This is a genomic window from Streptococcus sp. 27098_8_69, from assembly GCF_041432445.1.
In the GTDB taxonomy this organism is placed as follows: domain Bacteria; phylum Bacillota; class Bacilli; order Lactobacillales; family Streptococcaceae; genus Streptococcus.
This window is the reverse complement of record NZ_JAPVZO010000007.1, coordinates 1-57,671: the sequence shown is the minus strand read 5'-3', so window position 1 is coordinate 57,671 and position 57,671 is coordinate 1. Positions and strand designations below refer to the sequence as shown.

Here is a 57,671-nt window from a genome sequence, read left to right as displayed (position 1 = left end):
TCTTTATTGTTAGTTTGTCGCTAGAATATGTCGCAATTGCACTGCACTAGGAGAAACAATTGGTAAAAAGGCACCTTCATTCCAACGACGTATGAAACCGGATGTCGATTTACTAAAATATCCTCTACCGCCACCAGCTTGTAGTTCTAACAAGAGACTTTGAGCAACAATATCAACAATATCAATTCGTAACTGGAATAGCTCACGCGGATTTCTAACGAAATAGGACTCTTCAGATAGTCCTTGATAGAGAGAATGTCGAATATCATCTAACTGTTCGACCTGATGCTGCCATTCTTCCTTCAAGACACCTCGTTTCCCCAATTCTTTTTCGACTTCTGAGAGTGAACGTTCAGCCAAACCAAAGGCTAGGCCAAATTGGTAGCCTAAAAAGGCTGGACGATTTTGCGCTAAAAATTGATGGGCATCCCTCGATAGAATCCACTCTTCCTTTAAAGATACCTTGTTAAAAGTCAGAGCTGCTGTATTTCCTCCTTGGAGAGAAACAAATTCCAAATCTTCGGAACGACTAAAGTTTTCTGCGTCCGATGGTACAGCTACTACATAACTTGTACTCGGATCATCTGCAAATCCTGCTACAAAAATAGTGAGGAAGCGATCCCTACGAGCATTGGTCACCCAAGGAAGTCGTCCTTTAAGATAATAATTTCCATTTTCTTCAAGGATTCGAACATTTAGTTCCTCTAAGTCAGATAGATACTTGACCGCATTAGATAAGGCCGTAGCACCTGCATATTCTCCTGATAAGAGTTTTTCCAAGTAAACTTCTTTGAAATAAGCATTATCAGTATGAAGAATATTGTCTATTAAAGTTCGTTGCCCCCATGAGATAAAGGAGGCTGTTAAGGAATGTTGAGCGAGTTCTGCAAGGATATCGATAACATCTTGATCACTTCCACCTAGCCCTCCAAGAACTTTTGGTACTCCTACACGAAAGGCACCTTCTGCAGCAATTTTCTCAATCAGCTCTTCTCCAGCTTGACATGATTTTTTGTCAATTTCATCGGCGTGCTGGTCTAACCAACTTAAAAATTCTTCTGAAAAAAATCCCATACTCTGCCCTCCTCTTATGCATAAGGTTGTAATTCTGGATTAATCGGTGTGTTAGCTAGGTTGTTGGCATAGTTACAAAGACTTGCTAGACTGACACCGAGAACAACATCCAAGGCATTTTCTTGTGTATAGCCTGCTTCAAGAAATTCTCCAAGAGCTTCATCTCCTACGCGCCCTTTGGTATTGATAACTGCCAAGGTAAACTTAGCTAGAGTATCCAGCTTAGGATCGCTTTCGATTGGAGTACGATTGCGAAGGGCTTGAAGTAGGTCATCGTTCATCTGGATTTGCTTGATAGAAAAGGCTGTATGGCCAGCGACGCAGAAGGCACAACCGTTGGTTACAGCTGCAGTGATTTGCACCACTTCTCGTTCTACAGGTGTTAGACTATTGCGACGGTTAATAGCTCCAACAGTGCGATAAGCCTCTAGGGCTGTAGGGGCATTGGCCAAAAGACCGATAAGATTTGGGATATAACCATTGTTGTCCTTTTGTACCGTTTCAAGAACTTCTTTCACTTCTGCTGGTGCTGATTCTACTGTGTGGATAGTAAATGTTGTCATAAGGGGACCTCTTTTCGTTTTGTAATTGAATGGTTTCTGCGAAAATCTTACGAAATCTCATCAGCCTATTGAACAAATCCTTGCCTTGATTGATGATTCATTAGCTTTTCGTTGACAATAAGTCTAACACAGAATCTATACCTTGCATAATATATATTTTAAATTGCACTGATAAAAAATTTTTATGAAAACAAAAAAATCACACCAGATGTGTGATCATACTGTTAATTTATCTGATGCTTGTTTCTTAAAACTAAGATAGATTCTACCAGCAAGCAGAAGATAGCTAAGCCAAAGCCAGTAAATACACCAAAATATTCTGTGATAAAACTCATTAGAAAAACAGAAGCAGAAAAGGCCAATGTAGAGACAACTTCGATAACGGAGTAAACATTCACAAGTTCCTTCTCATCAACCGATTCCTGTAAAAACACACTCTCAGGAACTTCCTTGATTTGAGATAGAAAACCAATTACTAGAGATAGGAATAGAAAAATAGGTGCATTTGGAAATAGCACTATCAACAGAGTTACTAGTGCTGTCGCTAACAAAGAAAAGGTCATAGTTTGATATTTATAGGTAACAACTTTCTCTGCTAGACGGAAGATAATAGCTCCTCCCAAGATAATTCCCAAGGAATAGGATGTATTGACGTATCCCCAATAGCTTTCTGACCGATGTAAAATCTCAGTCACAAACACAAGTAAAACTGAAGATACCCAGATAGCATTGGCTAAAATTTCTAAAAGATTGGCTTGGACAATAAAGCGTAATCTTGATTCTTTAGCCACCAATCGCCAACCTTTTGTTAACGTCTCAAGACTTGTTTCAGAGGATAACTCTTCTTTTTCTACAAGTGGCAAACCAAACATCAAAATCGTCGAAATTGTAAACAAAACTAACACAATGAGCAGACTAGGATTCATTCCCAGACTCGCAAATAAGAAACCTCCTAAGCCCCAACCAACGAGTTGCACACTTTCTCCACTCATAGAAATGGCTGCATTCGCTTTAGCTAAATCTCTTGCATAGCGTGGAACAATCGCATAGGAAACAGGTGCTGCAAAACCATCCAAAACGGAGATTAAAGTGACAATAGCATATAAAAGAGGGAGGGAAATAGTTTCAGATTGCTTGAGTAGAAAAACCAAAATCGCTAACAGAATCGTCTTACCAAATTGAGTCAAGAAAAGAACACGATTTAAAGCTAATCTCTTTGTTACTAACGGGACTAAGAAACTGGCTAAAAAGGAGGATAGACCTATCAGAATTGGTACTAGGGAGGTTGAAATGACCGAACCAGATAAGACAAACACATTTGCAATCACAATGACTCTAAAAAAGACATCTGCTAGATTCGCTATTCCCTGTGAAGTCACTAATTTTTGAATATCTTTTGACATAAATACCTCCAGTTTATTTCTCTTTCGCACACAGATGAAACAAGACATATTAGACCAAAAACAGATTTATGCTGACTATTATACAATAAATAAAAGTGCAAATAAAGGATATCATAAAAGATGTACTCTTGAATTTCATTCATCTTATGACATAATACTCTTCGAAAATCTCTTCAAACCGCGTCAACGTCGCCTTGCCGTATATATGTGACTGACTTCATCAGTTTCATCTGCAACCTCAAAACAGTGTTTTGAGCTGACTTCGTCAGTTCTATCTACAACCTCAAAACAGTGTTTTGAGCAACCTGTGGCTAGTTTCCTAGTTTGCTCTTTGATTTTCATTGAGTATAAAATAAAAAACTAGCTCTAGAAGTGAAAAAACTAGCATCTCACAAACAGATGCTAGTCTTATCTATAAATGGTAATATCAATCTTACATTATTTATCAAAATACTTCTTAGTCTCAGCAATAACAACTGGCGACAAGGCTAAGAGTGCAATCAAGTTTGGTAGAGCCATGAGGGCATTAACAATATCCGCAATGACCCAGACCATATCCAGCTCGATAAATCCTCCCAGCAAGACCATAAGCACAAAGACCACACGATAAAGCCAGATAAAGCGAACGCCAAAGAGAAATTCAAAACAACGCTCTCCGTAATAGTTCCATCCCAAAATCGTAGTAAAGGCAAAAAGTACTAAAAAGATTGTTAGAAGAGCAGGTCCAAAGAAAGAAAATACTGTAGAAAAAGCTGACTGAGTTAGAGCAACACCATCTAAATTACCATTCCAAACCCCAGTCACCAAGATTGTCAGACCAGTCAAAGTACAGATAATCAAGGTATCAATAAAGGTTCCTGTCATGGAAATCAAACCTTGCTCCACCGGTTCGTTGGTCTTAGCTGCCGCAGCCGCAATGGGAGCTGAACCCAATCCAGACTCGTTTGAGAAGACACCACGTGCCACACCATTTTGAATAGCAGTTCGGATACTGGCTCCTGCAAAGCCTCCTACTGCAGCCACTGGACTAAAAGCTGATGTAAAGACCAAGGCCAGAGTTGCAGGGAGTTTCTCGATATTAAAGAGAATAACTGTCAAGGTTCCCAAGATATAGACAATAGCCATAAAGGGAACAACTGTAGTTGACACCTTAGAAATAGACTTGAGCCCACCAAAGACTGCGATCCCTACGAAAATAGATAAAACAAGTGCAGTAATTGTCGGATCAATACTAGCCGTATTTTGCACGGATTCTGTAATAGAATTCACTTGGGTAAAAGTACCGATTCCCAAAAGTGCAACCAATACTCCAGCTATAGCAAAGAAGATTGCAAGAGGGCGCCATTTTTCGCCCATACCTAGAAGGATATAATGCATCGGTCCTCCTGCTACCGCACCATGGTCATCCTTGGTTCGATATTTGATAGCAAGTAGTCCTTCTGCATACTTGGTTGCCATTCCAAAGAAAGCAGCCACCCACATCCAAAAAAGAGCACCTGGTCCACCAACCTTTATAGCCGTTGCAACCCCGATAATATTTCCTGTACCAACAGTTGCTGCTAGGGCTGTACACAAAGCAGCAAAGCTCGAAACATCCCCATGTCCCTTATCCTTGGTAAAAATAAGTTGAAATGCCTTAGGAAGACGCAAGATCTGTAAGAGTCCTAAACGAAGAGTTAAATATATTCCTGTACCAACCAATAAAATTAAAAGGGGTGGGCCCCATACCAGAGCATCCAGCTCTTTTAGCAAATTTAACATACCATTCTCCTATCTATTCAACCCCAAAAGAAAGAGCACATGTTAAAAACACGTACTCTGGAATGCATCGATAAATGCCAAAAAGCGCTCTATCATTGCTCTGTCCTTTTACCTGAGAGTTTGAGCAGTTGCCTGCCTTGCCCCTTCGGTGCCTTTACGGTCTCTCCAGAGTTCCGTCCATTTACAGTCATGAAAAATCAAACGATTTTCCACTTCTATTAAACTTCATTCGGTGTTGTATTTAATTTTTATTTATTTTACAAGAAAATTCAGCTCTTGTCAATTATTTTCAGAAAATTTTATTATACTTTTTATGATATTTAAAAGTTCTATAATGAAGTTAGCCACCCAGCCCTCCTAAAAATTAGATGCTTCAACTAACTTATAGCTAGTACTCGATTTCATTCGATATGCGGCTTGATGATGTTAGGCTGGTGTCCAAGGCTAAGACTAGCCTTGCTTTAGCTGACAAAACAGCTTCAGGGGCTCCTCTTGTCACATGAAATCTCTTATAGGCATAAGAAAACAGCTCTGTGTTATACTTGTTGTTCAACCACAAACACAAGAAAGGCACAGAGATTCAAAGCTATTATACTACAAAAGCCAAACATTTGACAATCGATAGCCGTCGCTTAATCGAACGATGGAAAAAGGAAGGGAAATCAAATAGAGAAATTGCCTCTCTACTTGGAAAAACTCCTCAAACTATCCATACTGAAATCAAGCGCGGGACAATTCTGCAATGTGTTGGAATAGGGCGCTTCTAAAAGGTTTATTCTGCCGACTATGCTCAAAAGTCTTATGAAAGTGCTGGCATTAAAATATCCTCACACATCACGCAAGGAAATCGATATATCAAGCAAGCTTTGACTATGTCGGGATTGATTGCAGCAAATTCTAAGGATCCAGCTTTTTCTTCTTTTTACAATCGAATTTCCCAAAGAGGAAGCAAGATGAAAGCCATCATTGCTTGCGCCCATAAGATTCTCATACTCTTCGAAAATCTCTTCAAACTGCGTCAACGTCGCCTTGCCGTATATATGTTACTGACTTCGTCAGTTTCATCTGCAACCTCAAAACAGTGTTTTGAGCTGACTTCGTCGGTTCTATCTACAACCTCAAAGCAGTGCTTTGAGCAACCTGCGGCTAGTTTCCTACTTTGCTCTTTGATTTTCATTGAGTATCAAAATCATTTCTCCACCAAACAGACTTATCAAACAGAAAAGGCGCTAGGACTGAGGAAACAGTTCTAACGCCCAAACTAAAAAAATTTCAATTACAGTATAGCACAGGAAGTGATTTTTTGCGCTTTTTTACTGTTTTTTTCAAATAAAATACTAAATTATTTTTAAAAATCAACTTGTGATAATTGCCTTCAAATAAACATTCTGAATTTTCTTTGTATTTCTTTACATTTCTAAAAATGCCGATTGCAGGGATCGAACCTGTGACCTTCGCGTTACGAATGCGGTGCTCTACCAACTGAGCTAAATCGGCGATTCCACTTATAGTATAGCACTATAAGAAAGGATGTCAAGGGATTCTTAACCCATCTTTTTAATCAAAATCTGACAAGGATTTTGAGGCCCCCAAAGTTGTGGAAAAATCTCTAATTTTTTAAAGCCAAGACTGCGATAAAAGACATTTGTTCGATCATAATCTTTATTAGAGCCTTCTGCTACTGTTTTCACTTGTAAATAATCAACGTTTTTGCGTGCTTCACTTTCTAAAGCAGCAAGCAATTGATTCCCAATCCCTCTACCTTGATGAGCTTTTTTTACACCGAGACAATCAATCTCAGCGCAATCTTCACTAGAATAGGACAAACTTACAAATCCAGCCAAATCACTCTCCTGATAGGCAGCCCACACTTGCAAGTCCTTGGCTCCTTCGATATAGGCTTGCGTACTTTCTGGTATTCCAAACCATTCTGGCAAATCCTTTAAAACTTCAGCAACGACTGCTATTTTTTGATTGGCATCTTTCACTTCTTCAATTACAAACATCATAAAATCCTTTCATGATTTGATCCAATTTTTGCTATTAAGAACCCGCACTTTCATAGGCATCTAAGCCCCTATCCCAGAGTTTTAGAGAGATTCCAAAGAAGATAAGGGAAATCAGAACCAATCCTCCGATGTTAAAAAGCCCATCCTTATCCTGCAAGAAATAGCTGGCAGGGTAGTAAGCCGTAAAGGCAAAAGGCACGATAAAACTGATCAACCAACGAAGAAGTGAATTGTATATGGAAATCGGGTATTTGGCGAAATCATTGAACATATAAAAAATGTAAATCATGGCACCTGACTGCTTGGTCCAAAAAGCGATACTGGCTGTTGCGATTTTTAAAGAAGTATAAATCAAGGTCGCAAAAGGAATGCAGACTAGGAAAATCAGGAATTTGGGAAGAGTCCAAGCAATGCTGGTCACTGTTGTTCCCAGTAAAATGCCACCGACCAAGAGCTCACCCAAGGCATCAATCTGAAAGGTCTCAACCAGGATGTGAAATAGGGGATTGATAGGACGAGTCAGATACTTGTCAAATTCTCCTTTTCGGACTAGTCGTTGACCTAAAGCCCAGAGATTGTCAAAAAAGAGATGATCTAATCCCTTTGGAATCAAGGAAAATCCATAGATAAAGGCAATCTCTTGAAAGGTCCAACCTTCTAAGGATGGAATGTGTTGAAAAATGACATTAAGAAACAAGAGATTCAAGCCTTGAGTCAGAAAAACTCCCAGCACACCAACCACAAAATCAACCTTGTATTCCATGATTTGTTTGATGTATTGTCTGATAAAAATCAGATGCATGCGTTGATATTTTTTCATACTAACCTCCTTGAATGGTGATAAATGACTGGACTCGTTTCCAAATCAACTGAGACAAGCCCACCATTACTAAAAGCCAAAAAAACTGCAAAGCGAGTGCTTGAATAATCTGACTAGCATCGTATTTCCCAACAATGATCATGACCGGAGTGTAGATTAAAGATGAAAAAGGCAGGAAGGAGAGAATATCTGAAACGACCTTAGGAAAGAAAGCCAAGGGAATCAAACTTCCAGACATAAAAGCCACTATTGAAGTCTTGAGTAAATTGGAACCCCAGAGATTTTTAAACACAAAGGCTGAAAATCCAAAGCAGATATTAAAGAAGAAGTTAATCAAATAGGCTAGTGTTAAGCTAAAGAGATAAAGGACCGTTAATCCCAGCACTTCTACAATACCTTGCCCAGATAAGATTTTCATCAAGACAATAACACTTAAAAATGGCAGGCCAACAGAGATAAAAATCAACCACTTGGAACCAAGCTCCGTAAAGAGGTAAGAAGCCGCAAAATGCACTGGTCGCAACAAGCGCATGATAATGGAACCATCCTTGACCTCATCACCAATCATAAAGGAAGAATCCGACCTAGTCAGAAGATTAGTCACAAAACTCATGATGATGTAGAGGGTGATATCCGCCATACTGAAGCCCTGAATCAAAGGCTCCTGGGAGGAATCAAAGACAGCCTTCCATAGATAAAAAGCCACAAAAGCTCCCATGACATCGCCAATCCGATAAAGAAGAAAGTTGACTCGATAGCTAATCAACTCCTGAATCCCTGCATTGATAAAGGGTTTATAACGTCTCCACAATTTGACCATCTTAGAGCTCCTTTCGGTAGAAGCGACGGATAATATCCTCAATATCCGTATCTACCATCTTCAAATCACGGACCTCAAAATCAGATAAGGTTTGCTTGATAATATCGGCCGACTGGTAGCGGGAACTATCAAATTCAATAGTCAGGTTATTTCCTTGTCTATCAATGGATATATCAGGTAAGCCTTCATAATGAGAGACGAGATGACTTTGACCTGGCGTCAGATCGAAGGATAGAGTCTTCATCTTGCCAAAGGTTTCCTTGAGCTGGCTAACCGTTCCATCAAAAATCTCCTGCCCCTTGTCAATCATAAAAATCCGATCACAGAGTTGCTCAATATCACTTAGGTCGTGAGTGGTTAAAAGAATGGTGGTTTCTTCCTCTTGATTGATCTGAGTAATGGCGCGACGAATGTTGTCTTTGACCGAAACGTCCAACCCAATGGTCGGCTCATCTAAAAAGAGAACCTTAGGATTGTGGAGCAAGGAAGCCGCAATGTCCGCCCGCATCCGTTGACCAAGTGAAAGAGTCCGCACGGGATCCTTGATAAAGTCCTTCAAATCCAAGACTTCATTCAAAAAATCCATGCGCTTATGGAAGAGCGAGTCTGGCACATCGTAAATCTCTTTTAACACCGTGTAGGTCTCTTGCAGAGCCAAATCCCACCATAGCTGGGTACGTTGACCAAAGACCACCCCAATATCCTTAACATAGTCCTGGCGATTGTCCTGTGGAATCTTGCCGTTAATCCGACAAAAACCAGATGTCGGTTTTAAAATCCCTGTCAGCATTTTGATGGTGGTTGACTTCCCAGCACCATTAGCCCCGATAAAACCTAAAATCTGTCCCTTTGGCACCTCAAAGGTCAAATCCTTGACCGCTTCAAAAGTCTGCTTTTCAGGATGAATAAAGGAGCGCAAAGCCCCCTTCAAACCTGGTTCCTTAACAGTCTTCACAAAATTTTTCTGAAGATGTTCCACTTCTATCATTGCCATATCTATCTCCCTTTAGAAAGAAATCGTTAAATCAAGTTCCTGAACATTCAAACACGATTTCTTATCTCCAAAAATCTGCCTTCTTTTTCGACATAAGGAAAGAAAGCTCTAATAACACCCTATTATAGTGCAAATATCTAAGGAAAACAAGTGTTAATTAATATCAAAAATTTGAATTCCTAAGAAAGTATAAAAAGGTGATTCATCATCACCTTCCTCTACCAAGTCAAATTTTCGATCATAGTTCTTACTTGTGAATCAAGAGTCTTATCCTTCTTAAGTTCTCCAACCAAAGCCTGAATCTGTGGGACTAGATTTGGATCATTGCCATTACAGCATCGATAAAGCATCCAAATGTTATGTGGGGTAGGTCTTTTACCAACAGCTTCCATCAATAAATCCTCATAGCCTTGATGATAAAATCTCTCCACAAAGTGAACCAAGTAACCTGGAGAACCAAAATCTACTTCTGGATGCTCGGAAATAAATTCTAAAATGGGGGCAACCAAATCAAAGGGTTGATCATAAAGCTCCATAACATCCATAATCTCATCTGCCAACTCAAATTCTTGGTATTCAGTAATTGCATCTTGCAAAGCAACTAAAATCTCATCTCTAGTAAGCATCTGATTCTCCTTTTTCACTTTTCCATATCATATTTGTCTTCGAACTTTTTCTTCACTTATCAAACCTTGTTCGTAAGTAGTTTTCCAACTCTTTTTGGGGTAAAACACTAGGAAGCTCAAACACATACTCATAGCCTTCATCACAAAAGAAAACCTTCTCTTCAGCTGGAAACCATTTCCGAAGCCAGATGATGTAGGAGGCATAATCTTGTAATCTGTTTGTTGAATCAAAGTAATTTATTACAAAAACATCTTTATTGCTACTCAGTGAACTTTCCAAGGTAAGCTGAGGACTTTGATAATCCCAAGAAAGCGAGTAAGCTTTTTCGGGATTAGTTCTTTCTCTAACCATAATACCTGGGAATCTTTCTCTCAAAGCACCACAAAAGGCTTGTAAATCAAGGAATACGGGTTCTTTAGTCTCTACAAAGACAAAATCAGCAGTACTCATCAGTCTCTCCCCTTCTTTTTAAAACTGAAAAGAAACCTTAACCATCAATGGCAAAATTCTTTAGAATTTCAAAGTCTTGCCCCTGATAATCAAAAGAAAAAATATGAATATCATCAAAAGTTTGATTACAGAAAGTAACGGTTTGTCTCTCTGGCTCGATGATGGGTTTACCCAATTTTTCAGTAGCTTCTTCATCTGTCAAATACTCGTAAAATTCTTGTAAATGAGGCAGTATAAATGCAAGAATACGGGAAAGATTTTTATGGTAATTGGCTGCAAGCGACTGAGCTTCCACCTCAAAATTTCCACTTGGTTTTTCTTCCCAAGCTACAAGAACATCATCTACTTCATGTATGTAAGCTTGCAAGGACTGATCGAATATCATGGCTGTGTTTCCTTTCGAAAGTACTGTAACCCTCTCACACCTAAACACCGAAAAACCTATGTTCGCTAGCAATCCAATGCCAACAAGTTTTTCAAATGAACCTAGTGTAGCTAAAACTGCAATTAAAGAGTCATCAATATATGCTCCGGAGGTTTCATGAATTTCAAACAACTTTGCAAATCAGTTAGAATTTCTGCCGTAAGAAAAGATTTTTCATCCTTATTCATAACCTCCCTTACTTGAATCATTATTCTTCTCCACCATTTCAATCCAAGAATCAAAATACTGCTCCATAAAATAGGTCTGCTCTGCAATCAAATCTTTATTAACCTTCTCATCCAAGGGCGCTAAAACCCACTTGTCTTCTATATCATCACGACGTCGAATGATAGCAATCAACTTTCCAGTAAAGACTTCCAGAGGCTGTTGCTGATCATGGGAAACAATATAAACATCTTGCTCTTCGCCATCTCCCCCCATCAGTTCAGGTATGTAGCCATAGTTAATCGGATAGACATTCCCAAAAGAATCTTCAAACCCCACCGGCCGATCAATGACACCACTAAATATTCTCTCTTTGAATTTCATCTTTTCATTGCCTCCGTATGACATTTTTCCTAGATTCATTATGCAAGAAAAATCCCGCCGCAGCGAGATTTTCTATCTATAGCCTAATTAAGCTTTACCTTCTGAACCGAATACGTCGATACGTTCTTCAACTGATGCTTGGATAGCTTTTACACCGTCAGCCAAGAATTTACGTGGGTCGAAGAGTTTTTTCTTGTCGTATTCTGCTTCGTTTGCTTCGTAGTCACGAGCAAATTTACGAGTTGCGTTAGCGAATGCGATTTGGCATTCAGTATTAACGTTAACTTTAGCAACACCAAGTTTGATAGCTGCTTGGATTTGGTCATCAGGAATACCTGATCCACCGTGCAATACGATTGGGAATCCTGGTACAGCTTCAGTCAATTTTTGCAAGTGGTCAAGGTGAAGACCTTTCCAGTTTGCAGGGTAAGGACCGTGGATGTTACCGATACCAGCTGCCAAGAAGTCGATACCAGTTGCAACCATTGCTTTAGCATCTTCGATTGGAGCCAATTCACCATCACCGATGATTCCGTCTTCTTCACCACCGATAGTTCCAACTTCAGCTTCTACTGATACACCATTTGCGTGAGCAAATTCTACAACTTTACGAGCTTTTTCAAGGTTTTCTTCAACTGGAAGGTGTGAACCATCAAACATAACTGAAGTATAACCAACTTGAATACACTCAAGTGCATCTTCATAGTGACCGTGGTCAAGGTGGATAGCTACTGGTACAGTGATACCCATTGATTCAACAAGGTTAGCGATCAAGTTGCGAGCAACTTTGTAACCACCCATGTATTTAGCAGCACCCATTGAAGTTTGGATCAAAACTGGAGCTTTTTTAGCTTCTGCTGCGCGCAAGATAGCTTGAGTCCACTCAAGGTTGTTTGTGTTAAATCCACCAACTGCATAACCGTTGTCACGAGCTGCTTGGACAAATTTTTCTGCTGAAACGATTGCCATTTTATCAGGCCTCCTGTATATTTTTATGGGACATCCCATTTACATTGTTCATTTTATCACTTTTTAGCAAAAAAAGCTAGTTTTTCCCGTAGTTTCGATTGAATTTCTTCTATTTTCAGATATGTAAACCTTTTCCCACTTGGTCTAATCCTTGTTCTGAGGCAGGTTCATGTAAAATGCCAAGTAGTCGTTATATCTTTCGAAACGATAGTCGATTTCTTCATTTTCTAATAAACTTTTAACTACGAAGAGTCCCAATCCAGCTCCCTTACTTTGTCGACTAGAAGCCGTAAAGGATTGTTCAAATTTATCTTGTTCCTCAAGTGTACAACTGTTCTCAATAAATATCCAGCCATCCTTATCACCGATTTTGAGATAGCCACCTTGGATAGAATGCTTCACAGCATTACTGATAAGATTGGAAAGAATCAGCTTTAGTACTGAAGGATTTAGATAAGTTTGCTGGTTAGTCAAATGATTCTCAATAGAGATTTCTCTCTCCTTGGCTAACAAGTCATAATCCTTTAATAGAAGACTTGTCATTTCAAGAAGGTTGATTTCTTCCTTCTTATCTCGTAATTCTTGCACTGAAGAAAGAGATAAGATTTGCTGAACATGGTGACTCAAATCATCCACAATACCCAAAGAAACTCCCAGATAATGGTCACGATCTTTGTAGCGTCCAATATTGGCTTTCATATTCTCCAGAAGAATCTTTAGACTAGCTAGAGGTGTTTTCAGTTCGTGGGAAGCACCTCGCAAGAACTCTACTTTCATCTTTTCTAGCTGAAGGATAGCCTCGTTCTTCTCATGTAAGTCCGCAATAACCGTTAAAAGATGCTGATAGAGGCTATTGATTTGCTCCTTGAGATCCCCAATCTCATCCTTAGAATCCACGCGCAAACGCACTTCCGCATCCAAATCCATCATTCGCCGAGTTACTCGCTTGATTTCCAATATTGGAGCTACAATGCTTCTCGCATAGATATAAGCTATTAGGAGCGAAATCAGAAAGGAAGCCAACAGAGTATAAGGTAGAAATTGCAGGCTGATATCTTCTGCTTCTTTCTGCAAATCCATAGAAGCAATAAACTGTATGGTCAAGGTCTGACCATCCTTAGATTGGACTTCTCTTTCCTCGATGACCAAGGAAGCCGTCTGTCGATCTTTATCAATGGGAAGATTGTCCTTGACTTCTAACTTATCCTGAGTCATTTCACCCTTGATTGCTCCCTTTATATCGCTACTTTGAGAATAAAGTTCAAGGACTTCCTGGATAGTTTGACTATCCTTTCCTTGGAGAGTTTGAGCAATTTCTGTTGCCTTCTGTCCGATGCTTTCCTGACGGTGAGTAAGATAGGTCGAAGGAAAGAGGAAATAAATAGCCAAATGCAAACAAATGACTAAGGTAGAAAATACCGAGAAGGTATAAATAAAAATCTTTTTAAATAAACCAGATCGTCTCATTTTCTCTCCAATTTATAACCAACATTGCGCACGGTAAGAATACAATCTAAATCCAATTTTTTCCGTAATTCCTTGATATAGACATCGATCACTCGGTCAAAAGGAACTTCATCTGTCGTCTTCCAAACAGCATCGATAATCTGCAACCGAGTCAAGGCACGGCCTTCATTTTTGACCAGATAGTCTAAGATTGCTAGCTCTTTTGCATTCACAGGAACATTTTGGCCGGACACTGTGGCACTATAACTGTCAAAATCTACCTTGGTATCCTTGTAGGTAAAGGTACGACCAGTATCATAATAACGTTTAAAGATAGCATCCACCCGAACCTTTAACAAAGATAGGGAAAAAGGCTTTTCCAGATACCCATCTGCTAGAGAAGCAAAGGCACTCATCTTATACTCCTCATCCTGAAAGGCTGTCAACATCAAGACTGGTACTTGACTGCTTTTACGGATTTCTGACAAGACCTCTAAACCATTGAATTTGGGCATTTGAATATCTAAGAGAACCAGGGCCACTTGGTGATTTGAAAATTGTTCCAAGGCTTCAAGGCCATCTGCAGCCTGAATGGTTTCATAGCCACAATCTGTCAAATAATCACTGATTCCCTCACGGATCATGTCTTCATCTTCTACAATTAGAATTTTCATATAAATCCTTTTCTATCAAAAATGCTACCTATATTATATCTCATTTGCAAGAGAATAGGTAGCACGATTCTTATTCACTGTCTATCAAAAGTTCTTTTGGTTGCTTAAAGAGAAGATTGCTTGAAGCAAGCGCCATAACAAGTACTACCAGAACCAATCCAAGAACAAAAACGATAGCAAAGTCTGATGGTTGAATGGAAATATCAAGACTAGAAAGTGTTTTACTAAAGCCGTCAACTTCTGCACCACCACCGAGATTGGAAGCTTGGGCTGCCTTACTTGCCTGTTTAGCCACATCTAATGTGACATTGGCTAGTACTGTATTTCCAATTGCTCGAGCAGTATAGTTGGCTAGGAAGTAGGCTGAAATGAGAGCTGGAATAGCAATCATAACTGCTTCTGTGATAAATTGACCTAAAATACTTGCTTGTTTTAGACCAATTGAAAGGAGAATTCCCACTTCTTTACGACGAGCATTAATCCAAAGTGTCAGTAATAGACCAAGTAGGAGAACTGAGAAGCCTAAACTACCCCAGAAGAGGAGATTAGCCATCTTGTACATGCCTGAGATAGATTGTTCAAGGGCAGGATAGTTAGATGAACTCTTAATCAAGCTATACATCTTCCAGTTGATACCGTTGATAGAGCCTAATTCTTGCATGACAGTATCTAGGTTCTTATCTCCAGCTACAAAGAAGGTAGCATCGCCATAGATAGCTGTATCTTCAGTATAACCATAGAGCTGGGCAGCTGTGTGAATATCTGTGATAGCTGTATTTTCATATAATTCCTGTGAATAAGTAACAGCAGACTTGTTATGCCCATCAAACAATCCTTTGATCGTTACTTCTACTGTTTCCTTGGCTCCTTTTTCATTATCTGCATCGTAGATATTGGAGTTCAGTTTGACCTTGTCGCCAACTTTCCAGCCATGTTTAGCAGCCAAGTCTTTGTGCATGAGAATTTGGTATTTGTCATCGTTTGTTAAATGCTCACCTTCGACTAGTTTGTAAGAGCCTGATACAAATTTATCTTCCTTAGAAGAGTCATTGACACCTGTTATCATCAAGCTACTTCCAAAACGTTGAGCGCGATCTGGCGTTAGATTTTTCTTGGTTTCAGGTGTCTCAATCAATTCGTAGCCTGTTAAATCACCGATAGCATTGATACGTTTGATGTAAGATTCGATGGCCTTATTTTCAGTAATTTTTTTAATATCTTCACCCTTGATATTCCCTGCACCACGTGGAGTTCCTTGGTTGACTCTACGATTGATTTGCATCGAAAAACTATTGGTGATATTTTTAAAGGTTTCCTGAGAAGCCTTGACTGTCGCACCCTTAATAGACAAGCCGACCAAACTCAAACTAGCCATCAAGAGAATGATAAGAAAGATCACAAGCGACTTGAAAAATTTTCTTGTGACATAGGCAAATGCGTTGTGTAACATAAGATTCCTTTCTAGATTTACTTCAGTTTTTAATATGTTTAAAAGTTTTAGTTACTATTTTTTCTTGTTTCAGTCAGCTTTTTATCCTTCAATTCCAGTGTAATATCTGACGCCTGTGCTACTTCCTTGCTGTGGGTCACAACGATCACACACTTGCCTGTTTTCTCAGCAAGAGATTTGAGCAAATCGATGATATCCCCAGCAGTCTTAGGATCCAAGTTTCCTGTTGGTTCATCTGCTAAAATCACTGGTGCTTCCGATACAAGGCTACGAGCAATGGCAACACGTTGTTGCTGCCCTCCTGATAATTGGAGAACATTCCGCTTGATTTGACTTTCATCTAAACCAAGTTCAAGAAGGGTATCCTTGCTAGCTTTTTTATTAACCAAGCGGATATTTTCCAATGGAGAAAGATAATCAATCAAGTTATAGTTTTGGAAAACTAGCGAGATATGGTGCATACGGTGATAAGAATAGCCTTGTTCACGAATATCCTTTCCCTCAAATTTAATAGCACCTTCGACTGGGCTATCAAGTCCTGCTAATAGAGATAAGAGTGTTGACTTCCCAGCTCCTGATTCTCCGATAATACTATAAAACTTGCCAGGTTCAAAATCGTAATTGATTTTATATAATACTGCTTCTGCAGTGTTCTTGTAACGATAAGTAAGATCTTGTAATTGTAGTAAAGTCATGATTTCTCCTTCATTAACTAATAGATGATAAAATTTCCTTAGGTGATTTTCTAAATAAAAAGATAAAACAAAATGCAACTGACAAACAGCTAATTATAAGTAGGAAAATATAAGATTCTCCAAATGATAGAAGACTTGTTGTAAGATTCGTTGCCTTTGCCAGCGTATCTTGTAGTGCAGCTTGGTCACCGCTTGCTAGTACAGTCTTCAAGAGATAGGAAGTAATAGTATTCCCAGCCACAAATGCTGGCAGAATAGCTGCCAATGAAACTAGGATGACTTCCAGGCCAAATTGGCTAAAGATTGCTATTTTTCCTTTACCTAGTGCCAATAAAATACCAACCTCGTAAACTCGCTCTCGTAACCAAAGTGACAAGACCAAGACCAGCGCTCCTACTCCAGCAATCATAATGCCATAAAGGAAAATTTGGAGGAAGGTTTGGAAGGTCGAAACTGAATCCTTGATTTGTTCAAAGGCCTTATTTTCCTTTTCAACTTGGAAACCTTGGTTTTCCAGAGATAACTTTTCAACCTCTTGAAGAATGCCATCCATATCTTTTGGATTTTCAAGATAGAAACGGGCTGCAGTGACTTGATCTTCCTTAGTTCCTAAAAGAGTTTGGCTACTTTCGTAGTCTGTATAGACCGTATTTTCACTAAAGTCTGATGATAGACCGGTAAATTTCTCTTGCTTCTGACCTGAGAAAATACCTACGATTTCATAGTCTAGCCTTTGTCCACTATTTCCTTCTACTGGAACAGGATTTAAGCTAATCTTATCTCCTACTTTTAGGTTGTTTTTCTTGGCTAAATCTTCATGGATTAAGATTTTTTTGCTATCTCCTTTTTCTAAATGCCTTCCTTCTTTAAGGGAAAAGGCAGAGCTAGTAAAGGAGACATTCTTAGAGGAATCTTCTAAAGCTATCAAACTGATAAGATTTTTTTCAGCCTCTGTCACATCTTCCCTTTGGATACTTTGTTCTCCAGTAACGACTTCTTTGTCAGTTAACTTGGCTATTGTATCTAGCTCAGGTGAAATCTTCTCAAGACCCTTTATCTTTTTAAGGTCATCTAGTTGAGACAGTTGAAAAGTCTGATCTGCTTCTATTCTTTTAATCGAAAAAGATGTATTCAGTGAGCGATAGAGATTATTTTCTACTGTTTTGTTGGACTTCATAAGCGTTAAACAAGCCGATATTCCAGCCAATAAGACAAATAGAATCAGGAATAATATGAGACTTCTCAGTCGTTTTCTGCTGACGTAAGCCCATGCTCTTTGAGTGGGATTCATATAGCACCTCCATATTTGTAAAACCATTATAATATTCAAATATGAAATGTTTATGAAATCACAAAAAAAGAGCAAAATCTTTGCCCTTGTTTATATAAAAATAAAGAGCTAGCTGAAGCTAACTCTTTTCCTATGCGGAGAGAGGGACTTGAACCCTCACGACCTAAAGCGGTCACAGGATCCTTAGTCCTGCGCGTCTGCCAATTCCGCCATCCCCGCGTCGATTACTTTACTAGTATATCAACTTTCACAAACTTTGTCAACACTTTTTTCAGATTTTTTTCATTTTTTTTGAATACATTATTCTTTGATTTCATCTAGGTTTTCATCAAGGAGTTTCGCTCCTAATGTATTCTTAAAATGTCCAAGTGCAAACTGGTGATTTTCAGGCCAGATTGATGCGACTGCTGGCTTGACAACTTCTATCTGATACCCAAGATTATAGGCATCGATAGCCGTATGCAATACACAGATATCTGTAAGAACTCCTGTTAAGATGACTGTATCCACGCGACGCTCTCGGAGACGAATATCCAAATCTGTACCAGAAAAAGCCGAATAGTGACGTTTGTCCATCCAGAAAACACGACTATCTTGGGCCTGTTCCTGATAAAATTCAGCTAACTTACCATATAGATTACGCCCGCTAGTCCCAATCAGATTATGTGGGGGAAATAGTTTACTTTCTGGATGAAAGACATCATTTTCCTCATGAGCATCAATGGTAAAGAAAATATAATCTCCACGGTCAAATGCTAATCTAGTCACCTGATTGATCGCTTCTGATATTGCTTGAGCAGGAGCTCCAGCTGTCAATTTTCCATAATCCGCTACAAAATCTTCTGTATAGTCAATCGAAATTAAAGCCTTAGCCATTAATAGTCCCTCTTTTTCACTTCTTCAAAGATATCTGGGATCAAGACCTTAAGATAAGTTCCCTTCATCCCCAGTGAACGACTTTCAATAATTCCTGCTGATTCGAGCTTCCGAAGGGCATTGACAATCACAGAACGCGTAATACCGATACGGTCTGCAATGACTGACGCAGTTAACTGTCCTTCATTGCCATTCAATTCACCCAAAATAGCTGACACTGCTCGTAACTCAGAGTAAGAAAGAGTGTTGACTGCCATCGTTACGGCTGTACGACGACGGATATTTTTCTCGTCTTCTTCACGTTGGAAGTTCAAAAGCTGAATACCAACCACCGTACTAGCAATCTCAACAAGAATCAAATCCTCATCTTCGAATTTCTTGTCATTTCGCCAAATAATCAAAGAACCCAAACGAATCCCAGAAACATGGATTGGAGCAATTGTTGTCAAACCTTCTGAGAAATCAGCTCTACTCTCAACTGGAAAGATGCTTAATTCGTGATCTACAGTCAGATTTGCTTCTGTATCGTAAATCATGTTTGCCCCTTGAATATAGTCCTCAGGAAAAATTTTTGATTGGAAAAATTGCTCTACACGATCATTATTAGTTTTGTAGCGCATGAAATATCCCAAAAGACGTCCCTTACTATTTAGGATACAAGCGTTGCAATCAATAATATCCGCTAATTGGCGTGTGATGGCATTATATGGAAGATCATCTTGTAATTTCTCCTCCGCACGCTTCAGGATAGACGTAATTTTTCTCGTTTTTTCTAATAAATGTGCCATTTTTCACCTCGTATTTAATCGCTTCCATTATATCATAAATTGATCATTATTTCAATAATTATCTGAAAATTGTTTATTGAATTGCAATTCATGACTGTTCGAAAATTTTTACTAGTTTTTTCTAATTTACTTGTTGACAGCTTCCAAAATTTTTGATAATATAATATCACAAGATAACAAATATATAAATCTATTTTCTCGTATTAAACTTTTATTAACTCTCGGTCTCCTTATATATAAAAGCGATCCACCTCAGTGAACCGCTTTTTTTATTATTTATCACCCTTGTTACGGATTACAAAACCAGTTTTCTTCTCACTTGAAGTATTACGTGGTTTTTTATTATCCTTACGGTAACGTTTTTCCTTCTCAAAGCGGTCGTTTTTGCGACTGCCTTTTTTGAAATCATCTCGACGTTCACCACGACGATTGTCGCGACGGCGATCACGATCTCGACGATCCTCACCACGACGTCCTCCATTGCCTTTACCACCGAAGCCATTACCTGATGGTTTAAATGGCAGTGGTTTCTCACGCGCAATTTCAACTTCTGGAAGACTATCTGGATCCTGAACTGTCAAACTTAGAATGTACATTGCCAATTCTTCTGGGCTGAATTCAGCTGCCAATTTACGGGCATCTTTTGCGAATTTATCAAAGTTACCACGAACAGTCTCATCGGCAAAGTCACGTTCAATTTTCTTCAACGCAACATGCTTTTTAGCTTGGAAGGCTTCTTCTGCTGTCGCAGGTTTCAACCCCTTCATGCGTTTCTTGGTCAAGTTTTCGATGATTTGGAGATAACCCATCTCATTTGGTGCTACGAAAGTAATCGATTGACCTGACTTACCAGCACGACCTGTACGACCAATACGGTGAACATAGCTCTCTGGATCTTGTGGAATGTCGTAGTTATAGACATGAGTCACACCTGAGATATCCAAACCACGTGCTGCAACGTCTGTCGCAACTAAAACATCAAGGTTCCCGTTTTTGAAGTCACGAAGGACGCGAAGGCGTTTGTTTTGGTCCAAATCTCCATGAATCCCTTCTGCACGGAAACCACGGATTTTCAGACCACGAGTCAACTCATCTACACGACGTTTTGTACGACCGAAGACAATAGACAACTCAGGCTGTTCAACGTCCATAAGACGAGTCATGGTGTCAAATTTTTCTTGTTCCTTGACACGGATATAGTACTGATCAACTAGTTCAGTTGTCAACTCCTTGGCAGCAATCTTCACATGCTCAGGTTCTTTCATGAACTGAACCCCGATACGCTTGATAGCTTCAGGCATAGTTGCTGAAAAGAGCAAGGTTTGACGATTTTCTGGGACACGTGAGATGATAGCTTCGATGTCCTCAAGGAAGCCCATGTTAAGCATCTCATCTGCTTCGTCAAGGATGAGAGTTTCAATATCTTGCAATTTCAAGGCCTTGCGTTTGATCAAATCTAGGAGACGACCAGGCGTTCCAACTACGATATGAGCTCCTGATTTAAGAGCCTTGATTTGTTTTTCAATACTTGAACCACCATAAACAGAACGGACTTTCACACCCTTGCTACGACCAAAGCGGAAGAGTTCTTCCTGACTTTGAACAGCTAGTTCACGAGTTGGGGCGATGACCAAAGCTTGAATGGTTGCTTCTTCTGTACGAATCTTTTCAAGGGTTGGCAAACCAAAGGCAGCAGTTTTTCCTGTACCTGTTTGAGCTTGTCCGATAACATCTTTCCCTTCAAGAGCCAGAGGAATGGTTTGCTCTTGGATAGGACTTGCTTCTACAAATCCTGCTTTTTCAATTTCTGCCAATAAATCAGCAGAAAGGTTAAATTCATTAAATTTCACGTTACTCTTCTTTCTAAAGATGGTGCGAAGCCATCCTATAGCGCTTAGTTTATACTTTTCTTGTCATGACGTACTTTCATATCTTTTATGAAAGACCGTGTTGCTTCTTTTCCACTAAAGAAAAGTACTGCTTTTTTGCAACTTATCTAGTATAACACAAGAGAGGGTCAAAAGATAGTCTAACCTCCTGATTAAGTCATGTAAACGATTTTTCTATCGATTTGCTTCACTCAAAAAGTATTTGTTAGAGCATTCGGTTCCTGAAATGATTTTCCGTAGCAGATTTGTGCAAAAGTTTTTTTCTTATGCTAGAATGAAGTTCGAACAGGAGGAATAAAAATGTTAACATACGATTTAATTGTAATAGGATTTGGTAAGGCAGGTAAGACACTTGCTGGAAAACTAGCTTCAGCTGGTAAAAAGGTTGCCCTTATCGAACGTAGTAAGGCGATGTACGGCGGTACTTGTATCAATATCGGTTGTATCCCAACTAAAACCTTGTTAGTTGCTGCTGAAAAAGACTTGTCATTTGATGAGGTTATGGCAACAAAGAATACTGTTACTACACGCCTCAATGGTAAAAACTATGCTACTGTCGCAGGTACAGGCGTAGATATCTTTGATGCTGAAGCTCACTTTGTTTCTAATAAAGTCATCGAAATCCAAGCTGGTGACGAAAAACAAGAACTGACTGCTGAAACTATCGTCATCAACACTGGTGCTGTTTCAAACGTATTGCCAATCCCAGGCCTTGCTACAAGCAAGAATGTCTTTGACTCAACAGGTATCCAAAACTTGGACAAATTGCCTGAAAAACTTGGTGTCCTTGGTGGCGGAAATATCGGTCTTGAATTTGCTGGCCTTTACAACAAACTTGGAAGCAAGGTCACAGTCCTAGATGCCTTGGATACTTTCCTGCCTCGTGCAGAACCTTCCATCGCAGCCCTTGCTAAACAATACATGGAAGAAGACGGTATTGAATTGCTTCAAAACATCCGTACTACTGAAATTAAAAACGACGGTGACCAAGTGCTCGTCGTAACTGAAAACGAAACCTATCGTTTCGATGCCCTTCTTTACGCAACAGGACGTAAACCAAATGTGGAGCCACTTCAACTTGGAAACACAGACATTGAGCTAACTGAACGTGGGGCTATCAAAGTCGACAAACACTGCCAAACAAACGTTCCTGGTGTTTTTGCAGTCGGAGATGTCAACGGCGGCCTTCAATTCACTTACATTTCACTTGATGACTTCCGTGTTGTTTACAGCTACCTTGCTGGTGATGGCAGCTACACACTTGAAGACCGTCTCAATGTGCCAAATACCATGTTCATTACACCTGCCCTATCACAAGTTGGTTTGACTGAAAGTCAAGCTGCTGAATTGAAGCTTCCATACGCTGTTAAGGAAATCCCTGTTGCAGCAATGCCTCGTGGTCATGTAAATGGTGACCTTCGTGGTGCCTTCAAAGCTGTTGTCAATACTGAAACTAAAGAAATTCTCGGTGCAACTATCTTCTCTGAAGGTTCTCAAGAAATCATTAATATCATCACTGTTGCAATGGACAACAAAATCCCATACACATACTTCACAAAACAAATCTTCACTCACCCAACCTTGGCTGAGAACTTGAATGACTTGTTTGCGATTTAATTTTAGAAAGCAGTCCGATATCGGGCTGTTTTTTCTTCACTGAAATCTCAAACCTATCTTTTCTAGCTTTTATGATATAATAGAAACATGAAATTAAAAACTACTTTGGGCCTTCTTGCTGGGCGTTCTTCTCACTTTATTTTGAGTCGTCTTGGACGTGGAAGCACGCTGCCTGGAAAACTCGCCCTTCAATTTGATAAAGATATTTTACAACATTTAGCTAAGAACTACGAAATTGTTGTGGTAACTGGTACCAATGGAAAAACCTTGACAACCGCTCTCACTGTCGGTATCCTTAAGGAAATTTATGGTCAAGTTTTAACTAATCCAAGTGGTGCAAACATGATCACTGGGATTACGACTACTTTCTTGACTGCAAAATCTTCAAAAACTGGCAAGAACATCGCTGTCCTTGAAATCGATGAAGCTAGTCTCTCACATATCTGTGACTACATCCAGCCTAGTCTTTTCGTCATCACCAATATTTTCCGCGATCAAATGGACCGCTACGGTGAGATTTATACGACCTACAAGATGATTTTGGACGCTATTCGAAAAGTTCCTACTGCTACTGTTCTGCTGAATGGTGATAGTCCTCTTTTCTACAAGCCTGCAATTCCAAATCCTGTTCAGTATTTTGGCTTTGATACGGAAAAAGGTCCAGCAAAGCTTGCTCACTACAATACTGAAGGTATTCTCTGTCCAGACTGTCAAAGTATTTTGAAATATGAGCTCAACACTTATGCCAATTTGGGAGCTTATATCTGTGAAAACTGTGGATGCAAACGTCCTGACTTGGACTACCGTCTGACAGAATTGGTTGAGTTAACCAACAATCGTTCTCGCTTTGTTATCGACGGACAGGAATACGGTATCCAAATCGGTGGACTTTATAATATCTATAATGCTCTGGCTGCAGTTGCTATTGCCCGTTTCCTTGGAGCTGATTCTCAACTGATCAAACAAGGATTTGATAAGAGCCGTGCTGTTTTTGGACGCCAAGAAACCTTCCATATTGGTGACAAGGAATGTACACTGGTTCTCATCAAGAATCCTGTTGGTGCTACTCAAGCTATTGAAATGATTAAACTAGCTCCTTATCCATTTAGTCTTTCTGTTCTCCTCAACGCCAACTATGCGGACGGTATTGATACCAGCTGGATTTGGGATGCTGATTTTGAGCAAATTACTGATATGGACATTCCAGAAATCAACGCCGGTGGCGTTCGTCATTCTGAAATCGCTCGTCGTCTTCGAGTGACTGGCTATCCAGCTGATAAAATCACTGAAACAAGCAGTCTGGAACAAGTTCTTAAAACGATTGAAGCCCAAGACTGCAAGCACGCTTACATCCTTGCGACTTATACTGCTATGCTGGAATTCCGAGAACTACTAGCCAATCGTCAACTTGTTAGAAAGGAGATGAACTAATGGTTTATACTTCACTTTCCTCAAAAGACGGCAACTATTCTTACCAGCTAAATATCGCCCACCTCTACGGTAACCTCATGAATACCTACGGAGATAATGGGAATATCCTCATGCTCAAGTACGTAGCTGAAAAGCTTGGTGCCCATGTAACAGTTGACATCGTTTCACTTCATGATGATTTCGATGAAAATCACTACGACATCGCCTTTTTCGGTGGCGGGCAAGACTTTGAACAAAGTATCATTGCTGGTGATTTGCCTGCAAAAAAAGAAAGCATTGACAACTTTATCCAAAATGATGGTGTTTTCCTTGCTATCTGCGGTGGCTTCCAACTATTGGGACAATACTATATCGAAGCTTCTGGAAGACGTATCGAAGGCTTGGATGTCATGGGACACTACACACTCAACCAAACCAACAACCGCTTTATTGGTGATATTAAAATTCATAACGAAGAATTCGATGAAACCTACTATGGCTTTGAAAATCACCAAGGCCGTACCTTCCTCTCAGATGACCAAAAACCATTAGGTCAGGTCGTTTACGGAAACGGAAATAATGAAGAGAAAATCGGCGAAGGCGTTCACTATAAAAATGTCTTTGGTTCTTATTTCCACGGGCCTATTTTATCCCGTAATGCAAACTTAGCCTATCGCTTGGTCACTACTGCCCTCAAGAAAAAGTATGGTCAGGACATCGTCCTTCCAGCTTATGAGGATATTCTGAGTCAAGAAATCGCTGAAGAATACAGTGATGTGAAAAGCAAGGCAGAATTCAACTAATCTTTCTATTCCAACATGCTATTAGCTGTTGGAATTTTTTTGTAGTCTTTTCCCCTTCTCTCTTGCATTTTCTACTATTTTTTGCAAAAATAGAGGGGTAGAAAGAAGGTAACATATGTCTAAATTACAACAAATTGTAACATATCTCGAATCTGAAAAGTTAGACGTCGCAGTCGTATCTGACCCCGTCACTATCAATTACCTCACTGGTTTTTACAGTGATCCACACGAACGCCAAATGTTCCTCTTTGTCCTTGCTGACCAGGAACCACTTCTCTTTGTTCCAGCTCTTGAAGTTGAGCGCGCAACTAGCACTGTCTCTTTCCCAGTTGTTGGTTATGTAGACTCTGAAAACCCTTGGAAAAAAATCCAAAACGCCTTGCCACAACTTGATTTCAAACGTGTCGCAGTTGAGTTTGATAACCTCATCTTGACTAAATACCACGGTTTAAAATCTGTCTTTGAAACTGCTGAATTTGAAAACTTGACTCCATTGATCCAGCGTATGCGTTTGATTAAGTCAGCTGACGAAGTGCAAAAGATGATGGTAGCAGGTGTTTATGCAGACAAATCTGTCAAAGTTGGTTTTGATAATATTTCTCTTGACAATACTGAAACTGATATCATTGCGCAAATCGACTTTGCTATGAAACGTGAAGGCTATGAAATGAGTTTTGATACTATGGTTTTGACAGGTGATAACGCTGCAAATCCTCATGGTATTCCTGGAGCCAATAAGGTTGAAAACAATGCCCTTCTCCTCTTTGACCTCGGTGTGATGGTGAATGGTTATGCATCCGATATGACTCGTACAGTCGCTGTTGGTAAACCTGACCAATTCAAGAAAGATATCTACAACTTGACCCTCGAAGCCCAACAAGCTGCCCTTGACTTTATCAAACCTGGTGTCACTGCGCATGAAGTAGACCGTGCTGCCCGTGAAGTTATCGAAAAAGCAGGTTATGGTGAGTACTTCAACCACCGTCTCGGTCATGGTATCGGTATGGACGTCCACGAATTCCCTTCAATCATGGAAGGAAACGACATGATTATTGAAGAAGGTATGTGCTTCTCAGTTGAACCTGGTATCTATATCCCTGGTAAAGTCGGTGTCCGCATCGAAGACTGTGGTGTTGTAACCAAAGATGGTTTTGACCTCTTTACAAGTACCAGCAAAGATTTGCTTTATTTTGATTAAAATCAATTTATAAAAAATAAGATGGAAAAGTGAGACTTTTCCATCTTATTTTTTGATTTGATAATAAATTTTATCAGCTATATAACCTTTTCGTTCAACTGCATTTGGAATCGTCTTCCAAAAAGTCATACCCGCCTTCTCCATAACACGACCAGATGCTGGGTTTAGACTTACATAGCAAGCATCAAGCTCTTCAAATCCAATCTCATCTAGACAGTATGATAAAACTGCCTTCAAGGCTTCTGTCATGATTCCTCGTCCCCAGTAGTCCATCCCTAAGATATATCCAATCTCACAGCTAGAGTTATTTTCATCTACACTGACAAGACTAATATCTCCAATGACATGTGTTGGACTTTCTTTGAGACAAATAGCCCATTTGTAATAATCTGGATCGTCATAGGATTTTACCCAATTGCCTATAGAATTTCGAGTCTGTTCGACATTTAGGTGTGGATCCCAAGTCACATAGGTCAGATTTTCTGAGCGTGAAGCCCAATTATCAAACATGTCTTGAGCATCATCTTCCACAAATCTCCTTAATATCAAACGTTTTGTCTCAATGGTTTGTGTCCCTACTGCTCTCATAATGGTAACTCTCTTTCTATTTTATGGATGGCTTCAAACTTGCATTGACATATCTCAGTCTCCTATTTCAAGTTAAAATATGTTTGTCTAGCAACAAACCTCTGTAATAGGTCTTCCTCTTTTTGTTTAATCTCCCCCTTCACACACTCCGGGCAAAATGGTTGTATTTTCCTTTCTGAACTCCCTACTACAGGTATAGAAATCTCCCAGTAATTTACCTGATGAATATCACAAACTTTATCTGATATTTTTTTGTTATTGAACTCTTTAAATTGTTCCTTCATCTTTGCAACTCCTAAAATGGTAGGTCTGGGAAGTTATCTTCAGACTTCCCTTTTATTGTTTTAGGCTTTTGATTCAAATAACCATCAAACTTAGACCCGAAAAGTGTTTCAGGTCTCAGATATTTAGAAAATTCAGGACTATCCTTCCATTCTGCCGTTTTAATATCTATCACCTGTTTAAAATCTTCAAGTGTATAGCCTTCTTTGAATCGTGCTAGTAAAAGCCTTTTAGTCTTGTCAACAAACTTATATCGCTTATTAGCTACTTGATTCAGATAAGCAATAGGAATCCAAAGTTCTTTATGTTTTGTTTTCTCTAAATCTTTTATAGCTGTTTCTTCAAGCCAAGTAGGAAAAGTGAAGTCGGGATTTCCCGACAATATATTATCTAAATATAAATTATTACTCTTACTATTAACTCTATTCTCTTTCTCTATCTCTGTTGGACATGAGTTGGAAAAAGTCTCTTTACTTTGGACATTCTCCAATTTTGGTATATCTTGACTATTTTTTCTTTGGTCTCGCTTGTATTTTGCCCAGTTTGTTTCACTCTCAACCATGGCTTTTGCTTGTGATAATGTAGCATGGCCATCATCATCGATCTGAATTAGTCCGCATTTTGTAAAATATGCAACTGTCATATTTATATCATCCTCGGACACATCCAATTTTAAGGCTAGCTCCTGTACCAAATTATCAAAATACCCCTCATAGTACAAAATACAATCATCTTCTAAACTTTCCAACATAAGACGGATATAAATCACTGTCATAGTGTAGCCACCAGGCATATTTTTAAGTCGTTTAATAAAAATATTATCAAAAAACTTCTTATCAACTTTTAACCAAAAATATATTTTAGTCTTTGCCATCATCTACCCCCAGAAACTTCAGAATATCCGTAACTTTGTAATAGACTTTTCTAGTATCTTCTAGTGGTGGTTGGTAACGTCTTAGTCCTGCACCTTCCCACTTTTGCAAGGTTTTGTATTTTATATCTAACTCGTCCATGGCTTCCTGTGCTGACATTAAACCAGTTAGTCGTGGTTTAGGTCTTTCTCGGACTGTTAGATAGTTTTCTACTACTGTGCTTATTCTATTTGTTAAATCATGTTCGCTTTCTTTACTCAAACTAAACATATCCTTCCACCCCTTTCAGTGTTAAATTCATTCTATTCCTCATTTTCTAGGCTGGTTTATGGGTTCGGAAGGTTATTTGGTCACTTAATGCCCTAAATAACATATCTTCCTGATCATTTAAAATCATCTCAATAGTTTTACAAACTTTATGTCTTAAGTTTGTATCCGAAAGTTGATTATCTAATACTCCGAAAATTGCTGATAGATTTTCTATGTTCTCTATACGCTTAACTATAAAGGCCTCTATTGTTAAGCCTTGCTCATCTAATTTCTCTTTAGTATATAAATGTACTCTATAAGTCATTTGATATCTCCTTGTTTATTAACACCTGCAAGCTAGATATATCGTCCATAGTCAGGGCTTAAACTCTCACTAGGTCTTTCTCCCAGTTTCCTGTTTTCTCGCTCCAGTTGGGCGCTCTTTTTGATGTCTCTATGGTTTAGGTAAATTAGAAAACCAATCAAAATCACGGTAAAAATAAGCGCCTGTGTATTGCTTAAATCTAGTTCATTCATGTTTTTCCTCCAATTCTCTGATGTACATTTCAATAGCATTAATTAGATTTTTCTTTGTATTAATAAGACAATCATAAGCAAGATTAAAAATAGCGCCCTGTGTGTCGTATTCCAAAGCTAAAAGCATGTTCTTTTCTTTGGTGCTTATGTTTTTACTGAAAAAGTGGAAAGTAGCCCCTAAGGCATTTTCAACGGTATTAAGTCCTAAGGTTAAATCATCTAGTTCATCTAAAATATTTCTCATTGCTTCTTTTGTCATTGTTTTTTCTCCGTTGGCTTTTTAATGATCGTTTACTATCCTGGATAATTTCACCACTCCAAACGCTGGGCATTTGCCCCAAGTTGACGAACGCTTGTAGTGATGTTTCGTGGGTAATCACCCACATTTTCGCTAAACAAGTGCTTAGAATCGCCGTGTCAGCACTTGATTTTCAAAACCTTTTCTAATTGCTTGCCTGCACTTCGGTTTTTCTTTAGGTATTTGATAGAATAGATATTTTTTGTTATAATCAGATCATAGAAAAAATTTCTATACTCTGAATTGTGTCGCTTGCTCGCCTTGGCCAAAATTTGAGCAAGTGATTTTTTTATTTTCTTTTGCATGATTACTACCTGACTTTGGTTTATAAATCAAATCTTTACTATCGATAAGATCTAGAATCCAACTAATTCCCTGTTCTACTGTTTCAAGAAATGCGCCCAGGTCTTCACTGTCCAAGTTCTCGTAGTTCATACAAAGATATTCGGCTAGTTGTCTGTCTTTCTCAACTAGCTTTTTAAAATCCTTGGAATACCTGGGAATTTCTAACCCTTTGGCATTTGTAACTGTCTTAAAATCATTTTCCATTTTCTATACTCCTATACTTTAAAAATTAATTCCTTAATTTCTGAATATCCCCTATTCAAATTAATCATAGCTATTGCCATATCTTCCAAACGTTGATAGTTTGTCAGTTCTGCACTTGTCAAGCCATCAATGCCGTTCTTACTTTCTCGCTCCTTCATGAGTTGCGCTTTATTCTTCCCTGTCACTCCCTTTAGTAGTAAGTTTGTAAGGGTACTATAGGCATGCTTGGGGGCTTTTTCCCATGTTTGAATAGCTTCAGTTAAACTTTTACGCTTTGGCTTTTCCAGTTCCCTTTGAAGATAGCGTTTAGAAAGTTCATCACGCATTTCAAAGAAGGCTTTGACTAGGTTCATTTTGAATTGTCGTACTGGTTCGGTATTCTTTAGATAAGTGATCAGCAAGGTAGCCTGTTGCTCGTTCAAACGATAGATTTTCATCGGTCGCCCTCGTCTATCTAATTTACGGATTTCAAATCCGATTATTCCGTAACTTTCAAAATCCTCTTGATGATTTCTTATTAAACTTTGTACTGTATCGTGCTTTACTTCAGCACATTCGGCGATGATTTCGCTCGTAGTATACGGCTCTTTCTTGCCGTCCATGTAAACCAGTTCCATTGGTTCACTCCTTTCTTCTTTTGTCAGTGCTTGCCACCTAAAACAGTACCAAGGTAAAGCATTAAAATAGGGTAAAATCGGAGAATATGAACCCCTACAAACCCTTGATACTGCTATAGGTAGCAAGCAAATTACACTAGCTAATATTTAGCTAGATCCGTTTATCAATCCCCAGTAGTAAAGCACCACATGAGAAATCTGTAAATGTAGAGTAGTATTGCGATTAGTTTGCTCCTTTCTAATAATCTTTGGCAAGCCATTCCATAACACTAGCATATATTCTTTTGGGCGCTTTATAATCTCCCTTCAAAATTTTAGGAACTGTTCTAGACGCTACACCAATTTCTAGAGCTAGTTCATAATTTTTTAGTTGCAAATCAGCTTTTTTCCTCCTTAATGCTTTCGCCTGTTCTTGTGTGATAAGCATTCTTCTTTCTCCTTTCTCCTTTTTATTCTCATTTCAAGAATAAATTGATTATATAATCTTATTTTGAGAATGTCAAGCGTTTTTGTTCTTTTTTTGAGAATTTTTTGTAGATAATATTTTTTTACTATGATATAATCAATTCAAAAAGTACTTGAATTAGGTGGTATCACATGAAAATTAAACTTAAAGAACTGAGGGAGAAAGAAAAAATATCTTTAAATAAACTCAAAAACATTTTGAAAGAAGAATACGATATAACAGTATCCGATAGTCAACTAATGTACTACGAAAATGAAATTAGAAAACCTAGAGATGAAAATATATGGTCAGCTTTAGCTGATCACTTCGGAGTAAGTGTCGCTTACTTATTAGGGCACGAAGATGAACAAAATATTTTAAAAATAATCCAAAGTAAAGAATTTAAAAAATTACTTAATGATATAGATATTGAAAAAATAAATGAACTTAGTTCAGCGTACAAAAACGTTGAAGAACATATAAATAATCCTGTAAAATATGACAATTTTGTAAAAGGATTGCTTAATCATAGCCAATCGTATATGCTTACAATTGAAGAACTAATAAATGCTGATAAAGAGAAAAATACAAATTTTGCAGATATTTTAATCAACTATATTTCTTTAAATGATTATGATAAAAAAATAACTTTTGATTTAGTTAAAAAACTATCTGAAATAGACAACGAAAAGGAGTAATCCCCATGGGATTTTTTGACACTGTAAAACAAGAAGGAAGTTTTTCCACTGCGTCTGGAGTAAATGGACTACACTACGTTGTCCTTCAGGTAACTTTGAAAGAAAAGTTTTTCGGCACTGGATCAGGAAACCTTACAGAATTAGAAGATGTTATCAATAAACAAGCTTCAAAAGGTTATCGACTTCATACCATCACAACCGCCAATGGTGGAAGCAAAGGACTGGGTGGTGGAGACCGTATCCAGGCCACAATGGTTTTTGAGAAGATTCTATAAAAATCCCCCATATTCGCCAATAGTGCCCATATTTCTAAGGTCTATTGTGCAAAAACAAGGGAAAGTGAAAAATAGAAAGCCAATTTTACAGACTAAAGCGCAAAAAACGGCAAAATTGACAAATAGAGATGACTAATATCTTCTAAACCATCGGCGAAATCGTGGGCATATATAGAGAGAATTAAAATGAACAAAGAAAATCCATATTTTGAACAAACCAAACAAAACTACATAGAAGTTGAAAAACTCTATAAACTTGGTAAAGCAAAGCATACATCTTCTAAATACAGATTTCTTGCACCAGCAGTTAAAAGACAATCTGAACAATTCTTATTTGAAGCCAAGACTCAAAAAAGAAAATATTGGAAATTCAGTCGTGGTTCTCTGGTATTTGTAGAGTTCGGTGTAAATATAGGCGGAGAATTATCAAATAATCATTGGGCTATTGTCTTAGACAAAGTAGATAGTCCCTATAAAAAAACACTTACAGTAATTCCTCTAACATCTAAAAATCAAATAGATACTGTACTCATAGACGAAGTCATTGCGGAATATCCTTCTATTTTGCTTGATGAATATATTGAAAAATTACACAAAGAATTATTTGCCTACCTAAAATATTTGGATTCCAATAATGCAATTACTGAAGCTGCCTTATCGGATGTCTACCAAGCTTATACAGAACAATTTTCAAACGAAATAATTCAACCTAAGATAATAGACGATGATAACCTTAAACGGACACAATCAGAAATAAATGACGTTATTGAATTAACTCAATACTACAAAAAATACATTAAGCGTTCTTATGCCAAGTGTAATAACCTTCAAACAATCAGCAAAGATAGAATTTTAAAGAAAAATAGATTAGATCCAATCGGAAAAATGAAAGTATCTGATAACACATTGGACAAAATTAACGAAAAGTTAAAAGAATTATACCTTTTCTAATCTCTTGACATTTTTTAATAATTATATTACAATACAGCTATTAGGAGTTTAGCTCCATAAAGTTTACATTTGGATTTTAGATCCATAACGTGATAGTAGCCGTATTTGATACGGCTACTTTTCTTTTTATATTCGAGTAAACATAACTTAAAATAAAAAACTCCCCCATATTCGCCAATAGCGCTCCTATTTCTAAGGCCTATTGTGCAAAAACAGGGGAAATTGAAGAATAGAAAGCCGATTTTACAGACTAAGGCTCAAAAAACGGCAAAATTGACAAATAGAGAGGAGAATCACTAGACTACGAAACAACACGGAAGGGACAGTTTTAGGACGAAAAAAGACGAACTTATTCGCTAATTTGTTTACATATAGCTCCAAATGGATTATAATTTATTTAATCTTAATGAATGGTTGCAGTAGCGACCTACCAAAAGGGGCTTTTAACGAAGCTCCTTTTGTGCATTATTTTGAGGTTCAATCAATGAAACCATTTCTAATTGCTTGCCTGCTGATTGACATCTATTAGACTTTAATCTATAATTAAGTTACTTAGAGGTTTACCCTCATATTTTTAAACTTTGAGCCTCAGCGCTCCAGGGAAGTAGCTTAGTTGTTACTTCCTTTTTATTTTCTAAATAAAACTCTTGAAATACTGAGGCTTTTTCAAACCTCATATTAGCCCCATATACACCTTGTTTCCTATTCTGGTACAATTTGCCGTCCGACTGCTTAAAATCGAAAATAAGGGGGTTCTCGTAGCCCCTCGCATGGTATAAACTCAAAATCTTTTCTAATTGCTTGCCTGCTGATGGAAAAGGAGTAAAACCATGAAGATTACAGAGTACAAAAAGAAAGATGGATCAGTAGTTTACCGTTCCAGCGTTTATCTTGGCATCGATACCGTAACGGGTAAGAAAGTCAAGACAACTATTTCAGACAGAACTAAGAATAGACTCAAAAACAAGGCTATCCAAGCCAAGGTAGAGTTTGAAAAAAACGGCTCAACAATTACAAAAGCCGTTAATGTTACCACCTATCAGGAATTGACGGAACTCTGGCTAGAAAATTATTGCCATACAGTCAAACATAGCACCCTTATAGGGGCAAAAAACAACATAAAAAAGTATCTCCTACCAGCCTTTGGAGACTACAAACTGGATAAACTGACGCCCCCAGTCATTCAGCACCAGGTAAACCAGTGGGCAATAGATTACAATCAACTAGGAAAAGGTTATCAGCAATATAACCAACTCCATGCCCTAAATAAACGCATATTATCCTATGCCGTTTCCTTGCAAGTCATTGCTTCAAATCCAGCTAGTGATATCATCGTCCCACGGCGCAAACCCAAAGAAGGGCAAAAACTGAAATATCTGGATGACGACAATTTGAAAAAATTCTTAGATTATCTGGATCAGTTGCCAAACACTTACAAAAATTTCTCTGATACGGTATTATATAAGACACTTCTAGCGACTGGTTTGCGTATTCGTGAGTGTTTAGCATTGAAATGGTCTGATATTGACCTACAAAACGGTAGCATTTCAGTTACCAAGACTTTAAACACCCTCAAGGAAATCACTAGCCCTAAAAGTAAAAGTAGCATTAGAGAAATAGCACTGGATACCAAAACGGTACTCATGCTTCGGCTCTATAAAGCAAGACAATCCCAAATAGGCAGGGAAATAGGGATGACTTTTGAAAAAGTGTTCTCTGATACCTTTGACAATTATAGAGAAGCTGGAGCGCTCAGATTCAGACTAGAAAAGCATTTAAAACTGGCTGGATGTCCTCGTTTAAGTTTCCACGCTTTTCGACACACCCACGCTAGTCTATTGCTTAATGCTGGCCTACCATACAAAGAAATCCAAACACGGCTAGGTCATTCTAAAATTTCAATGACTATGGACATCTATAGCCACCTATCCAAAGACAATAAGAAAAAGGCGACTTCCTTTTATGAAAAAGCCATTGAGAATTTACAAAGTTCCTAAAAAGTTCTTAAAATTCATCATTAAGAGACAAAAAACGGCTATATCAAGGGGTTTCAGCTTTTTCTCACATTTCAAGTTATAAAGCGAAAAAGGTCCTCCGGACCTTCTTCGCTTTTGTATTTTCAGGCTCGGGCTAAAAAAGTCCCCCGGACTTTTTTACTCCCAAAACTTATCAAACACTGTGATTGGTAGGTGGCGTTTATGTTGGCCTTTGTACCACCATTTTTCAATAGTTGCTTGGGCTTCTGGGCTTACTTGTTTACCTTCGAGATAATCATCAATTTCATTGTAAGTGACTCCCAAGGCTACTTCGTCTGCAATACCTGGTTTTTCTTCTTCCAAATCTGCTGTTGGAATTTTTTCATAGAGGGCTGGATCAGCTTCAAGTTCCTTCAAGAGTTGTTTTCCTTGGCGTTTATTGAGGCGATAAAGCGGGAGAATATCTGCACCACCGTCACCAAACTTAGTAAAGAAACCTGTGATATTTTCCGCAGCATGGTCAGTCCCGATAACAGCTCCGCTATGGGCACCCGCAAGGGCATATTGGGCAATCATACGACTACGAGCCTTGATATTTCCCTTGTTAAAATCGGAAACAGGACTGCCTGTTGCTTCCACTGCTGCTGTCATTGCATCAGCAGACTCCTTGATATTCACTACTAGGCTAACATCAGGCTGGATAAAAGCTAGGGCTTTTTGAGCATCTGCTTCATCAGCTTGCACTCCATAAGGCAAACGAACTGCGATAAATTTATAACTATCATCACCTGTTTCTGCTCGCATTTCTTCCATGGCTAATTGAGCCAAGCGTCCTGCCAAAGTCGAGTCTTGACCTCCAGAAATGCCCAATACAAAAGTTTTTAAGAAGGAATGCTTCTTTAAATATCGTTTTAAAAAGTCAATCGAACGACGGATTTCTTCTTGGGCATCAATCACTGGTTTAACTCCCAGTTCTTGGATAATGGTCTCTTGCAAACTCATTCTTCTTCTCCTTCACCTAGAGCTTCCTTACGCATCTTATCAATCAAGTCCATCTTATCTTGCCATACATCACGAGCCAAATCGACAGGGTAATGTTGTGGGTTCAGAACACGCTTGTATTCGTCCCAGAGCTTGTCAAATTCCTTACGAGCATAGGCTTGAATTTCAGGTAAACTTGGTAAATCATAGACTAGCTTACCTTCCTTGAAAATGTCTACCAAGAGAGGAACAGCATCAAAATTACGGACAGTTTTCTTGATGTAAGTATAGGTTGGATGGAACATCTTAATTTCAGTCATACTAGCAACATCTACACCATCATAGGTAATGTAGTCACCTTCTGACTTGCCTTTTTCACGACTGGTGATGCGCCAAACTTGTTTCTTACCTGGTGTTGAAACCTTCTCTGCATTGTTTGAAAGTTTGATAGTATTGCGCATCTGACCATTCTCGTCTTCGATGGCAACAACCTTGTAAACTGCTCCAAGTGCTGGTTGGTCATAGGCTGTGATGAGCTTAGTTCCTACACCCCAGACATCAATCTTAGCTTTTTGCATCTTGAGGTTAAGGATGGTATTTTCATCAAGGTCATTTGATGCATAAATCTTAGCATCAGTAAATCCTGCCTCGTCCAGTTGTTGACGAACTTTTTTAGAAATATAGGCGATATCTCCAGAGTCAATACGGACACCAAGGAAATTAATCTTGTCACCAAGTTCACGCGCAACCTGAATCGCTGCTGGAACACCGATACGAAGAGTATCATAGGTATCCACTAGGAATACACAGTTTTTGTGAGTTGAGGCATAAGCCTTGAAAGCCTGATAATCATTGCCATAGACTTGTACCAAGGCGTGAGCATGAGTCCCTAGAACAGGAATCCCAAAGAGCTTCCCAGCTCGAACGTTACTGGTACCATTTGCACCACCAATGACAGCGGCACGAGTTCCCCAGATAGCTGCATCCATCTCTTGCGCACGACGTGTACCAAACTCCATCAAAGGTTCATCTTCAATGACTGAACGAATACGAGCAGCCTTGGTCGCAATCAAGGTTTGAAAGTTGACGATATTTAAAAGTGCTGTTTCAACCAACTGACACTGCGCCAAAGGTCCCTCCACTTGAACGATCGGTTCATTGGCAAAGACCAGATCACCTTCCTTGGCAGAACGTACAGTCAATTCCAACTTGAGATTACGGAGATATTCCAAGAAGGCACCATGATAACCAAGTGATTCCAAATAAGCTATATCGCTATCTGAGAAACGCAAGTTTTCAAGGTAGTTCACAATTCGTTCCAAACCTGCAAAAACAGCATAACCATTTTTAAACGGTTGTTGGCGGAAATAAACTTCAAAAACTGCTTTCTTGTTATGAATTCCTTGGTCGAAGTAAACCTGCATCATGTTAATCTGATACAAATCTGTGTGCAATGTTAAACTGTCATCTGGGTACATATACTGTCCTTCTTCCTTATTTGTAAAAAGATGAAAATGTTTCTTCTTTTCTCATAAATTAGTACTATTATAACACATTTTACCAAGATGGAGAAAAAGCTAACAAGCTATTCCATACTCTCAAGCTCATCCATATCTTTCTCATATTTTTTCTGGGCCCATTCACCAAAGTTTCTTAAAGTAAGGTTTCCAATAAAAACCCACGGAAGATAAAGAAGATAAGTAAGGATCCAAGCAGACAGATATTTAAAATTCAATGGATTATGCTGATAAATTTCTATATTGAACTGGTAGTTCTGGAGCATCAAGATGGCTGTAATTGCAAGAGTCACTAATAAGCATCCCAAAATCGTAAAATGAAAACGACTATAATAGGTCACACCCAAATCTCGAGCACGGCCGAAAAAGTAAAAAGTTCCAATAATGATAATGATAAGAATCATTCTCGGATTAAAAAGACTTGGTGCTAATACTGCAATGATATAAGATAGGAGCGACAAAGCGATACAGATATAGAAACTTTCAGCCCCCGCTTTATTCATCAGTTGTTCTTCTCTTTCGTCTAGTAATTGATAATAAAATAATCTATTTTTCATCTTCTTCCTCCCAAAATAATTGATCTAAAGTTTTACCTAAGCATCTGCAAATGGACTGGCAAAGGGAGAGACTAGGATTATATTTCCCAGCTTCTATCAAGCCGATAGTCTGCCTAGTGACACCCACAGCTTCTGCCAGGTCACCCTGTGTCATATCAAGCTCAACTCGAGCGAGTTTTAATTTTAAATTCTTAGCCACTTCTTACCTCCTCCTTAATTTTAAAAGTTGCGCTTCTTTCTAAGTTCATTATATCATATATTTTACATTATGCAATATATATCTGTCATTTTGTGCGATTTTTCTAACAAAAAACTCTCTACCAGCTAAATGATAGAGAGTTTTCTGCTTATTCAAATTTTTTCAAAATATCTACAACGTCACTTCTCTGTTTGACTTGATAGGCTCTGATTCCTAAACTTTCAGCCATCTTAGTGTTGTCTGCTATATCATCAAGAAAGACACAATTTGCTGGGTCCAACTGATATTTATGGAGGATTTCTTCAAACATTTTTCGATCAGGTTTGATGACCTTGATATCACAGGAAAGGACGAAACCATCTAAGATTCCATTTAAAGGAGATAGTTGGTCTTTCAATAATTCATAAAAAACTGGTGATGTATTTGACAAAACAAAAATACGATGACCTTTTTCCTTTAAACGTGCAAGCAGCGGAAAGACTTCCATGTAAATATCGATATAGGCTGGCCAATTCCAAATGACTTCTTCAACCTTTTTCTGATAGCAATCCCCTATCATAGAAAGAACCTTATCAACCAATTCTTCTCGAGTCAAGGTCCCCAGGTCCAATCTTTCCCAGAGCCCCGACTGAAAAATAGCCTTGTCTAAAATTAGATAATCTTTCTGAGTTTTAGCTACAGCTTTCAAAATCTTATCCTGATTCCATTCTAATAAAACATTTCCCATATCTAGTATGATATCCATTAACCCGCCTCCATTATGATGTGCCACTCTCTTTAATCGTTCATTTTCCGTTTACAACTCTTTTTGATAATAGTGCCTTTGTCCAGTATAGGGATAGTCTTTCATAGTAAAAACTTCCTTGTAGCCATACTTCTGATAAAAGGTTGGCGCTTGAAACTGATAAGTATTGACAAAAGCGTATCGACAGTTTTTCTTCTTAGCTTCACTTTCTGCTTGTTGCAATAGTTGGGAGCCGATTCCTTGTCCTCTGAATTCCTCTTTCACAAACAAATACTCGATTTCTAACCAATTTCCAAAAGTCTCTGCTACTAAACCAGCCAGGAGTTGACCATGTTCATCTTCGACATAAAGGTTTAGTGGCTCACTTTCAGCAGTTTCTCTTTTAGAACGATTATAGGAGCGAATCAAATTCCCTATCTCCTGTGCTTTCTGAGACTCTGTATTCTCCAATCTAATGTGCATCAAAACCTCCTCAAAGACACTTACGCCTTGATTATATTCCTATTTTGAAGAACTGTCAAACTTAAAAAAACTCACCAACCTCGGTTGATGAGCAACTTCTTTATTTTTTAAATCTCCACTGACTATAGATTCCAAAGACGACAATCCAGATAGCTGAGCCAACTGCTCCCATAAAGGTTGATTCTTGTAAGAAGAGTGTTCCAAATACAAAGATAAAGAAGAGCATGGTCAGAGGATTTAGCAAGCGGTATTGAGGCATGAGATAGCCATTTGCCATAAAGTCTTTAGACTTGCGATACTTGAGATGGGCTACCATGATCAAGATGTAGATCGCGATATAAACACCTGATGAAGAAGCTGTAATCAAAGCAAAGGCATCTGATACGCCAGGAAGTACATTGATGAAGGCTGCAAAACCAATCAAGACGGCAGAAGCAATGATTGCATTCTGAGGAACGTTGTGACGTGAGAGTGTGTCTGCCTTAATAGCTTTCAAGAAACGATTTGGTGAATCATGGGCAATTTGGTATAAGTGACGACCTGTTGAGTAAAGGGTTGAATTCAAGGCTGACGCTGCTGAAGTCAAAACTACAAAGTTAATCAAGGCTGCCGCCCACTTAAGACCAACAAGTTCAAACACTGTCACAAATGGTGAATCTGCTGCAGAAAGTTCACGCCAAGGAATAATAGACATGATGGCTAAGAGAGCTCCACCGTAGAAAAAGATAATTCGCAAAGGAATTTCCTTAACAGCCTTAGGCAATACTTTTCGAGGATCCTTGGTTTCAGATGTGGTAACACCGATAAATTCAATCATCAAGTATGCAAAGAAAACCATCTGGAAGGCCATGACAAAGTTCATAGCTCCATTTGGGAAAAGGGAGAAATGATCACTGATATTGGCAAGGCTTGCTGAACCATAAGGTGTTTCAAAGCCAGTCAAAACTAGAAAAACACCTGTTGCAATCATGGCAAGAATGGCCACAATTTTAATCATAGCAAACCAAAATTCTACTTCACCAAAGATTTTAACGGCAATCAAGTTCACCAAGCCGAGTATTGTCAGAAATACAACCTGAATCAACCAAGATGGCCAGGATGGAAACCAAAACTGAACATAGTGAGCAATAGCTGTAATCTCAGCCATACCGATAAAGACTACTGAGAGCCAGTAAGACCAGACTGAGAAGTAACCCCAACCCTGACCTAGATAACGGGTAATAAAGTTGATAAAGGTATGTTGCTCCGGATCTTGGTACAACATTTCCCCGATAGCACGCATCATAAGATACATAAAACCACCCGTAATCATATAGACCAAGACGATTGACGGACCTGTCAAACTAATAGAACGTCCAGCTCCTAGAAACAGTCCTGTTCCAATTGTTCCTGCAATCGCCATAACCTGAACATGGCGATTGGTTAACCCACGTTCCATTTTATTTTTCTTTTTGTGCTTATTTTCTGAATTCATATAGTCTCCTCTAGTTTTTAGAATTAAGAAAAGGAGTGATAGGAAGCGCTTTCCCTATATCTACTCCTTCTTTTCATTCCTATTAAACTGTTTTTTCTACTTTTAAGATTTTAACATCATAGCTTCCTACAGGTGTTTCAATCGTAGCAGTATCACCTGTTTTCTTACCAATCAAGGCTTGCCCAATTGGGCTTTCATTTGATACTTTACCTGCAAAGGCATCTGCACCCGCTGATCCCACGATGATATATACTTCTTCGTCGTCTTCACCAATTTCTTGGATAGTTACTGTTTTCCCGATAGCAACTTCATCTTGAGCAACCGCATCGCTATTGACAATCTCAGCATAACGGATTTTTGTTTCCAAGCTAGAGATTTGTCCTTCAACGAAGGCTTGCTCGTCCTTAGCTGCTTCATACTCACTATTTTCTGACAAGTCACCGTATGAACGCGCAATCTTGATGCGTTCTACAACTTCTGGACGACGAACTAGTTTCAACTCTTCTAATTCTTTTTCGAGTTTTTCCTTTTCTTCAAGGGTCATTGGATATGTTTTTTCTGCCATTTTTCTCAACTTTCTTTTGATTAAATTTAAATTTCTTTAGGTAGTAAAGCAAAATTATGTGGTAAACCACATAATTTTACAATGAAGACAAAGTCTTTTTAAAGCTTTCCTTGAATGATTTTAGTCAGTATCGACCTTTTAAAATCTGTGCCTAAACCTAATGATTCTATCACTTCTAGACTCAGGTTCAAATAAGAGGTAAGTTTTTACTTTCGTAATTTCCGAACGCCTAAAACTTGTGAATTTCAGGCGTTTCTAATCATAGCGGAAAGACTGGTGTGACTTGCTATTCCCGTAAAAAGAGAGTTTCTCTTCTACACTCACGGATTTAATAGCAAATCTTGTTCTAAGAGTTAGTTTGAACTGCTTGATTGTGTCAGTTTACTGTTGACATGCTCTGCAACGTTTCTATCATGTTCTTCTCGTGTCGTTGCAAAGTAAACCTTACCATCTTGTACGTTGGCTACAAAGTAGAGATAGTCGCTCTTAGTTTGATTGATACTTGCTTCAATTGCATCCAGACTTGGACTGTCTACTGGGCCAGGCATTAAGCCAAGGTTCGTATAATCATTATACGGTGAATTGATTGTTGTATCAATTGCTGCATCATCTGCCAAGCTAATATTTTGTCCTAGCTTACCTTCTGCATAGAGAATAGCAATGTTACTTTGAAGTGGCATACCAAGGTTCAAACGATTATAGAAGACTCCAGCGATCAGTTTGCGATCGTCAGTTTTCAATCCTTCTTTTTCCACAAGTGATGCGATGGTGAGGAGTTCATTCACTGTCAAGTTCTTTTCTTTGATTGCAGTGTAATGTGCTGACAAGTTTTTGTCCATAGTTGCCACCATTTCATCAATCAAGCTTTCAATAGTTGTGCTTTCTTTGATAGCATAAGTTGCTGGGAATAGGTACCCTTCTAAACGATAACGAACACCACTTTCTTTAGTTGGTAGACTTCCGAGAAGGGTTGGGTACTTAGCAACTAATTGAGAGATGAAGGTTTCATCTTGCACTTTTGCCAAGAAGGCATCCGCAGTCAAAGGTTCTTTAAAGTCTCCTTGAAGCTGACCAACTGTTTGTGCGATTTGATCAAGGGTATATCCTTCAGGGATTGTAAGATTTGCAAGTGCAACTTCTTGAGGTTGAGGCGTTCCACCCTTTTGCAATTCTTTGATGATATCATCTGTACTCATGCTCTTTTGCAAATTATAGTAACCAGATTTCAAATCATTGTAGTCTTTATACTTAGCATAAAGGCTAAAGATAAAACCGTGTTTTACCAATTCAGATTTTTCTAAGGTATCACCAATTTGCTGAAGATTGGCCCCTTCTGGAATCTGAACCGTAACATACTGTTTTGAATTAGCATCAACCGGTTGGAGTGCAGATTCGACATAACGGTAACCAAAGAATCCACCCACACCTAGTAAAATCAATAAAACAAATACTGTTACGAAAAATCCTTTCAAGCGTGATTTTTTCTTTTTCTTGATTGGTTTCACTGATTCTTTACGACTTCTTCTAGGAAGTTCAGTTCTAGTTTCAACTGGAGCAACTGGTTCTTGACTTGGAGTTTCTTTTGCAAGAACTGTTGGTTTCGGTTGAGGTTTAATATTCTTTCGAGCAGGACTTGGTTTGGTCTGATTCGTACGATAAGAAACTGGAATCCTTGTCGAATTAGCATTGAACTCTTTCTCTTCTTGAACCGGCTGAGCAGGTACATGAGATTCAACTCGATCTACAGTAGGTACTACTGGTTCTGTAGCTACTGCGGATTCTGTAGGTGTAACTTCTGCTGGAACTACAGCTGGTTCTGCAGGTGTAACTTCTGCTGGAACTACAGCTGGTTCTGCAGGTGTAACTTTTTCTGGAGCCACAGCTGGTTCTGCAGGTGTAACTTTTTCTGGAACTACAGCTGGTTCAACAGGTTCTTCTGATGATAAAGATGGACGTGGTGGAACTGTTGGAGCATTAGCAAATAGTTCATCCACTAGTGAAACTGAATCTTCCATCAAATCTTCTACAGACGGCTCTTTCACTAATTCATCTGTCTTTGAAAGATTACTGAAATCAGAGAAAAGCTCATCCTTACCACTCTCGGTAGCGTTAACCTCTTCTTCTCTTTTCAATCTTTCTAAATCTCGTAAAATTTGTTCTTTAAAACTTAACTTTTCTTCTTCTCGAGAATTTTCGCTCAAAGGTATTACCTCCTTGTTGATAATCCATAATATTATATCTCAAAAACTAAAGAAAAGCAACCATAGATGCCTTTCTGATGCCTAATTCGTGTTTTCCCAGACCATATCATACCATTCTTCACCAGCAAAAGTCGACTTGGATTTTCCTTCATTCACAAAACCATGTTTCTCATAATAGCCAATGAGATAGTCATGGCAAGTCAGATTGATTCCCTCACGCTCATGCTCAAGAGCGAGATCTTTTAAAGCGGTCAATAATTTTCGTCCGACACCTAACGCTTGAGCTTTCTTAGCAATGGATAGACAAGTCACAGAGATATAGCCACCTTTTTGACGGCTGTAATCTTTAATGTCTTCTGTAAAGGACTGGTCTTGTAAATGTCGATGAGGAACTACTGGTCCCTCAATATAGCCTAGTATTTCCCCCTCTTTTTCAGCCACTAAAAAACTGGTCTTGATTTCCTTCAGATGAGCTTCAAAAACAGGACGAGGAATGGCTTCTTCAATTGAAAAATTTTCTAGTTCAATTTCAAAGATACGATCTAAATCTGTCAATCTAGCTTGTCTAATAATCATAGTTCCTCCTGATAATAGGGATTCTGCCATCGCATGAGAAAGGCAACTTCACTGCTCCTTTCTCCATCTACGATCCCTTGTTCCACAAATCCATTCATTTCAAAGTAGGCCAGCAACTCATCCTCACAAAGCAAATAAATACCTGGTCTATTTTGCTGACGGGTAACTTCCTTCAAAGCTGCTAGCAACAAGGTTCCAAAGCCTTGCCCTTGGTAATCTGGATGAACAGCTAAATCTTCAAGGATGATTGCGTTCTCACTAATGAATTCCTCATCTCCGATCTCAAGCATCCATTGTCTTAAAGAGGGAATAGGAGGTGTCGTCGCAGTGATATAGGCAATCCCTTGATCATCCAGGCTAGCTAAGAGAAACGTACCCGCATGGTTGCGGATACGTTCTTCTATTATTTCTCTATTCAATATTTCTAGGGAGTTTGAAATACTTTCTTGTATCAAGCAAATCTGATTTATATCTGATTGCTGTGCTTCCCTGATTTTAATTGGAAATTCCATGATCTTCCTTACTGAACATTGCTTGTCAAATTAGACAAGAGACGTTCGAATGAATATTCATAAGTTTGGATATCGCCAGCTCCCATGAAAACATAGACAGCATTGTCATGATCAAGGAGTGGAGAAACATTTTCAACAGTGATAACTTGATGTTTCTTGTTGATTTTATTGGCAAGGTCTTCTACCTTGACATCACCATGGTCCACCTCACGAGCTGAACCGTAGATTTGTGCGAGGTAAACTGCATCAGCCTGATTCAAGGATTGGGCAAAATCATCCAACAAGGCGATTGTACGAGTAAAAGTATGCGGTTGGAAGATAGCCACGATTTCCTTGCTTGGGTATTTTTGACGTGCAGCATCAAGAGTCGCTACGATTTCAGTTGGATGGTGAGCAAAATCATCGATGATAACAGTGTCATTGACAATCTTTTCTGTAAAGCGACGTTTCACTCCACCAAAAGTCTTCAAGTGTTCACGCACTAAATTCAAATCAAAGCCAGCAGTATAAAGCAAACCAATTACTGCTGTGGCATTCATGATATTGTGGCGACCGAAAGTTGGAATATGGAATTGGCCCAACTCTTGACCACGGAAGTGAACGGTAAAGGTTGAACCTGTTGTAGAACGAAGCAAGTCACTTGCTACAAAGTCATTACCTTCTGTTTCAAAACCGTAATAATAGATTGGGGCATTTGCTGTAATCTTACGCAACTCAGCATCTTCACCGTAAACGAACAAGCCTTTAGTAATTTGTTTGGCATAATCATTGAAGGCGTTGAAGACATCTTCCAAGCTTGTGAAATAGTCAGGGTGGTCAAAATCGATGTTAGTGATGATAGAGTACTCTGGGTGATATGGCATGAAATGGCGTTCATACTCGTCTGATTCAAAGACAAAATACTTGGCATTTTCAGAACCACGACCTGTACCATCTCCGATCAAGTAGCTTGTATCAGTGATGTGTGACAAGACGTGAGAAAGCATCCCAGTTGTTGAAGTCTTACCGTGTGCACCAGCAACTCCCATACTGATAAAGTCACGCATAAAGCTACCAAGAAACTCATGATAACGTTTATAGCTGATACCATTTTTGTCAGCATAAGCAATTTCAACGTTGTTATCTGGGCGGAAGGCATTACCAGCGATAATTTCTAAATCTCCTTGAAGATTTTTTTCATCAAACGGTAAAATTGTAATCCCTGCTTGCTCTAGTCCACGTTGTGTAAAGTAGTACTTTTCAACGTCAGAACCTTGAACTTTATGCCCCATTTGATGCAACATCAAAGCCAAGGCACTCATACCTGACCCTTTGATTCCAATAAAATGATAGGTTTTTGCCATTTTCTTCCCCTCTATTCGCTCATTCTAGTCAAGTTAAGCTCTTGGGCCACTTGACGTTCTTGTTCTTTTTGTTTACTTTTTTTGTTATAAATTTGGCTTTTCTTTAAAAAGTCATAATTGTTTTTCTTGGAATGACTTGTTTCACCATCTGAAATTGGATGTTCCACTTGAAAAACGGTTTCTGCCAAAATATAGTGAGATTGACCTAACTTCTGACTATATTTCGCAAATTCTCCTGGATTTTCCTTTTGAAAAGGTGCTGTCGGTTGATTTGCTGGACGCACCTGGCTTGTTTTCGTTTGACGTCTCGTATGACTTACATCCTGAGTCAAATATCGAGCCGAGCGCTTCTTTTTCAAATCCGCACGAGCTTCTTCACGCGCTAATTCAGCATAGGATTTTTCTTTTTTCTCAATCGGTTTTACAAGAGGCTTGGCTTTCTCTTGCTTTTTTTCTTCAGTGATTGGAGACCATTCTAAGTAGTTTTTATCTTGATAATCACCTTTGATATTACTGATGAAATCAGACTCATCGTAGAGATTCATAACTGGCATTTCTGTCAACATGACTTCATCATCTGCCACTATTGGAAATCGTTTTTGTGTCATATTTATTTCCTTTCAATACTCCATTATAGCGTAATGTCTTGATTTTTCAAGTATAGGCTCATGAAATCCCTAAAATTTCTCGTATTTCAGCTAGACTCAGACTTCCTCGAGACTCTGTTCCATCCAAGATTTCAGAAACAAGATTTTTCTTTTTCTCTTGTAATTCTTGAATCTTTTCTTCAATTGTACCTCGAGTCACAAGGCGATAAACTTCAACAGCCTGCTCTTGTCCCATACGATGGGCTCGACCGATAGCCTGAGATTCAACTGCAGGATTCCACCATAAGTCTACTAGAATGACCGTATCCGCACCAGTGAGATTGAGTCCTACCCCACCAGCTTTTAGAGAAATCAAGAATACATCGCGCTCTCCTTGGTTAAAAGCCTTGGTCATTTCCTGACGTTCTTGAGAAGGAGTTGAGCCCGTAATTTTAAAGGAAGTCAAGCCTAAGTCAGGCAGCTCTTGCTCAATCCGATCCAGCATACCTCTAAATTGTGAGAAGATAAGTACACGGTGTCCACCTTCAGCAATCTGAACCAGCAAATCTCGTAAACTATCCAGTTTCCCGCTCTCTCCTTGGTAGTCCTCCATAAAGAGCGCAGGCGTATCACAAATCTGACGCAGACGCATGAGTCCAGTCAAAATTTCGACGCGATTTCGTTGAAATTCCGAATCGCTTACCTGTCCCAAACGTTCCTGCATCTGTTGCAGTTGAGCAAGATAAATAGCTTTTTGTTGATCCTCCAGTTCATTCTTATAGACAACTTCAATCAAGTCAGGCAACTCTGTCAAAACCTCTTCTTTCTTACGTCTCATGACAAAGGGTTTGATAAATTGAGCCACTCTCTCAGTTGATAGTTTCATAAACTCCTTCTTAGCAGGTAAGAGACCTGGTAAGACAATCTGAAAAATCGACCATAGTTCTCCCAGATGGTTTTCAATCGGTGTTCCTGATAGTGCAAAGACAGATGGAACCACAAATCGTCGCAAACTTTGAGCAATCTTCGTTTGTGCATTTTTCATGACTTGAGCTTCATCTAGAAAAAGAAAATCAAAAGATAGGTCTCGATAAATTTCACTATCTTGACGGAAAGTAGCATAGCTTGTCACATAAATCTGATGATTTTCTGCCAAAATTGACTCTCGATGAGATTTTAAGCCATGCACGACCACGACATCCAAATCTGGAGCAAACTTTTGAAATTCATCAGCCCAGTTATAGATTAAGCCAGACGGAGCAAGAATTAGGACACTAGTATCTGCTTGAACCTGACTACTTAAAAAGGCGATAGTTTGCAAGGTCTTCCCAAGTCCCATATCATCTGCTAAAATCCCACCAAAGCCATAATGGTAAAGCATTTGAAGCCACTGAATTCCCTTTTTCTGATAGTCTCTAAGTTCTGCTTGGATATTCAGCTCTTTCATCGGAAAATCTTCTGGATGCGTCAAATCATGGGCCAGATTGCGAAATTCTTCGGTGAAAGAAATTTGATCCTGATTCTTAAATAGATGAGATAGGGTATAAGCTAGGGATTTACGAGCTCGAAAAGCTCCATCTTGTAGGTCCTCTATCCCTAATTCTTCTAAATCCTGACGGATACGCTTGGTCTGATCATCGAAATAGTAAACCTGATTCGAAGAGCTGATATAATAATCCTGCTTCTCAACTAGAGCTTTCATCGCTCGATCGATTTCTTCTTGATCTATATTTTGAAAATCAAATTGAATTTCTAATAGGCTTCCCTTGGATGAGATGTGAACTTGAGGCTTCTGAACCTGATAAAGGTCTTGCAAGCTCTCAGAAATCCTTAATTCTCCAAGCGCTTCAAAGGATGGCAAAACTTCCTGAAAGAAGGCATGAACTGCATCAGCTTTCAAACTTTGACGCCATGAACGAAAATCTGCTTCAAATCCAGCAGATAGAGCCAACTGAAAGATTTGCTTCTCCAGTTGAATATCACTAGCAAAAGGAAGACTCTCTAGTTCATTGCGATTCGTTACTAAGCAAGTTTCATACTGAAACTGCATATCCAAACGGATAGAACCGTCCTCTTCTCCTTCCATGTAGAACGAAGGACGGAAAGTCTGAATTTGAAGCGTATCAGGAGCTTTTACCTCTCCTATGTCTTTAAACTGCGACAAGGTCGAAGCTAGAAGATCTCGATCACTGGTATCAAATTGTAAAATCTTTCTACCGCTTTTATCGATAGATACTTTTTTTAATTTTTCTATAAGTCTAGCTTGTTCTTTAGACAGAAGATAAAATGTACCTTTAGTAAACAAGACTTGTCCCTTATAAAACGAATTAAGCCCTACCTGTTGAAAAATTTCCATCTCATAATAGTTGGACTTTTCTTCAATTTGAAAGGTAAACAAACCTGCTTGGCCATCAAAATCTTGAAATACAAGATAAGGATAGCTTGAAATCTGATGGTCAAATTGGAATTCATCTAAGCCCATCAGCAGACTAACACCCTGCTCAAAAAAAGACAGCGGGAAATAGAGATGACGACCTTGATTTTGGAAAAAGAGGGCATTTTCAACCTCATCTTCTACAATTCCCTGAAGGAAATTCAGAACAAATTGGCTACTTTCATCAAACTGACGAATATTCAAGGAAGTTTCATATAACTTTCCAATCATGTAGGGTTTACTAGTTTCTAAAACCTTCAGAAAAAGAGGAATATCTCGGATTACATAAAATTTCTGCGTCTGGATAAGACCGACTCTCAAAGTCCAAATAATGCGATTAGTCCCTGCTTCAAGCTGTCCCTGAGCAGACAACTGATAGATTTCAGAAAGACTAGGAATTTGAATGGATTCTAAAAACTTTCCTCCAAAAGTAACCTGAGTTTCAACTTCTTCTTTCTGTTCGTGCACATTTTCCAGATTTCCCAAGAGTTCCTGACCAATGTGATCATTTTTCAGGTAATGCTCTAGTGCTGCCAAATGCACACAGAACCCTCTTTTTTGGAAAAAATCACAAGCACAAAAAACCAAATCATCATCCAGGCTATAGCGAATTTCTTCATCTGCTACACGCGCATAGAGACGATGGTCTTTCTCTTTGATAATTTCAATCTGACTAGTTTCGTAGAGTTGAGCTCCCTCCATTCGAAGTTTCCCAGGAATCAATTTAGCCATATTTTCCCCTTTACTTTATCTCTTAATTATACCACATTTCTTCCTATGAAAATAGCCTTCTAGGAGTACTTTTCTCCTAAAAGGCTAGCTTCTTAAAATTTAGCGAAAGTAGCAATGATTCGTTGGCAAACTTCTTCCAAGACAGATGTCGGCATAGCTACATTTAAGCGAGCGTGGAGGGCTCCTTCTTCACCAAAGTCCAAGCCTCTGTTCAGGATAACCTTGGCTTCGTCTCTTAAAAGGCTTCTTAATTCTTCATCACTAATATCGTAGGCTGAAAAATCAAGCCAAATGAGATAGGTCCCTTGAGGTTTCATGACCTTAATTTTAGTTTCTTTCCCAAACAAATCAACTACATAATTGATGTGTTTCTCAATCAGTTCTTTGAGTTCTGTTAACCAATCTTCACCAGAGCGATAGGCTGCTTCTGTTGCCAAATATCCCAACCCTGAGATTTCATGTTGATTATTAGCCAGCTGGCGCTTTTGGAAAGCAACTCTTAACTTAGGATTCTCGATGATAGCATAGGAATTCTTTGTTCCAGCAATGTTGAAGGTCTTGGTAGCGCTGCTTAAAATCAGTGAAAATTCTTTAAAATCTTCATTTACCGTATTGAATGACTGGTGCTTGTTCCCAAACAAGGCCAAATCTTGGTGAATCTCATCAGACACCAACAAAACTCCATGTTTTTGACAAAGTTGTCCAATCTTCTCTAAGACTTCCTTCTCCCAAACACGTCCACCAGGATTATGAGGGTTGCAGAGAACGTAAAGTTTCACATCCTCTTCAACAAAGTCTTTCTCTAATTGATCAAAGTCAATCTCAAAAAGTCCGTCTTTTTCTACTAGAGAGTTGGTGATTAGTCTACGATTATTGAGCTTAATACTGCGAGCAAAAGGAGGATATACTGGTGTGTTAATGAGCACTGCTTGGCCTTCCTTGGTAAAGGCTTGAATGGCTGTTGAAATAGCTGGTACTACCCCTTCGATAAAGACTAGAGCATCCTTATCAAAGCGATAGCCATGGTGTTTTTCTTCCCAGTCTTGAACGGCTTCAATCAAACCATCACTAGCATAGGTATAGCCATAGACTAATTGCTCTGCATAGTCATGGACTGTCTGACGAATCTCAGGTAACACCTCAAAGTCCATATCAGCAATCCAGGCAGGCAATACTTGACGGTCAGTCTCTGCTTCTTTCCACTTATAGGTATGATGTCCAAAACGATTGGGCAAGGTCGTAAAATCATATTTTCCCATAGTTTTATCCTTCCAAGGCCTGTCTTAAATCTTCAATCAAGTCCCTTGCATCCTCAATACCAATAGACAAGCGCAAGAGATCGTCTGTTAGACCATAAGAATGACGAACCTCTGCAGGAATGTCAGCATGGGTTTGAGTGGTTGGGTAAGTAATCAGGCTTTCTACACCACCCAGACTTTCAGCAAAAGAGAATACTTGCAAAGTATTTAAGATATGAGGAATACGCTTCTCATCAGCTACTTTAAAGGAAATCATCCCCCCACGTCCTGTATACAGGACTTCTTTAACTGCAGGTGATTGTTCCAAAAAGGCTACGATTTCTTGAGCATTAGCTGTTGAGCGCTCCATACGAAGTGACAAGGTTTTAAGACCACGAATCAATTGATAACTATCAAATGGTGACAAAACAGCCCCTGTCGTGTTGAGATTGTAAAAGAGTTTTTCGTATAAATCAGCACTATCTGTCACAACTACACCAGCTAGAACATCATTATGTCCTGCAAGGTATTTTGTCGCTGAATGAAGGACGATATCTGCCCCGTCTTCAATTGGACGTTGGTAAATCGGGCTATAGAAGGTATTATCCACGACAACTGTCGCTCCTTTAGCATGAGCTAATGTTGACAATTTTTCAATATCAAATTCCAACATCAAAGGGTTGGTTGGTGTTTCGATATAAAGTACATCCACATCCTTTTCTAGCTCGGCAATTAGCTCTTCTTCTGTGTTCGCATAGGTAAAGTTGAAACGACCTTCCTGTTCCACTTGATTGAACCAACGGAAAGAACCACCGTAAAGGTCACGGACAGCCAAAACCTTGCTTCCTACTGGGAAGACACTAAAGGCCAACACAATCGCAGACATACCTGAACTAGTTGCTAGAGCATAGTGGGCAGATTCAATAGCTGCTAAAACTTCCTCTGCCTTGCTACGAGTTGGGTTTTTGGTGCGGGTATAGTCAAATCCAGTTGATTGACCAAATTCTGGATGCTGATAGGTCGTTGAAAAGTGAATTGGTGTTACCAAAGCACCTGTCGCTTTATCTGACTTAATACCTGCTTGGGCTAAAATTGTGTTGATATGAAATGATTTGCTCATACTTTACCTCCAAATCTATAGTAACTATTGTACCACTTATTTTGGATCCTTCGTTTTCTTGTTTTCAAGAGCTAGTTATAGTTTCAAACTATACAAAAACGATAGCTTCCTGAGAAACTATCGTTTTTCCTGTTGAATAGACTGATTACTTAACGTGTTTAGCAAAATCTTCTTGGGCTTTTTTATTAGATTCTTCTTTTTCTTTTAGCCATTTTTCTTTAGCTTTTTCATACTCATCAGCCGTTACAGTCTTATCTTGCAACTTGAGATATTTGTATGATTCGACACCCTTATTTCCTGCTTGTGAGAATGGCGATGAGAATGGAACTGTCTTTCTCAAGGTCGGTGTTCCACCAAGAGAAACGTTTGGAATTGCAAGGGCGCTATCAACGAGCCAAGCTTGAACTTCAGCATATTTTTCATAACGTTTTGCTGGTTCTTGCTCCTTGTTAGCATCTTCTAACATTTGAGTGTAAGTATCGAGTCCAACTGCCTTAGCCTTGTCATTTACCTCACCTGGTTCTAGACCAATGTTTTGCAACATACCCCCATTATTAACATTTAGGATATCAAGATAACTTGAAGGATCCAAGTAGTCCGCACTCCAACCACCATTATAGATATCAAAGTCTTTTTGAGCTGCGGTTTGAGCGAGGTAGCTAGAATTATCATAGTCGTCTGTTGATAATTGTTGAATATCGATAACCACATTCTCAGCCCCTAGAACAGATTCGATGGATTGTTTCAAAGAGCTTGCTTCAAGTACACCTTTTTTAGCTGATTGGTCAACTGATACATCCAAGTGGATTGGGAATTGCACACCCTTAGCTTCCAATTCTTTCTTAGCTTCTGCAAACTTAGCCTTAGCCTTGTCAGGATTGTAGTATGGGTCTTGTGCATCTGCAAAGTTGATTCCTTGCCATTCTTGGCCATAGTTGACCATCTTTTCTGAAACAACATCGCCAAAGTCTTTTCCGTTGATACTTACAAATGTTGGAGGTACAACCAGGTTACGAATAATCTTCGTTGCTCCGTCTTCCCCTTGAGATTGAGCTCCATAGGCTGTACGGTTGTATGCATAGTTGAAGGCTTGACGGAAGTTTTTATTCAGAACTGCTTCTTGAGTTGATTTCTTTTCGATATCTGAGGATTTAGACGTGAAGTTATAAGATTTTCTGTCCAAGTTGAAGTTCAAGTAATAAGAAGTTGCGGTTTGCATACTATAAATGATGTTATCTTTGTTCTTCTCTTTAATTCCTTCAAAGCTTGAGCTATTTGGATAGAGACGTGCGTAGCTGTAGACTCCTTCTACAAAGTTACGAGCTAGTGCATCTTGGTCACTACCATCATAATAGGCCAATTTCACATCATCCACAAAGACATTTTTTTCATCCCAGTAGTTGGGATTTTTCTTGAATTCGATGACAGATTTTGAAACAAAGGATTTCATCAAGAAAGGTCCATTGTACAAAATACTAGAAGGGTCTACCTTACCAAAATCATCCCCTTTTGATTTCAGGAAGTCTGCATTGACAGGGAAGAGAATGGTTGATGTTGTTTTAGAATTCCAATAAGATTCTGGTCGTGTCAAAGTGTACTGAACTGTTTGGTCGTCAATCGCCTTAACACCGACAGTTGAAAAGTCAGTTGTTTTCCCGTTGATATAGTCATCCAAACCTGCTACAGAATCTTGAACCAGGTACAAAGCCTCGGATTTTTTATCAGCAGCATATTTCAAACCAGTTACAAAATCTTGGGCAGTTACTGGAGCATATTCTTCACCTTCAGAGGTATACCACTTAGCATCTTTACGAAGTTTATAAGTGTATGTCAAACCGTCCTGAGAAACACTCCAATCCTCTGCTAAGGATGGAACGTAGTTACCGTATTGGTCATTTTCCATCAACCCATCTACCAAATTGGTAACGATGTCATTGGTTGTTGCACGGTTTTCTGCAAGATAGTTCAAACTAGACGGATCGCTAGAATAGACATAGTTGTATGTTTTAGTTGAACTAGCTGAGTTGCTACAAGCCGCCAATAGTAGACCGGCACTTAGGGCAAGGCCTGCCAGCGTCAGATATTTTGCCTTAGACTTTTTCATTTCCAGAACCTCCAAATTTAAATATTTGTATCATTATACAGCTATTGTTTTTTTTAGTCAAGCGATTATAGACATAAATTAATCTTTTTTCTACAATTTTTATCTTTTTCTCTCTTTTTTAAATAAAAAATGAACAATTTAAACTTTTTTAGAGTTGAAAGTTCAAATTGTTCATTTTATTTATAAACTATTATGATATTTTCAAGCGTTCTCGCAACTGGTCCGCTTTTGCCTGTCCAATAACCTTATCCAAGAGACGAGTATAGAGACACATGACTCCGTAGAGACCACCACCGATTGTTCCGATTAGAAGCACGTAAATGAAACTCCAGAAACGACCTGATGGTTGGAAGACAAATCCAATAATCCATTGTAAGAAGCCTACCAGAATAAACATGACTAGAGTCAAAATAGTAACTAAGATTGTTCTCTTCAGAATAATCTTTCGACGTGCACCTGTCACCTCACAGATATCTCGGTACATCAAGACATTTGGAATGATGAGACCAATTGTCGTTGAAATGAGGGGACCATAACTATGGAAAATCGCAATTGATGGTAATTGAAGAACAATCTTAGCAATTGAGCCATAAACAAAATACAAGACTGCTTTACGATTACGAAACATAGCTTGAAGCATCGGTGACAAGACCATGTACAAACCAAGAATTGTTGACTGCAAGACTGCAAAGACAAACAAACCCATAGCCAAGCTATCTGGTTTACCGTAAAAGACTGTATAGAGTGGTTCTCCTACCATGACTACTCCAACCGTTGCAGGTAGTAGAAATAAGAAGAGCATGGTAATACTATCTTGCACTAAACGAGAAGCTGCTGGCAAATCCCCCTTGACATAGTTCTCTGTCAAGAGAGGTAGCCCAACGCTACCAATCGAAACTCCTACCGAAATCAATATCATGGTGATTTTATTAGGATTGGCAGAGAAATAAGAAAACATGACTACCAGGTCTTCATTACTATAGTTGGTAAACCACTTCATGCTATTGATAAAGGTATTTTGGTCCAAGATTTGGAAAAGCTGAATAGCCGAACCAGTCAAGATAAAAGGAATAGCTTCCTTAATCGTATCAACCAAAAGACTCTTACTATCAATCTTATCTCGTGTTTCAAAAACTTTTTGGAGCAATCCTTCCTTATAAAAGAAATAAAGCAAGACTGCAAAACTAGCTACCATTCCAACAAAAGCAGCAAAAGTAGATTGAGTAACTGCTGATAGATAATCTTTTGAACCGAGCTTCATGATGATAAAGGTTGCTAAGAGCATCCAAATAACACGGATAACCTGCTCAGCAATTTGACTCATAGCATAAGGTTTAAGATTATTCATCCCTTGGAAAAATCCACGGATAACACTCATAGACGGGAAAATCAAGACTGCCCAAGCTAGACTCTGCATAATGGGGGTGAGTTCCTTACCGACACCCGAAAGATCCGCTAACCACGGAGCAAAGAGATACAAGATTAAAGCAAAGACCACACCAAGTCCTGTCATAAAGCCTAGGAAACTCCGAATCAGGGCAAAACTATGCTCTTCCTCATGCATGGTATTGTATTTAGCGACCTGCTTTGCGACCGCCACCGGGATACCTGCTGTTGAAATCAACAAGAACCAGGCGTAGATATTGTAGCCCATGGTGAAAAGTCCATTTGCCTTAGCGGCATAAGTTCCCATCCAAATATACCAAGGGATGATGTAAATGGCCCCGAGCAGGCGACTGATAAAGTTACTAGCCGTTAGCCAGGCAGTCCCGCGTAACATCTGGGCCTGCTGATGATTATTTTCGTTAGACATAACTTCCTCATTTAATTTTAATAACGGAAATGTTCCTTATCTTCCATTATAAACTTTTCCTTGTTACTTGTAAAATTCAGACTTTCGGTTTACAATAGAAAGTATGATAAAGATTGAAAACGTATTAGATATTTTAAAGAAAGATGATCTCTTCCGTGAGATCATCGACCAAGGACATTACCACTACAACTACAGTGATGTTATTTTTGACAGCATCAGTTACGATAGCCGCACAACCAAAGAAAATACTCTATTTTTTGCAAAAGGAGCTGCCTTTAAAAAAGAATATCTATTTTCAGCTATCGCACAAGGGCTTGGTTGGTACGTGGCTGAGCAGGACTATGAAGTAGGTATTCCCGTTATCGTTGTTAGCAATATTAAGAAGGCTATGAGTTTGCTTGCCATGGAATTTTATGGTAATCCGCAGGAAAAATTAAAATTACTTGCTTTCACTGGTACTAAAGGAAAAACTACAGCAGCTTACTTCGCCTACAACATCTTAAATCAACAACATCGTCCAGCTATGTTATCAACCATGAATACGACCTTGGACGGCAAGACTTTCTTTAAATCTGCCCTGACTACTCCTGAGAGTATTGATCTCTTTGAGATGATGGCGCAGGCAGTTGATAATGGAAGAACCCATCTTATCATGGAAGTATCTAGTCAAGCCTACTTGGTTAAGCGAGTCTACGGTCTCACTTTCGATGTAGGAGTTTTCCTCAATATCAGTCCTGACCATATTGGTCCTATTGAGCATCCAACCTTTGAAGATTATTTTTATCACAAGCGTCTCTTGATGAAAAATAGCCGAGCAGTTGTCATCAATAGCGATATGGACCACTTCTCTGTCTTAAAAGAGCAAGTTGAGAACCAAGAGCATGACTTCTATGGTAGCCAGTCAAGTAACCAAATCGAGAACTCCAAAGCCTTTAGCTTCTCAGCTACTGGTAAATTAGCTGGAGACTATGATATTCAGTTGATTGGGCACTTCAACCAAGAAAATGCAGTCGCTGCTGGACTTGCTTGCCTTCGTTTAGGTGCTAGTCTTGAAGCCATCAAAAAAGGGATTGCGACTACTCGCGTACCTGGTCGTATGGAAGTTCTCACTCAGAAAAATGGTGCAAAAGTTTTCATCGACTACGCCCACAATGGTGACAGTCTTAAAAAACTTATCTCTGTTGTTGAAACTCATCAAACTGGAAAAATTGCTTTAGTACTTGGTTCAACTGGAAACAAAGGAGAAAGCCGTCGTAAGGACTTTGGACTTCTCCTCGATCAACATCCTGAAATTCAAGTCTTTCTAACAGCTGATGATCCAAACTATGAAGATCCAATGGCTATTGCGGATGAAATCAGTAGTTACATCAGCCATCCTGTTGAAAAGATTGCCGACCGTGAGCAAGCTATCAAGGCTGCTATGTCTGTTACAAGTCAAGAACTGGACGCTGTGATTATCGCTGGTAAAGGAGCTGATTGCTACCAAATCGTCCAAGGCAAGAAGGAAGACTACCCTGGAGATGCAGCTATCGCAGAACGTTATCTATAATAAATTAAAAGAAGGCTAGGAGAAT

Annotated in this window: 58 protein-coding genes, 2 tRNA genes, 2 pseudogenes and 1 riboswitch; of the genes and pseudogenes, 11 read left to right on the top strand and 51 right to left on the bottom strand. The window is 38.9% G+C overall.

Features of this window, described 5'->3' with window-relative positions:
* Window positions 1–9: 9 nt before the first annotated feature.
* From O3658_RS03870 to O3658_RS03855, 4 genes are all read right to left on the bottom strand, one after another.
* Window positions 10–1,074: an acyl-CoA dehydrogenase family protein gene (locus O3658_RS03870; protein WP_371559430.1), complete on the bottom strand. Its 1,065-nt coding sequence runs from the start codon at window positions 1,072–1,074 to the stop codon at window positions 10–12.
* A 14-nt stretch (window positions 1,075–1,088) separates the two neighbouring features.
* Entirely contained in the window at window positions 1,089–1,637 is a 549-nt protein-coding gene (locus O3658_RS03865) for a carboxymuconolactone decarboxylase family protein (protein ID WP_045763587.1), read from the bottom strand.
* Between the two features lie 224 nt (window positions 1,638–1,861).
* Window positions 1,862–3,040 carry a ryptide export MFS transporter gene (locus tag O3658_RS03860; RefSeq protein ID WP_371559428.1) on the bottom strand — a complete coding sequence of 393 codons (1,179 nt, stop codon included), beginning with the start codon at window positions 3,038–3,040 and terminating at the stop codon, window positions 1,862–1,864.
* Window positions 3,041–3,478: 438 nt separating this feature from the next.
* A complete protein-coding gene (locus O3658_RS03855) occupies window positions 3,479–4,801 on the bottom strand; it encodes an alanine/glycine:cation symporter family protein (protein WP_371559426.1) in 1,323 nt (440 codons plus the stop codon).
* A 90-nt stretch (window positions 4,802–4,891) separates the two neighbouring features.
* Window positions 4,892–4,980: riboswitch (glycine riboswitch) on the bottom strand.
* Window positions 4,981–5,379: 399 nt separating this feature from the next.
* Here O3658_RS03855 and O3658_RS03850 point away from each other — a divergent pair.
* Both O3658_RS03850 and O3658_RS03845 read left to right on the top strand, forming a co-directional pair.
* Window positions 5,380–5,565: pseudogene (locus O3658_RS03850) on the top strand (helix-turn-helix domain-containing protein); the annotation flags it as partial.
* Between the two features lie 108 nt (window positions 5,566–5,673).
* Complete coding sequence (locus O3658_RS03845) at window positions 5,674–6,054, top strand: hypothetical protein (protein ID WP_371559425.1); 381 nt, start codon at window positions 5,674–5,676, stop codon at window positions 6,052–6,054.
* Between the two features lie 171 nt (window positions 6,055–6,225).
* On the opposite strand, the gene O3658_RS03840 is transcribed toward O3658_RS03845, so the two are convergent.
* From O3658_RS03840 to O3658_RS03750, 19 genes are all read right to left on the bottom strand, one after another.
* Window positions 6,226–6,298: transfer RNA gene (locus O3658_RS03840), tRNA-Thr, on the bottom strand.
* Between the two features lie 47 nt (window positions 6,299–6,345).
* Complete coding sequence (locus O3658_RS03835; RefSeq protein ID WP_371559459.1) at window positions 6,346–6,807, bottom strand: GNAT family N-acetyltransferase; 462 nt, start codon at window positions 6,805–6,807, stop codon at window positions 6,346–6,348.
* A gap of 37 nt (window positions 6,808–6,844) precedes the next feature.
* Entirely contained in the window at window positions 6,845–7,630 is a 786-nt protein-coding gene (locus O3658_RS03830) for an ABC transporter permease (RefSeq protein WP_371559423.1), read from the bottom strand.
* Between the two features lies 1 nt (window position 7,631).
* Entirely contained in the window at window positions 7,632–8,450 is an 819-nt protein-coding gene (locus O3658_RS03825) for an ABC transporter permease (protein WP_371559421.1), read from the bottom strand.
* Between the two features lies 1 nt (window position 8,451).
* Window positions 8,452–9,444, bottom strand: coding sequence for an ATP-binding cassette domain-containing protein (locus O3658_RS03820; RefSeq protein WP_371559419.1), 993 nt, complete (start codon window positions 9,442–9,444; stop codon window positions 8,452–8,454).
* Between the two features lie 218 nt (window positions 9,445–9,662).
* Complete coding sequence (locus O3658_RS03815) at window positions 9,663–10,070, bottom strand: hypothetical protein (protein ID WP_371559417.1); 408 nt, start codon at window positions 10,068–10,070, stop codon at window positions 9,663–9,665.
* Window positions 10,071–10,122: 52 nt separating this feature from the next.
* The gene (locus tag O3658_RS03810; RefSeq protein WP_371559415.1) at window positions 10,123–10,521 is read right to left on the bottom strand and encodes a hypothetical protein; all 399 of its coding nucleotides are present in this window, start codon (window positions 10,519–10,521) and stop codon (window positions 10,123–10,125) included.
* 37 nt (window positions 10,522–10,558) lie between these two features.
* Window positions 10,559–11,077, bottom strand: coding sequence for a hypothetical protein (locus O3658_RS03805; RefSeq protein ID WP_371559413.1), 519 nt, complete (start codon window positions 11,075–11,077; stop codon window positions 10,559–10,561).
* A gap of 48 nt (window positions 11,078–11,125) precedes the next feature.
* Window positions 11,126–11,494 (bottom strand): inorganic diphosphatase, encoded by a 369-nt coding sequence (locus O3658_RS03800; RefSeq protein ID WP_371559411.1) that lies wholly within the window; start codon window positions 11,492–11,494, stop codon window positions 11,126–11,128.
* Window positions 11,495–11,581: 87 nt separating this feature from the next.
* The gene (locus O3658_RS03795) at window positions 11,582–12,463 is read right to left on the bottom strand and encodes a class II fructose-bisphosphate aldolase (RefSeq protein WP_001019005.1); all 882 of its coding nucleotides are present in this window, start codon (window positions 12,461–12,463) and stop codon (window positions 11,582–11,584) included.
* 144 nt (window positions 12,464–12,607) lie between these two features.
* Window positions 12,608–13,930: a sensor histidine kinase VncS gene (gene vncS / locus O3658_RS03790; RefSeq protein ID WP_371559409.1), complete on the bottom strand. Its 1,323-nt coding sequence runs from the start codon at window positions 13,928–13,930 to the stop codon at window positions 12,608–12,610.
* Window positions 13,927–14,583 (bottom strand): response regulator transcription factor VncR, encoded by a 657-nt coding sequence (gene vncR, locus O3658_RS03785; protein ID WP_371559408.1) that lies wholly within the window; start codon window positions 14,581–14,583, stop codon window positions 13,927–13,929. The genes vncS and vncR overlap by 4 nt, the downstream gene beginning before the upstream one ends.
* A 70-nt stretch (window positions 14,584–14,653) precedes the next feature.
* Complete coding sequence (gene vex3, locus O3658_RS03780) at window positions 14,654–16,033, bottom strand: ABC transporter permease subunit Vex3 (RefSeq protein WP_371559407.1); 1,380 nt, start codon at window positions 16,031–16,033, stop codon at window positions 14,654–14,656.
* A 47-nt stretch (window positions 16,034–16,080) separates the two neighbouring features.
* Window positions 16,081–16,728, bottom strand: a complete 648-nt coding sequence (gene vex2 / locus O3658_RS03775; RefSeq protein ID WP_371559405.1) for an ABC transporter ATP-binding subunit Vex2 — start codon at window positions 16,726–16,728, stop codon at window positions 16,081–16,083.
* Window positions 16,729–16,741: 13 nt separating this feature from the next.
* Window positions 16,742–18,019 (bottom strand): ABC transporter permease, encoded by a 1,278-nt coding sequence (locus O3658_RS03770; RefSeq protein ID WP_371559404.1) that lies wholly within the window; start codon window positions 18,017–18,019, stop codon window positions 16,742–16,744.
* A gap of 133 nt (window positions 18,020–18,152) precedes the next feature.
* Window positions 18,153–18,238: transfer RNA gene (locus O3658_RS03765), tRNA-Leu, on the bottom strand.
* 81 nt (window positions 18,239–18,319) lie between these two features.
* Entirely contained in the window at window positions 18,320–18,895 is a 576-nt protein-coding gene (locus O3658_RS03760; protein ID WP_371559402.1) for a cysteine hydrolase family protein, read from the bottom strand.
* On the bottom strand, window positions 18,895–19,683 hold the full coding sequence (codY, locus tag O3658_RS03755) for a GTP-sensing pleiotropic transcriptional regulator CodY (RefSeq protein WP_000940720.1): 789 nt from the start codon (window positions 19,681–19,683) through the stop codon (window positions 18,895–18,897). Before codY ends, O3658_RS03760 begins: the two co-directional genes overlap by 1 nt.
* Before the next feature lie 272 nt (window positions 19,684–19,955).
* A complete protein-coding gene (locus O3658_RS03750; RefSeq protein WP_371559401.1) occupies window positions 19,956–21,533 on the bottom strand; it encodes a DEAD/DEAH box helicase in 1,578 nt (525 codons plus the stop codon).
* Between the two features lie 339 nt (window positions 21,534–21,872).
* Here O3658_RS03750 and O3658_RS03745 point away from each other — a divergent pair, with 339 nt between their 5' ends.
* The 4 genes from O3658_RS03745 (at window position 21,873) to O3658_RS03730 (ending at window position 26,600) form a co-directional block, all read left to right on the top strand.
* On the top strand, window positions 21,873–23,189 hold the full coding sequence (locus O3658_RS03745) for an FAD-containing oxidoreductase (protein WP_371559399.1): 1,317 nt from the start codon (window positions 21,873–21,875) through the stop codon (window positions 23,187–23,189).
* 87 nt (window positions 23,190–23,276) lie between these two features.
* The gene (gene murT / locus O3658_RS03740; RefSeq protein ID WP_371559398.1) at window positions 23,277–24,620 is read left to right on the top strand and encodes a lipid II isoglutaminyl synthase subunit MurT; all 1,344 of its coding nucleotides are present in this window, start codon (window positions 23,277–23,279) and stop codon (window positions 24,618–24,620) included.
* Complete coding sequence (gatD, locus tag O3658_RS03735; RefSeq protein ID WP_371559397.1) at window positions 24,620–25,402, top strand: lipid II isoglutaminyl synthase subunit GatD; 783 nt, start codon at window positions 24,620–24,622, stop codon at window positions 25,400–25,402. The genes murT and gatD overlap by 1 nt, the downstream gene beginning before the upstream one ends.
* Before the next feature lie 115 nt (window positions 25,403–25,517).
* Window positions 25,518–26,600: a M24 family metallopeptidase gene (locus O3658_RS03730; RefSeq protein ID WP_371559395.1), complete on the top strand. Its 1,083-nt coding sequence runs from the start codon at window positions 25,518–25,520 to the stop codon at window positions 26,598–26,600.
* Window positions 26,601–26,645: 45 nt separating this feature from the next.
* Here the strand turns inward: O3658_RS03730 and O3658_RS03725 are convergent, their stop codons facing one another.
* From O3658_RS03725 to O3658_RS03680, 10 genes and pseudogenes are all read right to left on the bottom strand, one after another.
* The gene (locus tag O3658_RS03725) at window positions 26,646–27,188 is read right to left on the bottom strand and encodes a GNAT family N-acetyltransferase (protein ID WP_371559393.1); all 543 of its coding nucleotides are present in this window, start codon (window positions 27,186–27,188) and stop codon (window positions 26,646–26,648) included.
* A 62-nt stretch (window positions 27,189–27,250) separates the two neighbouring features.
* Window positions 27,251–27,472: a hypothetical protein gene (locus tag O3658_RS03720; RefSeq protein WP_371559391.1), complete on the bottom strand. Its 222-nt coding sequence runs from the start codon at window positions 27,470–27,472 to the stop codon at window positions 27,251–27,253.
* An 11-nt stretch (window positions 27,473–27,483) separates the two neighbouring features.
* Entirely contained in the window at window positions 27,484–28,344 is an 861-nt protein-coding gene (locus tag O3658_RS03715) for a conserved phage C-terminal domain-containing protein (protein ID WP_371559389.1), read from the bottom strand.
* Window positions 28,331–28,612: an XRE family transcriptional regulator gene (locus O3658_RS03710; RefSeq protein WP_371559388.1), complete on the bottom strand. Its 282-nt coding sequence runs from the start codon at window positions 28,610–28,612 to the stop codon at window positions 28,331–28,333. The genes O3658_RS03715 and O3658_RS03710 overlap by 14 nt, the downstream gene beginning before the upstream one ends.
* A 46-nt stretch (window positions 28,613–28,658) precedes the next feature.
* Window positions 28,659–28,916, bottom strand: a complete 258-nt coding sequence (locus tag O3658_RS03705; RefSeq protein ID WP_045612839.1) for a hypothetical protein — start codon at window positions 28,914–28,916, stop codon at window positions 28,659–28,661.
* Window positions 28,917–28,948: 32 nt separating this feature from the next.
* The gene (locus O3658_RS03700) at window positions 28,949–29,128 is read right to left on the bottom strand and encodes a hypothetical protein (protein WP_371559387.1); all 180 of its coding nucleotides are present in this window, start codon (window positions 29,126–29,128) and stop codon (window positions 28,949–28,951) included.
* Window positions 29,121–29,387, bottom strand: coding sequence for a hypothetical protein (locus O3658_RS03695; protein ID WP_371559385.1), 267 nt, complete (start codon window positions 29,385–29,387; stop codon window positions 29,121–29,123). Before O3658_RS03695 ends, O3658_RS03700 begins: the two co-directional genes overlap by 8 nt.
* 336 nt (window positions 29,388–29,723) lie before the next feature.
* A pseudogene (locus O3658_RS03690) lies at window positions 29,724–29,975 on the bottom strand (hypothetical protein); the annotation flags it as partial.
* A gap of 11 nt (window positions 29,976–29,986) precedes the next feature.
* A complete protein-coding gene (locus O3658_RS03685; RefSeq protein ID WP_371559384.1) occupies window positions 29,987–30,592 on the bottom strand; it encodes a Rha family transcriptional regulator in 606 nt (201 codons plus the stop codon).
* A gap of 238 nt (window positions 30,593–30,830) precedes the next feature.
* Window positions 30,831–31,019, bottom strand: coding sequence for a hypothetical protein (locus O3658_RS03680; protein WP_004237029.1), 189 nt, complete (start codon window positions 31,017–31,019; stop codon window positions 30,831–30,833).
* 170 nt (window positions 31,020–31,189) lie between these two features.
* Between O3658_RS03680 and O3658_RS03675 the strand changes: the two genes are divergently transcribed.
* The 4 genes from O3658_RS03675 (at window position 31,190) to O3658_RS03660 (ending at window position 34,958) form a co-directional block, all read left to right on the top strand.
* Window positions 31,190–31,735 (top strand): helix-turn-helix domain-containing protein, encoded by a 546-nt coding sequence (locus O3658_RS03675; protein WP_261017462.1) that lies wholly within the window; start codon window positions 31,190–31,192, stop codon window positions 31,733–31,735.
* Window positions 31,736–31,740: 5 nt separating this feature from the next.
* On the top strand, window positions 31,741–32,010 hold the full coding sequence (locus O3658_RS03670; protein ID WP_000505375.1) for a DUF4177 domain-containing protein: 270 nt from the start codon (window positions 31,741–31,743) through the stop codon (window positions 32,008–32,010).
* A 186-nt stretch (window positions 32,011–32,196) separates the two neighbouring features.
* Window positions 32,197–32,961, top strand: coding sequence for a type II toxin-antitoxin system PemK/MazF family toxin (locus tag O3658_RS03665; RefSeq protein ID WP_042900397.1), 765 nt, complete (start codon window positions 32,197–32,199; stop codon window positions 32,959–32,961).
* 830 nt (window positions 32,962–33,791) lie between these two features.
* Entirely contained in the window at window positions 33,792–34,958 is a 1,167-nt protein-coding gene (locus O3658_RS03660; RefSeq protein ID WP_371559382.1) for a tyrosine-type recombinase/integrase, read from the top strand.
* Between the two features lie 156 nt (window positions 34,959–35,114).
* Here the strand turns inward: O3658_RS03660 and nadE are convergent, their stop codons facing one another.
* The 18 genes from nadE to O3658_RS03570 form a co-directional block, all read right to left on the bottom strand.
* Window positions 35,115–35,939, bottom strand: coding sequence for an ammonia-dependent NAD(+) synthetase (gene nadE / locus O3658_RS03655; RefSeq protein ID WP_371559381.1), 825 nt, complete (start codon window positions 35,937–35,939; stop codon window positions 35,115–35,117).
* Window positions 35,936–37,396 (bottom strand): nicotinate phosphoribosyltransferase, encoded by a 1,461-nt coding sequence (locus O3658_RS03650; RefSeq protein WP_371559380.1) that lies wholly within the window; start codon window positions 37,394–37,396, stop codon window positions 35,936–35,938. Before O3658_RS03650 ends, nadE begins: the two co-directional genes overlap by 4 nt.
* A 107-nt stretch (window positions 37,397–37,503) precedes the next feature.
* Window positions 37,504–37,992 carry a DUF6773 family protein gene (locus O3658_RS03645; protein WP_371559378.1) on the bottom strand — a complete coding sequence of 163 codons (489 nt, stop codon included), beginning with the start codon at window positions 37,990–37,992 and terminating at the stop codon, window positions 37,504–37,506.
* Complete coding sequence (locus tag O3658_RS03640) at window positions 37,982–38,191, bottom strand: helix-turn-helix transcriptional regulator (protein ID WP_001107501.1); 210 nt, start codon at window positions 38,189–38,191, stop codon at window positions 37,982–37,984. The genes O3658_RS03645 and O3658_RS03640 overlap by 11 nt, the downstream gene beginning before the upstream one ends.
* A gap of 148 nt (window positions 38,192–38,339) precedes the next feature.
* A complete protein-coding gene (locus O3658_RS03635; protein WP_371559377.1) occupies window positions 38,340–38,936 on the bottom strand; it encodes an HAD family hydrolase in 597 nt (198 codons plus the stop codon).
* A gap of 51 nt (window positions 38,937–38,987) precedes the next feature.
* Entirely contained in the window at window positions 38,988–39,398 is a 411-nt protein-coding gene (locus tag O3658_RS03630) for a GNAT family N-acetyltransferase (RefSeq protein WP_371559376.1), read from the bottom strand.
* A gap of 100 nt (window positions 39,399–39,498) precedes the next feature.
* Window positions 39,499–40,872, bottom strand: a complete 1,374-nt coding sequence (locus tag O3658_RS03625; protein ID WP_371559374.1) for an amino acid permease — start codon at window positions 40,870–40,872, stop codon at window positions 39,499–39,501.
* Window positions 40,873–40,954: 82 nt separating this feature from the next.
* Window positions 40,955–41,437 (bottom strand): transcription elongation factor GreA, encoded by a 483-nt coding sequence (gene greA, locus O3658_RS03620; protein WP_000818756.1) that lies wholly within the window; start codon window positions 41,435–41,437, stop codon window positions 40,955–40,957.
* A gap of 353 nt (window positions 41,438–41,790) precedes the next feature.
* A complete protein-coding gene (gene mltG, locus O3658_RS03615) occupies window positions 41,791–43,638 on the bottom strand; it encodes an endolytic transglycosylase MltG (RefSeq protein WP_371559373.1) in 1,848 nt (615 codons plus the stop codon).
* Window positions 43,639–43,719: 81 nt separating this feature from the next.
* A complete protein-coding gene (locus tag O3658_RS03610; protein ID WP_371559372.1) occupies window positions 43,720–44,214 on the bottom strand; it encodes a GNAT family N-acetyltransferase in 495 nt (164 codons plus the stop codon).
* Window positions 44,211–44,726: a GNAT family N-acetyltransferase gene (locus tag O3658_RS03605; protein WP_371559370.1), complete on the bottom strand. Its 516-nt coding sequence runs from the start codon at window positions 44,724–44,726 to the stop codon at window positions 44,211–44,213. The genes O3658_RS03610 and O3658_RS03605 overlap by 4 nt, the downstream gene beginning before the upstream one ends.
* An 8-nt stretch (window positions 44,727–44,734) precedes the next feature.
* Window positions 44,735–46,069, bottom strand: a complete 1,335-nt coding sequence (gene murC / locus O3658_RS03600; protein ID WP_371559369.1) for a UDP-N-acetylmuramate--L-alanine ligase — start codon at window positions 46,067–46,069, stop codon at window positions 44,735–44,737.
* A gap of 11 nt (window positions 46,070–46,080) precedes the next feature.
* A complete protein-coding gene (locus O3658_RS03595; protein ID WP_371559368.1) occupies window positions 46,081–46,677 on the bottom strand; it encodes a cystathionine gamma-synthase in 597 nt (198 codons plus the stop codon).
* Between the two features lie 58 nt (window positions 46,678–46,735).
* On the bottom strand, window positions 46,736–49,822 hold the full coding sequence (locus tag O3658_RS03590) for a DEAD/DEAH box helicase (protein ID WP_371559365.1): 3,087 nt from the start codon (window positions 49,820–49,822) through the stop codon (window positions 46,736–46,738).
* A 92-nt stretch (window positions 49,823–49,914) separates the two neighbouring features.
* Window positions 49,915–51,081, bottom strand: a complete 1,167-nt coding sequence (locus O3658_RS03585; RefSeq protein WP_371559363.1) for a MalY/PatB family protein — start codon at window positions 51,079–51,081, stop codon at window positions 49,915–49,917.
* Between the two features lie 4 nt (window positions 51,082–51,085).
* Window positions 51,086–52,180 (bottom strand): cystathionine gamma-synthase, encoded by a 1,095-nt coding sequence (locus O3658_RS03580; RefSeq protein ID WP_371559362.1) that lies wholly within the window; start codon window positions 52,178–52,180, stop codon window positions 51,086–51,088.
* Between the two features lie 145 nt (window positions 52,181–52,325).
* The gene (locus O3658_RS03575) at window positions 52,326–54,284 is read right to left on the bottom strand and encodes a peptide ABC transporter substrate-binding protein (protein WP_371559361.1); all 1,959 of its coding nucleotides are present in this window, start codon (window positions 54,282–54,284) and stop codon (window positions 52,326–52,328) included.
* Between the two features lie 190 nt (window positions 54,285–54,474).
* Window positions 54,475–56,097: an oligosaccharide flippase family protein gene (locus O3658_RS03570; RefSeq protein ID WP_371559360.1), complete on the bottom strand. Its 1,623-nt coding sequence runs from the start codon at window positions 56,095–56,097 to the stop codon at window positions 54,475–54,477.
* A gap of 103 nt (window positions 56,098–56,200) precedes the next feature.
* Between O3658_RS03570 and O3658_RS03565 the strand changes: the two genes are divergently transcribed.
* The gene (locus tag O3658_RS03565) at window positions 56,201–57,646 is read left to right on the top strand and encodes a UDP-N-acetylmuramoyl-L-alanyl-D-glutamate--L-lysine ligase (protein WP_371559358.1); all 1,446 of its coding nucleotides are present in this window, start codon (window positions 56,201–56,203) and stop codon (window positions 57,644–57,646) included.
* Window positions 57,647–57,671: the final 25 nt, after the last annotated feature.

What these genes read in the sequence shown, in the direction of transcription:
- greA (WP_000818756.1), bottom strand. Translation starts at nt 41,437, where the DNA reads ATGGCAGAAAAAACATATCCAATGACCCTTGAAGAAAAGGAAAAACTC.
- O3658_RS03630 (WP_371559376.1), bottom strand. Translation starts at nt 39,398, where the DNA reads ATGCACATTAGATTGGAGAATACAGAGTCTCAGAAAGCACAGGAGATA.
- O3658_RS03565 (WP_371559358.1), top strand. Translation starts at nt 56,201, where the DNA reads ATGATAAAGATTGAAAACGTATTAGATATTTTAAAGAAAGATGATCTC.
- O3658_RS03835 (WP_371559459.1), bottom strand. Translation starts at nt 6,807, where the DNA reads ATGTTTGTAATTGAAGAAGTGAAAGATGCCAATCAAAAAATAGCAGTC.
- O3658_RS03670 (WP_000505375.1), top strand. Translation starts at nt 31,741, where the DNA reads ATGGGATTTTTTGACACTGTAAAACAAGAAGGAAGTTTTTCCACTGCG.
- O3658_RS03865 (WP_045763587.1), bottom strand. Translation starts at nt 1,637, where the DNA reads ATGACAACATTTACTATCCACACAGTAGAATCAGCACCAGCAGAAGTG.
- O3658_RS03650 (WP_371559380.1), bottom strand. Translation starts at nt 37,396, where the DNA reads ATGTACCCAGATGACAGTTTAACATTGCACACAGATTTGTATCAGATT.
- O3658_RS03645 (WP_371559378.1), bottom strand. Translation starts at nt 37,992, where the DNA reads ATGAAAAATAGATTATTTTATTATCAATTACTAGACGAAAGAGAAGAA.
- O3658_RS03695 (WP_371559385.1), bottom strand. Translation starts at nt 29,387, where the DNA reads ATGACAAAAGAAGCAATGAGAAATATTTTAGATGAACTAGATGATTTA.
- murC (WP_371559369.1), bottom strand. Translation starts at nt 46,069, where the DNA reads ATGGCAAAAACCTATCATTTTATTGGAATCAAAGGGTCAGGTATGAGT.
- O3658_RS03825 (WP_371559421.1), bottom strand. Translation starts at nt 8,450, where the DNA reads ATGGTCAAATTGTGGAGACGTTATAAACCCTTTATCAATGCAGGGATT.
- O3658_RS03575 (WP_371559361.1), bottom strand. Translation starts at nt 54,284, where the DNA reads ATGAAAAAGTCTAAGGCAAAATATCTGACGCTGGCAGGCCTTGCCCTA.
- O3658_RS03725 (WP_371559393.1), bottom strand. Translation starts at nt 27,188, where the DNA reads ATGAGAGCAGTAGGGACACAAACCATTGAGACAAAACGTTTGATATTA.
- O3658_RS03585 (WP_371559363.1), bottom strand. Translation starts at nt 51,081, where the DNA reads ATGGGAAAATATGATTTTACGACCTTGCCCAATCGTTTTGGACATCAT.
- O3658_RS03795 (WP_001019005.1), bottom strand. Translation starts at nt 12,463, where the DNA reads ATGGCAATCGTTTCAGCAGAAAAATTTGTCCAAGCAGCTCGTGACAAC.
- O3658_RS03760 (WP_371559402.1), bottom strand. Translation starts at nt 18,895, where the DNA reads ATGGCTAAGGCTTTAATTTCGATTGACTATACAGAAGATTTTGTAGCG.
- O3658_RS03815 (WP_371559417.1), bottom strand. Translation starts at nt 10,070, where the DNA reads ATGCTTACTAGAGATGAGATTTTAGTTGCTTTGCAAGATGCAATTACT.
- O3658_RS03745 (WP_371559399.1), top strand. Translation starts at nt 21,873, where the DNA reads ATGTTAACATACGATTTAATTGTAATAGGATTTGGTAAGGCAGGTAAG.
- codY (WP_000940720.1), bottom strand. Translation starts at nt 19,683, where the DNA reads ATGGCACATTTATTAGAAAAAACGAGAAAAATTACGTCTATCCTGAAG.
- O3658_RS03605 (WP_371559370.1), bottom strand. Translation starts at nt 44,726, where the DNA reads ATGGAATTTCCAATTAAAATCAGGGAAGCACAGCAATCAGATATAAAT.
- murT (WP_371559398.1), top strand. Translation starts at nt 23,277, where the DNA reads ATGAAATTAAAAACTACTTTGGGCCTTCTTGCTGGGCGTTCTTCTCAC.
- O3658_RS03685 (WP_371559384.1), bottom strand. Translation starts at nt 30,592, where the DNA reads ATGGAACTGGTTTACATGGACGGCAAGAAAGAGCCGTATACTACGAGC.
- O3658_RS03660 (WP_371559382.1), top strand. Translation starts at nt 33,792, where the DNA reads ATGAAGATTACAGAGTACAAAAAGAAAGATGGATCAGTAGTTTACCGT.
- vncS (WP_371559409.1), bottom strand. Translation starts at nt 13,930, where the DNA reads ATGAGACGATCTGGTTTATTTAAAAAGATTTTTATTTATACCTTCTCG.
- O3658_RS03820 (WP_371559419.1), bottom strand. Translation starts at nt 9,444, where the DNA reads ATGGCAATGATAGAAGTGGAACATCTTCAGAAAAATTTTGTGAAGACT.
- vex2 (WP_371559405.1), bottom strand. Translation starts at nt 16,728, where the DNA reads ATGACTTTACTACAATTACAAGATCTTACTTATCGTTACAAGAACACT.
- O3658_RS03665 (WP_042900397.1), top strand. Translation starts at nt 32,197, where the DNA reads ATGAACAAAGAAAATCCATATTTTGAACAAACCAAACAAAACTACATA.
- O3658_RS03870 (WP_371559430.1), bottom strand. Translation starts at nt 1,074, where the DNA reads ATGGGATTTTTTTCAGAAGAATTTTTAAGTTGGTTAGACCAGCACGCC.
- vncR (WP_371559408.1), bottom strand. Translation starts at nt 14,583, where the DNA reads ATGAAAATTCTAATTGTAGAAGATGAAGACATGATCCGTGAGGGAATC.
- vex3 (WP_371559407.1), bottom strand. Translation starts at nt 16,033, where the DNA reads ATGTTACACAACGCATTTGCCTATGTCACAAGAAAATTTTTCAAGTCG.
- O3658_RS03845 (WP_371559425.1), top strand. Translation starts at nt 5,674, where the DNA reads ATGTCGGGATTGATTGCAGCAAATTCTAAGGATCCAGCTTTTTCTTCT.
- O3658_RS03730 (WP_371559395.1), top strand. Translation starts at nt 25,518, where the DNA reads ATGTCTAAATTACAACAAATTGTAACATATCTCGAATCTGAAAAGTTA.
- gatD (WP_371559397.1), top strand. Translation starts at nt 24,620, where the DNA reads ATGGTTTATACTTCACTTTCCTCAAAAGACGGCAACTATTCTTACCAG.
- O3658_RS03680 (WP_004237029.1), bottom strand. Translation starts at nt 31,019, where the DNA reads ATGCTTATCACACAAGAACAGGCGAAAGCATTAAGGAGGAAAAAAGCT.
- O3658_RS03610 (WP_371559372.1), bottom strand. Translation starts at nt 44,214, where the DNA reads ATGATTATTAGACAAGCTAGATTGACAGATTTAGATCGTATCTTTGAA.
- O3658_RS03720 (WP_371559391.1), bottom strand. Translation starts at nt 27,472, where the DNA reads ATGAAGGAACAATTTAAAGAGTTCAATAACAAAAAAATATCAGATAAA.
- O3658_RS03705 (WP_045612839.1), bottom strand. Translation starts at nt 28,916, where the DNA reads ATGACTTATAGAGTACATTTATATACTAAAGAGAAATTAGATGAGCAA.
- O3658_RS03715 (WP_371559389.1), bottom strand. Translation starts at nt 28,344, where the DNA reads ATGGCAAAGACTAAAATATATTTTTGGTTAAAAGTTGATAAGAAGTTT.
- O3658_RS03710 (WP_371559388.1), bottom strand. Translation starts at nt 28,612, where the DNA reads ATGTTTAGTTTGAGTAAAGAAAGCGAACATGATTTAACAAATAGAATA.
- nadE (WP_371559381.1), bottom strand. Translation starts at nt 35,939, where the DNA reads ATGAGTTTGCAAGAGACCATTATCCAAGAACTGGGAGTTAAACCAGTG.
- O3658_RS03800 (WP_371559411.1), bottom strand. Translation starts at nt 11,494, where the DNA reads ATGAAATTCAAAGAGAGAATATTTAGTGGTGTCATTGATCGGCCGGTG.
- O3658_RS03580 (WP_371559362.1), bottom strand. Translation starts at nt 52,180, where the DNA reads ATGAGCAAATCATTTCATATCAACACAATTTTAGCCCAAGCAGGTATT.
- O3658_RS03570 (WP_371559360.1), bottom strand. Translation starts at nt 56,097, where the DNA reads ATGTCTAACGAAAATAATCATCAGCAGGCCCAGATGTTACGCGGGACT.
- O3658_RS03625 (WP_371559374.1), bottom strand. Translation starts at nt 40,872, where the DNA reads ATGAATTCAGAAAATAAGCACAAAAAGAAAAATAAAATGGAACGTGGG.
- O3658_RS03770 (WP_371559404.1), bottom strand. Translation starts at nt 18,019, where the DNA reads ATGAATCCCACTCAAAGAGCATGGGCTTACGTCAGCAGAAAACGACTG.
- O3658_RS03590 (WP_371559365.1), bottom strand. Translation starts at nt 49,822, where the DNA reads ATGGCTAAATTGATTCCTGGGAAACTTCGAATGGAGGGAGCTCAACTC.
- O3658_RS03595 (WP_371559368.1), bottom strand. Translation starts at nt 46,677, where the DNA reads ATGACACAAAAACGATTTCCAATAGTGGCAGATGATGAAGTCATGTTG.
- O3658_RS03830 (WP_371559423.1), bottom strand. Translation starts at nt 7,630, where the DNA reads ATGAAAAAATATCAACGCATGCATCTGATTTTTATCAGACAATACATC.
- O3658_RS03635 (WP_371559377.1), bottom strand. Translation starts at nt 38,936, where the DNA reads ATGGATATCATACTAGATATGGGAAATGTTTTATTAGAATGGAATCAG.
- O3658_RS03860 (WP_371559428.1), bottom strand. Translation starts at nt 3,040, where the DNA reads ATGTCAAAAGATATTCAAAAATTAGTGACTTCACAGGGAATAGCGAAT.
- O3658_RS03810 (WP_371559415.1), bottom strand. Translation starts at nt 10,521, where the DNA reads ATGAGTACTGCTGATTTTGTCTTTGTAGAGACTAAAGAACCCGTATTC.
- O3658_RS03700 (WP_371559387.1), bottom strand. Translation starts at nt 29,128, where the DNA reads ATGAATGAACTAGATTTAAGCAATACACAGGCGCTTATTTTTACCGTG.
- O3658_RS03675 (WP_261017462.1), top strand. Translation starts at nt 31,190, where the DNA reads ATGAAAATTAAACTTAAAGAACTGAGGGAGAAAGAAAAAATATCTTTA.
- O3658_RS03855 (WP_371559426.1), bottom strand. Translation starts at nt 4,801, where the DNA reads ATGTTAAATTTGCTAAAAGAGCTGGATGCTCTGGTATGGGGCCCACCC.